Source organism: Mycobacterium pseudoshottsii JCM 15466, assembly GCF_003584745.1.
Lineage (GTDB): Bacteria > Actinomycetota > Actinomycetes > Mycobacteriales > Mycobacteriaceae > Mycobacterium > Mycobacterium marinum.
The window spans coordinates 3,112,773-3,170,443 of record NZ_AP018410.1 but is presented as its reverse complement, the minus strand read 5'-3'; the positions used below and the strand labels follow the sequence as shown (position 1 = coordinate 3,170,443).

The following is a 57,671-nucleotide window of genomic DNA, read 5'->3' as shown; positions in this document are numbered from 1 at the left end:
GTTGGGGTAGGCACTGGTCCGCCGAAGGTCGGAGGGGCGCCGAACCCAACGTCGTCGAGCAACACCACAACGACGTTGGGAGCCCCGTCGGGTGGATAGTCGATCGACGGGGTGACCGGGGTGGAGTCGGCCCCCACCGGGTTGATAACTCCGCCGAACGGTTGCTCGTTGCGCGGCAAGTCGACCATTCGTGCTCCTGATTCCCGTGCCCGGATTGTTGTCTGCCAGAGGTCTTCTCGACGGCCACATTACAGATTCTTCGGCGTCTGTCCGCCGTATCGGCGAGGTACTTGGGCCAGGTGGGCTGTGGTGTTTGCTGCCAAATTGTGGGGAGCAATACGCCATTTAAGACCTAGAGTTAGTCATGCCGGGAAGTTTGAACGGCGTGATCGCTCCAAAAAATAGTGGAGGAGGACCAATGAAGCTCACCACGATGATAAAGACGGCGGTGGCCGTCGTGGCAATTGCGACCATCGCGACCATCACTGCACCAATCGCATTCGCCGCATATCCGATCACCGGCAAATTCGGCAGTGAGTTGAAGATGACCGACTCCGTTGGTCAAGTTGTGCTCGGCTGGACAGTCAGCGATCTCAAATCCAGCTCAGACGTGATCCCCGGCTACCCGGTAGCCGGCCAGGTCTGGGAAGCCACTGCCACCGTTAATGCAATCAGCGGCCCGGTCACTCCGGCGATTTCTCAGTTCAACGCTCGCACCGCGGACGGGGTCAACTACCGAGTCCTGTGGCAAGCGTCGGGCCCGAACACCATTAGCGGGGCCACCATCCCACAGGGTGCATCATCGACCGGGAAGATCTACTTCGATGTCACCGGTCCGGCTCCGACCATTGTTGCGATGAACAATGGAATGGAAGATCTCATGATTTGGGGTCCCTAGAACGGTTGCTGTTTGACCGGCACGGTGCGGGCCTGCCCCAGGGCTCCGGCGTTGTTGATTAGCAGGCTTGTGAGCTGGGGGATTGTGGATTGAGGAGGTCTAGGCGGCGGTTGGCGGTCAAAGCGGTGATCCGGCAGGCTTCGGCGATGTTGTCGGCGCCGTTGAGGCGGTGCAGATTGATCGCGGTGTTGCGTAGCGTTGCTAGGACCTGTGCGCCGTTTCCGGTATGTGCCCTTTGACGGTCTTCGTCGAAGGTGACGTCGCGTATCCAGTGCAGGCTGTTCTCGATTCCCCAGTGTTGACGCATCCAGGTCATGATCGCGGTAGGGCGGGCGTGCTCGAACGGCAGGCTGCAGATGGCATAGACCACCTCCACGCTGCGCTGGTCGGTGGCGGTGATCAAGCGTTCACGAGTGATCCGGATGATTTGTTTTGCGTAGGGGAAGCCGATTCCTCGTGCAGCGGTGATGATTTGCAGGGTGCGGGTCTCGACACGGCCGTGGCCGCGGGAGTCGTCGGTAGCGGCTGCGGGCACCTCGGCCCAGGGCAGCGCGGTGATACGCGCAAGTATTTTGGCTTGGTTGGACTTGACGATCATCAGGTAGTGCGACTTCAAGGTGGCGCAGATCAACTTCGCGGTGACGACCTGGGTATGCATCGCATCCACGGTGACCAGCCACCGCAAGCTACCCGGCAGCAGCGTGAGCAGGGCACGTACGCAGGGAATTTCATTGCTTTTCTCGGCGACAGCGAGTTGACCGAGCACCAATCGGGCACGGTGGGCGAACACCGACACGAGATGCGTGGCTGTCGCTTTGGCGCGTAAAGCACCACGCAGCATCTTGCCGTCCAACGCGATCGGCACCAATCCACTGGGGTCGCTGCTGGCCACGTGTGCAGTGAAGTAACTGCCCATCCTGGCGTTGAGGTCGGCGGGGTCTAGCCGAGACAAAACAGCGCGGAAGGTCTTCTCACTGGGCCTCCGGAACCGGACCCCTAATTGGGCCAACACATCATCGGGAGCGGTGGCCGCCCATGTGGCAAAACCAGCATAGCCGCGCATCCCCGCGGCAGTGGCCAGAACCGCGATCGCCAACAAAGCCATCAGCGAATACCTCCGACCGCGTGGGCCCCTCGGGTCTGGCACCGAGGCCAACACATCGAGAAACTCCGATCCGATGAGCTCGCTGCGCTCACCAGGACTCCAGCGGTCGAACACCTCTGGAACCGACGACACACGCAATACTGAAACGGTAGGCACGGGCAACTCCAGACCAACGACGAACAGTAACCAACTCGATCGTTCTCCAGATAGCCCGTGCCTATACTCCGGCCCCAATAGCGCGGCACCAAAGATCATCAACCCAGCTCACAAGCCTGCTAATCAACAACGCCGGAGCCCTGGGGCCTGCCCGCTCGCACCACGGCCCTATCGTGGTTGCCGTGGGCCCTTCACGGAAGCGAGGCAGGCTCGCGGCCGGTGCGGCATTGGTCGCGGTGACGGCACTGTTCGGAGCCGGCTACCCGCTGTGCGGGCGGCCATCGGCAGAGGTCGGATGCGCCGGCGGCAGGCCTGTCACCAGGCCCGTTGATGAAGGCGAGCGGGTGATCGTGGACTACTTCAACGCGGTCAACGACCGCGACTACGGCGCGGCTTGGGGGTACCTGGGCCGGCCGATGCGTGCGATCTATGGCGCAACATCGCCGGATCACGACCGAGACGGGCTGGCGCAGTTCTCATTACGCATGGACCAACGTGTGGGGTGCGTGCGGGTCACCGAGATCGTCAACGTCGGAAGCGCCGACCCGCAGATCTCTGCATCGATGGGTATCCAGTGGTATCGGGTGAAACTTGATGCCGAATACGTCGCCGCGGCCGGCGCATTGCCGGCGTTCTACAAGGCCAGCGCCGATCCGCACGCCGGGGCGCCACCGCCGCTGATCATGGGGCAGGCGACGAGTCTGTGAAAGCGCACGACCGCATGCCGGTGCGAAGTTCAGCACCGTCGGCTCGACCAGCCGGGGCCGCCTTGGGCGCGGTAATGCCACCATGGCCGTATGCGAATCAGCGGTACCGGCGTCGGGAGATGGGCAGCAATTCTGTTGTTGGCGAGCACGGCGGGGTGTGGCGATGGGCCGGGCGTTACCACCGGAGAGAGCTCTCCGGCGCCAACCGGCACCACGATTTCTACGTCCACACTGCCGACTCCCAGTAATAATCTGCAGCTGGCGAACGCGGCCGACTACTTCTTGGACACCGGCAGCGCTCGCGCGGGCTACTACTTCGAGTCGCCCAGCGGTCGCTGGCGTTGCGCGATCCTGCCCCATGTCCAGGCCGGTTGTCAGTCTGCCAGTGGTTCGGCGATCGGGATCCACGGTGCGCCAGACACGGTGACCAACTCCGATGGGACTACCGACGCGCCGAATGCGATCGTGGTCGGGGAGACCGGTGAGGCGCACTTCGCCGTGCTGAGCAAGGCACAATCCTTTGCGGCTGTTGAGCCGGCGAAGGTTCTGCCCTTCAACGAAGTCCTCGATGCGGCCGGTTTCCGGTGCAACTTTCAGGAATCCGTCGGTGTCTCCTGTGCAAGTGAAACGAGCGCACAAGGCTTCACGTTTTCCAGCGACGGCTACACCCTGCAGTACACGGACATTCGGCCGTGATATCGCTGCTGGTGCGAGATGCGTTGCGGCCCCCGGAATATTCGGTTGCCCCGGCACACGTCGGTGGCAACAATCGCTGAATGGTCGACCCACCGCTATCGGATGGCACGGTCACGCTCTCGCCGTTTCGTCCCGATGAGGTGAGTGCGCACGTCGCCGGCCAAGACGAGCTGACAGCGCGCTGGCTCAGCGGCGGGGTGGTGACCCAGCACAGCGCGGCGGCGTACTTCGAACACTGCCGTGACCAATGGGCTACCGGCGGACCACTGCGGGCCTTCGCGATCCGAGTGGGGCCGCAGCAGGTTCCGGCGGGGACGGTCGAACTGCGATTTGCCGGTGAGGGACTGGCCTTCGGCGAGGTCAACGTCGCCTACGGCCTCTACCCGGCCTGGCGCGGGCGCGGCCTGGCCACCCGCGCGGTCGACCTGGTGTGCCGCTATGCGGCACAGCTGGATGCCACCGTTGCGGTGGTCAAGGTGGAGCCGGAGAACTCGGCTTCGGCGCGGGTCGCGCTGCGGGCTGGCTTTGGCCGCACCAGCCGGATCCGCGAACCGGACGGAAACGTCTTCGACCGCTACGAGCGCACCCTCAGCAGGGGGGGTTGGGCCAGGATCGCCGGCGAGGCCGATATCGACGCGGTGTTCGAGATCCGCACCAGTGTCACCGAGAACCATCTGTCGCTCGAGCAACTCGCCGAACTCGGCATCACCAAAGAATCGGTGCGAGAGGCCATGCGCGCCTCGCCGTGCCTGTGGGTCGCAGATGTCGACGGGGTCACCGCGGGTTTCACGATGGCCGATGCGACCGCCGGCAGCGTGTTCGCCTGCTTTGTTCGACCGCAGTTTCAGGGTCGCGGTGTGGGAAGCGCGTTGATGCGGCGCGTGGAAGCAACGCTGTTTGAACGGCACGCGGCGATCTGGCTGACTACCGACGGCTCGAGTCGTGCCGCCGGCTTTTACCGCAAACTGGGCTGGAGCGCGGCCGGGGATCTACCCGACGGCAGTATCAGGTTCGAGAAGCGGCTGAGAGCTCCCGCCGCCAAGATGCACGCCGACGAGGGGGCATCGACGCATCGCTGGTCCGGCGGCTGGTGTCCACCCAATTCCCGCACTGGCCGGACCTGCCACTGACACCGATCGACTCGGCCGGCACAGACAACGCCATGTACCGGCTCGGAACCGACATGGCGGTTCGGCTTCCGCGGATCCACTGGGCGGTGGCGAGCCTGCGAACCGAGCAGCGCTGGCTCGGTCGAATCGCCCCGCAGCTGCCCGTTGCCAGCCCGGTCCCAGTGGGGCTGGGTGCCGCGGCGCAGGGGTTCGCTTGGCCGTGGTCGATCTGCCGTTGGGTCATCGGTGAGAATCCGAAGGTCGGCCAGCTTGTCGAACCCATCGGACTTGCTCGGGACCTGGCCGACTTCATCGGCGCCCTGCGCCGCATCGACCCCGCAGGCGGGCCGGACGCGGCGCGGGGAAAGCCCTTGGCCGAGCAGGATGAGCAGGTCCGCGGCGCGTTGGCGATGCTGGACGGACGCCTCGACGTCCATGCCGTTACCGTCGCGTGGGAACGAGCGCTGCGCATCCCCGGGTACGCGGGGCCGCCGACGTGGTTCCACGGCGACCTGTCCCCGTTCAACATCCTGACCGTCGACGGCCGGTTGGCGGGGGTGATCGATTTCGGCTTGATGGGCGTGGGCGACCCCAGTGTCGACCTCATCCCCGCGTGGAATCTGCTGTCCGCGCCGGCGCGCGAGCAGTTCCGCACCATGCTGCGGGTAGACGCGGAAACCTGGGCACGCGGTTGCGGTCGGGCTTTGTCGATCGCCCTCGTTGCCCTTCCCTACTACCAGACCACCAACCCTCAGCTGGCCGGCAGTGCCCGCCATGTCATCAGCGAAATCCTCGCCGATCAGCGGCGCAGCGGCTCGCTTGGCTCGTGGTGAGTGCTAGTGCACTCCCAATACCCCGCCGAGGTATTGGCCGCGGCATGCCCGCCGAGCCAACTTGCCGCTGGTCGTGCGCGGAATGGCGCCGGCGGGAAGGAAACGCACTTCGGCCACCGCCAATCCATGGCGGTTTGCCACCGCGGCGCGGATGGCTTGGATCGCGGGCTGTGGATCGTCGCGGCTGGTTCCGGCCGCCCGTTCGGCGATGACGACCAGCTGTGGGCTGGTGTTGTGGCTATCCGAATCTTGGGCCGTAGGCAATTCGTTGGCGGGTGCCGCGAACGCTGTCACATATCCCCGCCGGACCATGGGTGAGGCCTCGGCAACGGTGGCCTCGATGTCCTGGGGATAGTGGTTGTGTCCATCGATGACGATCAGATCGGCGATTCGGCCGGTGACATACAGTTCGCCGTCGAGGTAGACGCCCAGGTCACCGGTTCTTAGCCAGGCGCCGTCGAGCGCGGCGCCGGCGGCGTGGCTAGCTTCGTCGAGCTGCGAATGCAGCTTGGCGCCAAACACCCGCTCGGTGTCTTCGGGCCGTCCCCAGTAACCGCGACCGACGTTGTTGCCTTGCAGCCAGATTTCGCCGACTTCGCCGTCACGCAATTCGGTGCCGGTATCGGGATCGACGATCACGGCCCACAAGCTGCGGGCGACGCGGCCGCAGGACACCTGAAGCACCGCGTTGGGTGCCTCGGCGGCCACGCGTACGGCGTGACCGGCGCCCAGCTGTTCGCGGTCGAGGTAGACGACCGTGGGCTCAGCGGCATGGTCGATGGTTGCCACCAGCAGCGTCGCCTCTGCGATCCCGTAGGAGGGTTTGAACGCTGTGCGCGGTAGCCCGTAGGGCGCGAACGCCTTGTTGAACGTCGTGACGGCATCGATGCTGACCGGCTCCGAACCGATGATCAGTACGACATTGCTCAGATCGACGTCGTCGCCGGGTGTGAGTAGACCACGCTGGGCCGCCCATTCGTAGGCGAAGTTTGGCGCCGCGGTGACCACGCGTCCGGTGCGCGATCCAGCCGACAAGGCATGGATCCATCGTTGCGGTCTGCGGACAAACGCGGTTGGCGACATGAGCGTGGAGTGCCCGCCGTACACCGCGGGAAAGCCAATCATGGACAAACCCATGTCGTGGTACAGCGGCAACCAGCTGACGCCATGCGTGTTGCGGTTCAGCAGATCGATGGACAGGATCATCTGCACCAGGTTGGTGCCCACGGCACGGTGGGTGATCTCCACACCGACCGGTGGACGTGTCGATCCGGACGTGTACTGCAGGTGCGAAACGGCATCGATGTCGAGCTCGACCGGAACGAAAGACTCCCCCGCCGAATCCGGCACATCATCGATGGTGATGATGTGCGGCCTGCGTAGGTGGGAAAGGTTCGCCAGAAACTCCTCGATGGCAGGCTTTGCCGCGCCGGTGGTGAGCACGACCGTCGGTTCCGAGTCGCGCAGCGCGGTATCGAGACGTTCAGCGTGGCCGGGGAGTTCGGGTGCGAACAGCGGTACCGCGATCGTGCCCGCCTTGATCGCCGCATAGAACCCGGCGACGTAGTCAATGCCCTGCGGCGCGAGAATCGCAACCCGATCACCGTCGCCGGCGAACTTCTGCACATGGGCACCGATGGCCTGCAACCGGACGCCGAATTCTGACCAGGTGACCTCCAGGGCGTGCCCCTGCGCCGTCCGATTGTGGTCCAGGTAGCGATACGCCACCGAGTCGCCGACATTGGCAATGTTGCGTTCAATGAGAGAGATCAGCGTGGTGCCCGGCGGCAGCTCGATGTTGCCGCCGGCATCCAGGCAGTCCTCGATCTCTAGCAGGCCTTTTGGAGCCGCGGAGTCCTGCCGGGAACCGTCATTCATAACCGCAGTCTAAGCAACCGCGCAGGTCTGGCACCGCAAGCACCTTGTGGCCTCGGCCACCCCGGCGACGCACCGATCACCCCTTGGCTGGCCTATCGGTCCACTAAAGTCCGTGCCTAGCGGGCCCGTCGATCGGCTCGAGGCAGGGGTATCTGTGGACTCAGGCGACTGCAACCCCGCGGCCACGACTCGCGATGCGGCATTCGCGCGCGTGCTCGCCTACCGAGACCGAGCGCGGGCCAAGCCGATGGTGCTTCGCGTACTGCTCGCCGTCTTCGGTGCGGCGCTGCTGATCGCATCCGTACCTCTCATGGTGCTGCTGCCGGAGCTGGGCATTCCCGCGGTCCTGGTCGCGTTCCGTGTCCTGGCGATCGAGTCCGATTGGGCCGCGCGCGCGTATGCCTGGACCGATTGGCGGTTCGCCCAGCTGCGTGACTGGTTCCACCGGCAGTCCGCGATTGTGCGCGCGGCGATTCTGACGGCGCTGTTGTTGGTGGCAGCCGCCCTGGTGTGGGTACTGATTGTTGAGTTCTAGCGTCGGGCGATGGTGGTTGGTGCGGGGCTCAATCTCGCCCGCAGCGCCACCATACGCCGCGCCCGCTGCTGCATCCTCGTTCTTCTTGCGCGGCCTGGGAAGTCCAACTGTGTTGTGGCTCAGTGGGGTTGGTTTGTGTGTCGACCTTGGCGGAGTTGGTCGCGGTTGGACCGGCCGTGACGTCGGGGGTGGGTGGGAGCCATGCGGTTGCCGCCATCAGCGCTGGTGCGGCAAGTAGCACGCGCGGCCAGTTGCGCCTGCGGGCCCGGCTGGGCTGAGCAGCAACTGGAGATGGCAGAGCTGGCACCGACATGGTCTGGCCCAGTTTAGCTGGTGGGAGCGGATTCAGACGGTGCGTGTTGGACCTGTGTAGGTGGCTGTGCACGCGCGCGGCGCGGCGAAGTCACCCAGACTCGCCGCGAGAGGCAAGCCTGGAATCTAGACTGAGGTCTTCAAAAAGCACCCGCCTTACCAGGCGGATACACGGTTTCACTCCCGCGCGTGGTCCAGGCCGGGTGGCAACCGGTGAGCAGGCGCGGAAGGGTGCTCTGTATGACCAGTAGCACCGAATGCCATAGACGAAGTAGAGACCAAGTGAGAGTCTGAATGGAAACCGAGCGTCTGCTGCGCGCCGCAGCTGACTTTCTCAGCACGCGGCCCAACGCCACCCTGGATGAGATCGGCGCTGCCGCGGGGGTCAGCCACTCAACGCTGTACCGCCACTTCGACGGACGTACCGCATTGCTCGAGGCGCTGGATCACGCGGCCATCGAGCAGATGCGTGATGCGCTGAAAACCTCTCACTGGCAGGAATATTCACCTACTGATGCGCTGCGGATACTGGTTGCGGCTTGCGAGCCGGTGGCGGGCTACCTGACGCTGCGCTACGTGCAAGGTCAAAGCTTTGAGACCCGGAAGTCGGTTGCCGAGTGGCGTGAAATCAACTCCGAGATCGAGGAGATTTTTCTGCGCGGCCAACGCGCCGGAGAGTTCCGCACCGACGTGACCGCAGACTGGCTGACCGAAGCGTTTTTCAGCCTCGTCTCTGGCGCAGGGTGGTCTGTCCAGCTTGGGCGGGTCGCTCGTCGCGAATTCACCCACATGATTACCGCTTTGTTGCTTGACGGAGTCAGAGCGCCGGCACAGGGGAATCTGCCGCCACCGCTTGTTGGGTTTGTCGGTCGTGAGGCCGAACTTGCCGAACTCAAAGAGTTGATCTTGAATTCGCGATTGGTGACGTTGACCGGGATCGGTGGAATCGGTAAGTCGACCTTGTCGGTGTGGGCCGCCCACGAATGTGTCGGGGAATTTCGCGATGGCGTGTGGTTGATCGAGCTGGGCGACCTGAGCAATGGTGAGCTGTTGGTTGCGGCGGCGGCCGCGGCGCTGGGCATTCGCGATCAGACCGCCAGGCCGCTGTTGGAGGTGATGGTCGAAACTCTGGCTGACCGTGAGGCACTGCTGGTGCTCGACAACTGTGAACACATCATTGACGCGGCGGTCCCGTTCATCCAGACACTGCTGGCACGCTGCCCGAGGCTGAAGATTCTGGCGACCAGCCGAGAGTTCTTTGACATCGATACCGAAGTGGTGCTGCCGGTTCCTCCGCTGTCGGTTCCCGATACCAGTCACCTGCCTGGTCTGCAGGATTTGGCCCGCTGCGATGCCGTGGCGTTGTTTGTCAAACATGCCCGTGCCAGCCAGCGCAGTTTCAAGCTCACCGAGCGCAATGCTGCGGCCGTCGCGCACATCTGTGCTCAGCTTGACGGGCTGCCATTGGCCATCGAACTGGCCGCTCCGTTGTTGCGGACGATGGCCGTCGAACAGATCGCCGCGCGGGTTTCGGACCGGGCGGGGCTCTTGACCCATGGCAAGCGCGGGGCGCCGGCTCGCCAGCGCACGTTGAACTGGTGCATCAGTTGGAGTTATGAGCGTTGTACCCCGGCCGAGCAACAACTGTGGGCACGGTTGTCGGTGTTCGCCGGTGGCTTTGAGCCAAACGCCGTTCAACGGATCTGCGCGCCAGAGATGTCCGACGATGAGCTACTCGAGGCGTTGTGTGCCCTCGAGGACAAATCGATCCTCATCCGCACCGCGGCCCAAGACGTGCTGCGTTTTCGGCAGCTGGCAACGCTGCGTGAATTTGGATACGCCAAGCTCAGCGTGCAAGAGCAAGCCGAGCTGCACCGCAGCCACCTTGATTGGTACCGCCAGCTCGCCGAGAAAGCCTGCGAGGAATGGTTTGGCGAACATCAACTCGACTGGCTTCACCGCCTGCGACGGGAGATGCCCAACCTGCAAGAAGCGCTGCAGGTTGCGCTGACCGTTGCACCCGCCGATGCCGTGGAAATGGCCACCAACCTACGCGATCCCTGGACCGCTATCGGGATGCTCCAGCAAGGGCGCCGATGGATCGAAAAGGCCCTCGACGCCGCCCCCGCCGAACCCAACGCGGCGCGACTGCAGGCGATCGTCGCAGCGGCCGAACTAGCCTTTTTGCAGGTCGATATGCCCACCATGGCCGCTCGACAGGCAGAAGCTCGTGAACTGCTCACCACCGTGACCGACCACAACTCCCTCGCCTACTTCAACGCCAACGAAGGAGCGCTCGCCCTGCTGCGCGGCGAGCTAGACCTGGCGCGGAGCTTGGCCGAGCAGTCGCTGGCCAGCGCCGACGAATTCCGGGTGCAAATCTATGCCCTCATAGTGATGATATGGACGTCGGCCGCCGCCAATGACGCCCACACCGCGGTGGCCCACGCCGAGCAGGGCCTCGCCCTGTCCAAAGCCCACGGCCAGGACATCGTCTTGCGGACCTACCTCTTGGCGGGCCTGGCGGCTAGTCGCCTGGCGCTGGGGCAACTGGACCTGGCTGAGCACGCTAACCGGGAAGGCCTGCAACTGTCGCGGACGATCAACGACACCTTCACCTGCGCGACATTTCTGGAGACGGGTTCCTGGATTGCCGCGGCCAGAAACGATCCGCGGCGCGCCGCGGTTTTGATGGCCGCCGCAGCCGCCGTGAGCCGCGCTGCCGGCGCCGGCGGCGCCGTCTCGGCACACGTGGGGCCATTCCACGAACAATGCGAACGCCAAGTCCGCAAGCAACTTTCCGAAGCCGACTATCGCACCGCCACCAACGAGGGCAGACGCCTATCCCTGGACGAGGCCGCCGCCCTCGTTCTGGGTATGGAGGTGCTGCCCGATCGAGGGTATGGCGGGTGAGGCCGGGCGGTGTAACTGGCCGGGTGCACAGCAACACGAATCAGCCATCGCCTAGCAAGTCCGCCGGGGCCCGGTGCCAACCCCGGTGACCGCGGCCAATCGACCCGCGCAAGAGCGCGATGCACTGTTTGTCATGTCAGTAGACCGTGATCGGATATGTCCATCCCCAACACGGAGCTAGCGGCTGCGGCCTGATTCTGGGAGCGGGCTTCCCGGTGCTGCCGTGGCGAGGGCTGGCGGTACCATCGCCAGGCATGGGGGTCGACTACCTGGCCGCGCTGCGGCGCGACGGCGATCGGATTGTCGCCGTGTCGGAGGCGGGCCTGGATCGTCCGGTGCCGAGCTGCGCCGGATGGACCATCGCAGACCTGATCTGGCATGTCGGTGTCGTGCACACGTTTTGGCGGCAGGTGGCTGTCGGAGCCATTACTGGACCGGAGACCTACCAGGAGCCTGCGCGGCCGCCGAACCTGGTGGACTGGTTTCGCGACGGTGTGGCCGAGACCAGTGACACGTTCGCAGGTATCGATCCCGCCGTACCGGCATGGACTTGGGGACGTCGACAAGACGTGGGATTTATCCGGCGCCGAGTTGCGCACGAAACCGCGGTGCACTGTTGGGACGCCGTAACTGCGGTAGCGCCCGAGGAACCGATCGAATCAAACTTAGCCGCCGATGGCGTGTCAGAGTTCATCGATGATGTGTTGCCGGCGATGTCGAAGGATTTGGCCGGGCCGTTTCAGACAATCTCGTTACGCGCCTGCGATACCGATACCCAATGGACGGTCCGAGTCGGGGATGGGCATTGCCATGCCACGCCGATCGAGACCGTGGCCGATGCCACGGTCAGTGCCACCGCGTCGGATCTGGTTCTGCTGCTGTGGGGGCGTCGTCGCCCAGATCGGGTTGATGTCGACGGCTCGGCCGAGGCACTGAGACGATTCTTGGCCCGGGCGACCTTCTGAGCCACACCGACCGGCTGGTTTCAGCTGGTTTCTCCGGCCGCCAGCGGTTGCTGACCAGTCTCGCGGTAGGAAGCACCGAAGTGCGGTACCTCTAGCGGGCCCTCCCGCCGGGCGGTCGAGACAGCACTGCTCAACAGCGGCGCCAGCCCGGCGAACGAACCGATGTCAAAGAGCAGCAAGGTCAGCAGCCGGTTGTGTACGTAGCCGAAGGCGCTGCCGCTCTCGGGGTCTGCCCATCCGATGGTTCCGCCCAGACCGATGTGGCCGTATCCCCCCAGCAGTCCTGGGACGGGAGAGGATTGGTAGCCCTGGTGGTAGGTAAAGGGAAGACCAAGATTGAGATCTGGCCACAGCTCGGCCTTGCCGGTCAGTCCGCTTACCGCGTCCGACGACAATAGTTGCATGCCGTCGATGACACCGTCATTGGCCAGCGCCGCATACGTCTTGGCCAGGGCGCGCGCCGTCACCACGCCGTTGACCGCTGGGATCTCGCCGTCCAGAAATGGCATGTCGTCCTGCAACATCGACAGAATTCCCGGGAAGTAGACGGCGCCAAGTAGACCAGAAAAGGACAGTCCGGCGACTTTTGGCGCGATGAAGTCCAGTAGTGGCGTGGGGATCTTGGATTGTGGTAGCAGCGTCTGTGCCGCGGTGGTCGGCGCATCGGCCGGCGGGCGGCCTAGATGGAGACCATCCGTGTCGAGCGGGCGGGCGAGTTCTTCACGGAACAGGTCACGCATACCTTTGCCGGTCACCGCGCGGGCCAGACCGGACAGCAGCCAACCGTAGGTCACTGCGTGGTACGCCATCTTGCCGTGCGTGCGATCCAGCGGTGCCGCCGCCAGCTTCTCCTCCATCCGGAGGTGATCCAGTATTTCCTTCTTACCGACACCTTTGAGGTGCGATAGCCCGGATCGATGCCGCAGCAGGTCGCTGACGGTGATTGCCGACTTGCCCTTGACACCGAACTCCGGCCAGTAGTCGGCCACGGGGGCGTCGTAATCCAGCAGCCCGCGATCCACCAGGCGGTGAATCACGGTGGCGGCCAGGCCCTTGGTGGCCGAGAACACCATTGCTCCGGTGTCACCAGTCCAAGGGACTTCGCCGTTGCGGTCGGCCCAGCCCGTCCAGACGTCGACCACTTGACGGCCCTCGATGTAAACCGATAGCGCCCCGCCGCCGAACTTGCGTCCCGGGTACAACCCCGCGAAGGCACGCACAACCCCGGAGAACCGGGAGTCGCAGGCACCCGCTACGCCGGACGGTAGGCCATCATCGGTGGTGAGGACAGAAGGTTGCGCCATCGTGAATGATTGCAGCCCGCTCTGGCTCTGTTACATCGGAATGACGTTTTGGTCGTCGTTGGCCGGGTTTGACACCCGAATCCGGTGCTCGAGCGGCCGTCAACCTGGGGTGCCTGCGGCTACATCCACAGGCGTCCGATTGCATCGGCCAGGCTTTCGGGATCTTGTCCTTCCGTGTTGCAGCTGACGGCCACCGAAGTACGCCGGTCGCTGCTGATCCGGAATTCAGTGACAAATCCGGCCCAGCTGCCGTCGTGGTCGAGGGTGCCGTTGGCACGGGAGAAGATGCCGGCGCCATACCGGTCGCCGCTGCCGGGTTCGGTTTCCACGGCACCGGCAAGTTGCTCGTCAAGCAGCTTCTGGCCGCCCACTTTGCCGGTTCGGTAGTTGTCGGCCCAGAGCACGAGTTGGCTGGGCGTGGTCTGGATAGCGCCATCGCCGACCTGCTCCCAACCTGAGTGGAGCACCGGGAACTGCGGTGGGTTGCCGGTGTCGCCCTCGCCGTAGGAGACCGCCTCATCGGGATCTGCCGAGATCGGATCCACGACCATGGCCAGATCCAGCGGGCGGAATATCTCGATGCTCAGGAAGTCAGGTAGCGATTTGCCGGAGACCAGCCGCACGATCTCGGCGAGCAGCAGATAGTTGGAGTTCGAGTACCCGAAGCGGGTACCGGGCTTGAATTCCAGCTCAGGTGCCCCTTGTATCGCGGCCAAGGCTTGAGCTTGGGTTGTCCGGTCACTCATTTGGTACCCCTGGGCCTCGAGCAAGCCGGTGTAGTCGGGGATGCCGCTGGTGTGGTGCATCAGTTGCGCGACGGTGACGGCGGACGACCAGTCCGGAAGGTCGGGAACATAGTGGGCCAACGGGTCATCGAGCGTCAGCCTGCCCTCGTTGACCAGGAGCAGCACCGCGGTGGCGGTGAACTGCTTGGAAACCGAGCCGATGTCGAACACGGTGTCCTTGGTGACCTTCTTGTTGGTAGCCAGGTCCGCAATCCCGAGGACACCGGTCCACATGACAACGCCCTCAACGCCTACTGCGGCCGAGCAGCCCGGTTCATCGGGATTGACGGCGCCGTCGAGCACCCGCTGGCTGCGGGTCTTGAGATCGGAATTGTCCGTAGTAGGCGGCGGGGTGACGGCGGGGGGCGGGCCGCCGCAGGCGCCGAGCATCACCGCAATCACCAGAAGTGGTGCCCACTTGCTTCGCCATCCGCGCCGATGCGTCGAGGAAACCGGATTCCACCGAACCAAGCCCACCTGGTCGGGTGCAGACGACGCCTGAGCCTCAGCCTCATCACGCGCGATCACCGTTGTCGAATCCCCTTCACCACATAAAGACTCGCACACGCCCGCGTGCTGCCCGTAAACCTCGTCGGATCGGACGGTCCAGCGGATAAGCGAGTCGCACAACCAGGAATCTCTCCCCCGGCTGCGCCAGCGATTGAATGCGCTAGCGAGTGGAGGTCGGCGGCGCCACGACTCAGCCAGCGTCATCGACGGACGGCCAGGCGGCCAGCGGCCGGCTCGCGGGTTCAATCACAGCGCCGAATTTTCGGGTGCGACTCGCGTATTTATCAGGCGTCCGACCGCAACAATCGGCGGACCACCGAGCGATTCGGATCGCGTTCGCGTTCGGCGAGCATCAGCTCGATACCCTCCTCGATCGCAGCCGCCGCACGCTCGCGCACCTTGCGCGCGGCGCTATCGTCGGCTTCCCGGCCGGCGAACTCCGTGGTGTCGATCGGCTCGCCGAACCAGTAGTACTGCCGCTCGGGCCGGGGCACCGGAGTCAGCCCGACGCCGCGGACCAGAGGCGGCCCTTCGCGCATGCCGAGCAGCTTGTCGGCCAGGAACTGGGTCGGTGCCATCAGCGGTGAATCTGTATCGAGCACGATGTCGATGCCGTGCTCAGCCCCGACCGAAGCGAACGGCACGATGGGATATGCGTGTTGGATCGCTAAGCGTGCGAACCCCAGTCGGTTCTTCCACGCCAACTTGTAGCGCTCGTTCTTGCGCTTGTTGACCTCCCGGCCGCCACCGGGGAACACCATGATCAGCTCGCCGCGCTGCATCAGCTCCGAGGTGATCTCTCTGGTTCCTTCGACGACGCCCATCCGCATCAGGGCCTCGCGCCACCCCGGAATTCTGAAGTCGCGTGATCTCCGAGGGAGCGGACCAGCCGGCCCCGCTCCCACAGCTCCGCGGCGAGCAACGGGGCATCGACCATGCCGAGTGTGTTGTGGTTGCCGACGAGCAACGCATGCTCGGTTGGCACATTCTCGATGCCATATACCTTGGGCTTGATCAGTTTTCGCAGCGGCTTGATGATCCGCAACGCCGCGTCGACGTCGGCTTGTGACGGCGGGGGCGGAACAGCGGGGGCTTCGACGTTCGACACAAGCTGAGTATGCCCTCGAGATTTGGGCAAGGGGGCCATTTTGCCTGGTCGGCGTTGGGCCGGACGGATCAGCGTCGGGCGTGCCGGTAGGGTACGCGGCAGCACCGTTGCAGGCATTCGTGAGATCGGGAGTGGGTATGTCGGGTCGCAAGTTCTCCTTCGAAGTCACCAAGACCAGTAGCGCGCCTGCCGCGACGCTGTTCCGGCTCGCGACGGACGGCGCCAACTGGGCTAACTGGGCCAAGCCAATCGTCATGCAGTCGAGCTGGGCGCGGCAAGGTGACCCGGCACCGGGCGGTGTCGGGGCGATTCGCAAGGTAGGCATGTGGCCCATGCTCGTGCAGGAGGAGACCGTCGAGTACGAGCAGGACCGCCGCCACGTTTACAAGATGGTTGGGTCTTCGACTCCGGCCAAGGACTATCACGGCGAAGTGGTCTTCACCCCGAACGCATCCGGCGGCACCGACATCCGCTGGAGCGGCTCTTTTTCCGAGGGAGTTCGCGGAACGGGGCCGGTGATGCGTGCGGCGTTGGGCAACGCGGTCAAGTTCTTTGCAGGTCGACTCGTCAAGGCGGCCGAGCGGGAGGCCTCCAGCACCGGCTAGCGCTTGCCCTAATCGGTGAGTGCTGAGCTTCAGCTGCAACGGCTTTCGGCCCCAGCGGCTACTTGCCGTCGAGTTCTTGCTGATATTTCTTGGTCATGTGGTCGATGGCCTGCAGCTGCGTCTGGGCCAGACCTTCCCGCACTTCGCCGGCACGCACGGCAGCGTCGAGGGTGGGCTGGGCTTGTCCCTGAAAGTGCGGCATCACTTCGGCGGCGAACAGCTCGGCGGAACGTCTGGTCGCCGCGGGATTTGCCCATTCGTGGCCCATCTGCAGCATGCAGCCGAATCCGCCAGATTGATCCCACAGTCGCTGGACCTGTGCCCGCGCCCGCTCCGGGGTACCGATCACACCGGCGCCGTTCTCGTTGATGATGTCGATCATCTCGTCAAGTTGTTCTCCAGGCATGGTCATCTGGGGGAACGCGGCAACTTTTTGGAAATATCGGAACCAAGGCTCGATGCCGAATTTCACGTCGGCACGGGCTTGCGCATCGGTCTCGGCGATGTGAAACGGCCCGACCAGGGTCCAGTTCTTGCGGTCGGCGTGGGTGCCGAACGCCGCGGCGCGCTCTTCGACGATGCCCCAGTGATAGGCCAGCGCATCGAAGCCCTCGATCGTCAGCGTCGCTCCGATCGACAGCAGGCCGATGCCATGCCTGCCGGCCAGCCGCGCACCGGTCGGCGACGCGACGGCGGCGACCGCCAGTGGGATCCCCCCTTCCGAGAAGGGCGCAAGCTGTAATCTCGCGTCGAACAGTTGATGTGTTGCGGTCTTGGCGGTCACGGTTTGCCCAGCCAACAGCCGGACGACGATGTCGAGGTTGGTTTCCAGCAGCTCGCGGGTGTCGGTGGGGGTAAGCCCGATCATCGCTGAATCGGTGGGCAGTGAACCTGGTCCCATGCCTCCGATCACCCGACCGTGAGTGAGATGATCGAGCAGCATCAGCCGGTCAGCGACCCAGAGCGGGTTGTGATAGGCCAGCGATATGACCCCCGTGCCAAGGCGGATCCGCTTGGTCCGTTCGGCGGCGGCGGCGATGAAGACCTCCGGTGAACTGATGATCTCGCTGCCGGCCGAGTGATGTTCCCCGATCCAGGCCTCATCAAACCCGAGGGCATCCAGATGTTCGACGAACTCCAGATCGCGTTGCAGGGCCAGCGTTGGATTGGTGCCGGCACGGTGGAACGGGGCGATGAAATATCCGAACCTGAGCTTGGCCATGTCGAGGCTCCCTTGCGATCGGCCTTGACCGAACCATAACGCGGACCGACCGTCGCCGGAACGCATCAACTAACGCGCCTGGGCCACCATGGCCGGGGCGAACGTCGCCGCAAAGTTCAAGAAAGTCTCAGTGACGTCTCGCGATCACGGGTAGCTGCCGCAGATGTTGCCGATGCAGCCGCCGCCACCGCCCGGCCCGCCGCCGCCCCCACCCACGCCGGGAATGGTGCCGCCGCCACCGCCTGGTCCACCGCCGCCGGTGGGCCCACCCGGGATGCTGCCGCCTCCCCCACCCGGACCGCCGCTGCCGGTGGGACCACCGGGCACGCCGCCGCCCCCGCCCTCTGGGCCTCCAGTGCCGGACGGACCGCCCGGCGCCGGTGACGACTCTGTCGTAGGTGAGTTGGATGGGCTGGATGGGACTGTTGTTGTGGGTGTCGTGGTCGGCGTTGTGCTACTTGGCGCCTTGTTTTCGCCGCCACCGCAGGCCACCGCCAGAACAAGCATGGCGCCGCCGCCAAAAACTGCGAATGTCGTCCTGGCTTGGGATCTCATGTCACTCTCCGCTCTCGTCGCCACTGTTGGTCGGGCCTTGTTTGGTCGGGCCTTGCTGCAACCATTCGTTCCCATACCCGATCGGCTGTGGATGGAAACGAAGCATCCTGACGGTCGCTGCGGTCGTCGCATGCCCGTTGGCACCAAGCCAGCTTCCGTCATACCGCCTCCCGCCGCCGCAGTTGCCCGTTATCGGCGCCATCGTAGAAGTCTGCGCGGCGTCGCTGGGGGCTGTGGCCGCACTGGGTCTGAGCACCGAGACGCCTGCAATCACGTCTGTGGACCGGGTCCGCGGTTTGCTGCCATGGCGACCATGGGGTGATTCGCCGTTAGTTGCGCTGTCGCCGGACGAGCCTAGCTGCATTGTTCTGCATTGTTGAGATTTTCCGGACGCTGATGGCGCAAATTGCGGATTTGCGGCAGCTGAATTTAACGCATACTCGGCGAGGAAGTTCCGCGCGAAAGCGGCTTGGATCCGCTACCGAATTCCCTTGCACCTCCCCCCACTTCGGGAGGTCAACGCCTGATTCGGGCTTGACATCGAGACCGCTGGATCTGTCCTGAACGGCCCGTGTAAAGAAATTTGGCAATAGCCCGGATATGGAATCACGATCAGATAACAACATGATCTCGTTATGATAAATATGTCAAAGTCTCTACCGGTTATGCGCGTAGTTTGTCCGCTACGAGGTCAGGGCTCCGGCGTTGTTGATTAGCAGGCTTGTGAGCTGGGGAATTGTGGATTGAGGAGGTCTAGGCGGCGGTTGGCGGTCAAAGCGGTGATCCGGCAGGCTTCGGCGATGTTGTCGGCGCCGTTGAGGCGGTGCAGATTGATCGCGGTGTTGCGTAGCGTTGCTAGGACCTGTGCGCCGTTTCCGGTATGTGCCCTTTGACGGTCTTCGTCGAAGGTGACGTCGCGTATCCAGTGCAGGCTGTTCTCGATTCCCCAGTGTTGACGCATCCAGGTCATGATCGCGGTAGGGCGGGCGTGCTCGAACGGCAGGCTGCAGATGGCATAGACCACCTCCACGCTGCGCTGGTCGGTGGCGGTGATCAAGCGTTCACGAGTGATCCGGATGATTTGTTTTGCGTAGGGGAAGCCGATTCCTCGTGCAGCGGTGATGATTTGCGGGGTGCGGGTCTCGACACGGCCGTGGCCGCGGGAGTCGTCGGTAGCGGCTGTGGGCACCTCGGCCCAGGGCAGCGCGGTGATACGCGCAAGTATTTTGGCTTGGTTGGACTTGACGATCATCAGGTAGTGCGACTTCAAGGTGGCGCAGATCAACTTCGCGGTGACGACCTGGGTATGCATCGCATCCACGGTGACCAGCCACCGCAAGCTACCCGGCAGCAGCGTGAGCAGGGCGCGTACGCAGGGAATTTCATTGCTTTTCTCGGCGACAGCGAGTTGACCGAGCACCAATCGGGCACGGTGGGCGAACACCGACACGAGATGCGTGGCTGTCGCTTTGGCGCGTAAAGCACCACGCAGCATCTTGCCGTCCAACGCGATCGGCACCAATCCACTGGGGTCGCTGCTGGCCACGTGTGCAGTGAAGTAACTGCCCATCCTGGCGTTGAGGTCGGCGGGGTCTAGCCGAGACAAAACAGCGCGGAAGGTCTTCTCACTGGGCCGCCGGAACCGGACCCCTAATTGGGCCAACACATCATCGGGGGCGGTGGCCGCCCATGTGGCAAAACCAGCATAGCCGCGCATCCCCGCGGCAGTGGCCAGAACCGCGATCGCCAACAAAGCCATCAGCGAATACCTCCGACCGCGTGGGTCCCTCGGGTCTGGCACCGAGGCCAACACATCGAGAAACTCCGATCCGATGAGCTCGCTGCGCTCACCAGGACTCCAGCGGTCGAACACCTCTGGAACCGACGACACAGGCAATACTGAAACGGTAGGCACGGGCAACTCCAGACCAACGACGAACAGTAACCAACTCGATCGTTCTCCAGATAGCCCGTGCCTACACTCCGGCCCCAATAGCGCGGCACCAAAGATCATCAACCCAGCTCACAAGCCTGCTAATCAACAACGCCGGAGCCCTGAGCGGCAACTTTGGATCGGGAAACTTTGGTAGTTCAAATATCGGAGCCTCGAACCTCGGGAGCAATAATTTTGGATTCGGAAATCTGGGAAACTTCAATAATGGATTCTCCAATATTGGAAGTGGAAATTTCGGGTTTGGCAATAATGGCAACAACAACATCGGTATCGGGCTCAACGAAAATAATCAGGTCGGCATCGGCCTACTGAATTCCGGCACCGGCAACGTCGGTCTGTTCAACTCGGGCGATGGAAACATCGGTTTCTTCAATTCTGGTAGCGGCAATTTTGGGATTGGCAATACCGGTAACTTCGGCACGGGAATATTCAACTCGGGCAATGGCAGTACCAGCCTCTTCAATGCCGGTTCATTTAACACCGGTGTCCTGAACGTGGGTGATGGAAATACGGGAATCTTGAACACCGGCAGCTACAACATGGGGGGTTTCAATCCAGGCTCGTCCAACACGGGTTCATTTAACATCGGGGGCGCGAACACTGGTTGGTTGAATTCCGGCAGCATCAACACCGGAATTCTCAACTCGGGAGACATGAACAACGGCCTGTTCAACACGGGAGACATGAATAACGGCATCTTTTTCCGCGGCGTCGGTCAGGGCCGCCTGTACTTCGGAATCGGACTGCCCGAGCTAACGTTGCCGCCTCTTGACGTTCCGGGGATCACGGTTCCGGGCTTCAATCTGCCTGCCCTAACACTGCCCTCGATGTCGCTACCTGCCATTACGACGCCGGCGAATATCACGGTGGGTGCGTTTGATCTGCCGGGGTTGACGCTGCCGCCGTTGACGATTCCGGCGGCGACGACGCCGGCGAATATTACGGTGGGTGCGTTTAACTTGCCGGGATTGGCGATCCCATCGTTGACAATTCCATCGATATCGATACCTGCGGGTACCGCAATTGGTAGTTTTGATCTGCCGGGGATCACCACTCAGTCGATATTCGTCAACAACATCACTACGGGTTCGTTTACCACGCCTACGATAGTAACGCCCACAATAGCTGGGCCCGTTGTCACAATTCCGGGCTTCCATCTCGATTTCAAAGCGCTCATTCCCAACAACATAATTGCTTTGCAAACAGGTATCGCGGGCCAGTATCCGGCCATTGGTAATTTTTATGGGATGGAGGGGGTCTATCTCGAGACCGGAACGCTTACACTCGGGCCCATTGGCCTCAGCGGATTCACCATCAGTCCAATCTCTATCTCCGGCTTCAGCCTGCCCAACTTCACCATCCCGGGTATCAACGTTCCGCCCATTCACCTCGCCGATTTCACATTGCCGGCGATTACCACTCCCGAGTTCACGACTCCCCCGTTGAGCATCGATCCCATTGCGCTTGATGGCTTCACGCTTCCGCAGATCAGTACTCCGCAGATTACGACTGAGCCGTTCACCATCGATCCGATTGCGGTTGGTGGGTTCACGCTTCCGCAGATCAGTACTCCGCAGATTACGACTGAGCCGTTCACCATCGATCCGATTGCGGTTGGTGGGTTCACCCTCCCGCAGATCAACATTCCGCCCACGACAACAGGGGAACTCACCATCCCGCCGATAGGCCTGGCGTCTTTCACCACGCCTGCGCTCGCCATCCCGAGCATTCACGTGCCGGCCGGTACGTTGGCGCAAGTTTCGATCCCCGCCGGTTCAGGTTTCCTCAACTCGAGCACTGCGCCGTCATCGGGCTTCTTCAATGCCGGAGCGGGCGGCAGTTCTGGGTTTGGCAACAACGGATCAGGGCTGTCGGGCTGGTTCAACACAAACGCCACCGGACTGATTGGTGGCTCGGGCTACCAAAACTACGGCAGCGTGTTCTCGGGCTTCTCCAACCTGGGCACCGGTGTTTCGGGCTTCGCCAACACCGGCACGTTGCCGTTAGCGATGACCAGTCTGGTGTCGGGCTTCGCCAATGTCGGCGGCAGCCTGTCGGGCTTGTTCTTCCAGAGCGTCACCCCGTAGCCGTCGTAGCTCCTGCCGGATGGCACGGTCAATCCATCGTGCCATCCGGTTGACTGGAACCTCGCTGGGTGAACTCCCGAGCGGCAGATGTACGCCTAGTCGCCCTTGGTGATCAACTGTCGCAGCGCCACCCGGTCCGCCGTCAGCAACTCCTCGATGCGCGGGCGGTTGACCTCCGCGACAATGATCTCGCCCACGTCCTGGTTGACCTCGCTGAAGATCCCATGCGACTTCATCTTTGAGGTCTGATACTGGTTGTCTTCGGTAGGCGTGACGTAGTAGACCGCGTCAGCCTTGAACCGGTGGACCAGCCAGAGGTGGATCAAGGTCATCAGCCGCTTCTGGCGAAGCTTGTGAGCGAACGTGTTCTGGTCACGCACGGTGAGAATGCTGCGGCCGTGGCGGTCCTTGATGGGATCGAACACGACGTTGGCCAACTGTTCGTCGTCGTTGCCGTAGATTCCCAGTTCCAGCACGTCGGAGCCGGCGCGGCGAGGCCGCAGCTGAACGCGCAGCTTTTCGCCCAGCTGGTAGTGATCGCTCCACAGCGCCAGCCACTCCTCCAGCAGCTTCTTGGGCACCTCGGTCTGCACGAGATGTTGGTGCTGTGTGGAGCCCTTGCCCATCGCCTTGGTAGTCGCCGTGCGTCCGGACGAGGCTTGCAGCGCAGCATCGCTGCGCGGGCCGCCGACCAGGGTCTGTGGTGTGCGATAAGGGGACTCGACGAGGCGCATCTTGCGCTGCAGCCGAGCCAGCGCCAGCATGCCGTCCTGTCGCAACGCCGTTGCGAATTCTTCGGAGGCAACACCATCGATCTGATGCCCACCGTAGGTGATGAAGTTGAAGACGAAGCCCATCTTGCCCAGCTCTTCGGGGAAGCGCTTCATCTCCTCGTCGGTCATGCCGGTGGTATCCCAGTTGAACGACGGCGAGAGGTTGTAGGCCAACATCTGGTCCGGGAACTCGGCATGGATCGCCTCGGCGAACTGCCGCGCGTCGGCGAGGTCGGCCGTCTTGGTCTCCATCCAGAGGATGTCGGCAAATGGTGCCGCCGCAAGCGACTTGGCGATTGCATACGGTATGCCGCCCCGGATTTGGTAGTAGCCTTCTGGCGTTTTTGCCAACTCGCAGTCCCAGCCGGGGTCGACGCCCATTTCCTTCGCCTTTTGCCGAGCCGCATAAAGCGATGCGCGCGCGGCGAAAGTCCGCCATTCTTCGGGGCTCATCGGCACCGGATCGCCTTCGCTTTGACCGAACGCGAGCACCTCGGCCACGGCCTCTGCATAGGTCATCAGGCCGGCGTCGTCCTCCCACGCGGCCACGAACCGGGATTCGACTTGGTCGAAAAGGTCGTCGATGGTCTGCATCCCGTCTTCGCGCCAGGAGTTAACGGCGTCGGAGATCAGGCCCATGATGCCGGAACGCTCGAGCCAGCCGTTGGCGGCGGCGTACTCGGCATCGGCGAGAGCGTAGAGCAGGTGACCGTTGAGTTCCTTGACGTCCAGTTCGTAGAAGCGCCGGAGCATGGCCAGGAAGCAGGACTTGTAGGAGGGGATATCGAGTTTGGTGGCGCCCAGCAGGAAAGGCTGGTCGCGTTCGTCGGCGCGGCTGTCGATCAGATTGGCTGCTTCGGCATCGGTGCGCGCGACGATGATGCCCGGGACTCGCATCACGTCGAGCTGGAAACGAGCGGCGTTGAGACGCTTGATCTGTTCGTCGGACGGCACCAGAACCTTGCCGCCTTGGTGGCCGCACTTCTTGGTGCCCGGGCGCTGGTCCTCGATGTGGTAGCCAGGCACTCCAACCTCGACGAAGCGGCGGATGAGGTTGCGCACGTGTGGATCACCGCCGTGGCCGGTGTCGGCGTCGGCGATGATGAAGGGCCGAAAATCGTAGGCCGTGGTGGTGACGCGCTGCTGGTCGGTCATCTGCAGGCGCAGGTACTCCTGATTACGGTCGGCGGTAAGCAGGGCGCGTACCAGTACCGCCGCATCGTCGGGCACCTGACTCAGCGGGTAGCTGGCCAGGTCGGGTCCGGGATCCTCGGTCGTGGAACCCTTGGCCGAGGTCGCCCATCCGCCTAGGTAGATCGCCTCGATGCCCATGCGCTTCATGCTCACGGCCTGGCCCGGCGAGTACGGGCCGAAGGTGGTTACGCTCTTCTTCTCGGCGTAGAGCTCGCGTAGGCGCTGGTAGAAGGCGCCCGCGGCGGTTCGTGCGACGGTGTAGTCGTTCGGAATCGTGCCGCGCTGCTCTACGACTTGTCGCGCCGTATAGAGGCGAACAATCCCGGCAAAACGGGAACTGTCGAAGTATCGCTGTGTGTCGGCGACTTCTTGCTCGAACGGTGTGCGGACCTCAGTGTCCGTTTCGGCGATAGCCATGGGCTTGCGCTCCTTTGTGCGCCCGGTTACCTCAACGGACCGAGTGTATCTCCGTAGCACGCGACAAAATCATCGGCTAAGCGAGTCTCTGAAATCGCTCGCAGCCGGGCGGGCGGCGCCGGTATCGTTTTTCTGTGAAAACGCAATTGCGGTTCGAACGGTGGTTCCTGCCCCTTTCGGTGCCGCTGGGCCTGGGACCCAAAAGCTGCGCGGTTCGGGTCGAGGCAGGCAACCTGCACGTGCGGATGGGTTGGGCGTTCGCCGCCGACATTCCCGTAACGTCGATCAAGAGTGCCGCGCTCACCAATGCCAGGGTGTTCGCGGCGGGGGTCCACTATTCTGGCGGCCGGTGGTTGGTCAACGGGTCCGGAAAGGGCCTGGTGGCACTGACGATCGAGCCGCCGGCGCAAGCCAAGGCGGTGTTCATGTCGGTGCGGGTGCGCTCCTTGTGGATCAGTGTCACCGATCCGGATGCGCTCATTGCCGCATGCGCTACTCCCTAGCTGCGCTCAGCGCAGGCCGGGGTGCGCCCGCTGCTTCAGCCAATCTCGCTGCCCGCGGATGAAGTCGGCGTCAACGACGCTGCCGTGACCGGGGACGTAAATGGCGTCGGGTCCGCCGATCGCCAGTAGACGCTCGAGTGTTGCGGGCCATGCCGCGACGTCAGAATCGGCGTCGATGGCGGGGTCGGCGGACTCCTCGACAAGGTCACCGGTGAAGACGACGACCGGTCCGGTCTGAGCAGCCGGCGCGGTCGCCACGACCACCAGGTCTGAGCTGGTGTGGCCACGGCCGAGATGGGTGATCCGCACGCGGCGGTCGCCGAGGTGGAGGTCGGCGTCCAAGATCGGGTGCCGAGGCGGTCGCAAGGCTGCGATTGCGGTATCGATCTCCCCAGCATCGGCGCCGTGGTGCAGCGCGTCCTCGCGCAGCTGGTGGCCAGCCGAGGAGAGGTATTCGGCGACTTCGGGCGCGCAGCATATTTCGGCGCCGACAAAAGCCGAGGAGCCCAGCACGTGGTCGAAATGCTTGTGTGTCAACGCGATGTGTGCCACACGGCGGTCGGTGAGTTGCCGGATGTCGGCCTGAATTGCGGCCGCTTCGCGCAGCGTTGAACCGGAGTCGACGAGCAGTGCGTCGTCGCGGCCGATCACCAAACCGACTGTGACGTCGCAGAACGGCAGCCGACAGCGATAGACGCTGCCGGGCAGCTGTTCCCAGTCGTAGTTCACAGCTAGCAACGTAGGCCGTCGCGGGCGTGCGCGGGCCGATTGCGGCATGCGTCTTGCCGGTCGGTCTGGCTGGGAGTCGACGATTGCAGCGCCGGGCGCCAACTTACTACGGGCGATGCGCGGCGGAGTACGGCTGTGTTATGACGGAAAAGTGTTCGAGGACGCGAGTGCCGAGCAGGCCCGGGCGATCCTGGCGGCCGCGCATTGTGTCACCCAGCAGACCATCGATCCCGCCGATCCCCGCTCCGGCCGCGGCGAGGGAGTCGTCGTCGCCGCGGGCCGGTTGTTGTTTCGCCCCGCCGTGGAGATAGAGCCGAGTGGATTGGGGCGCATCGAGCCGCAGGAACTGGCTCGCGCGGTGGGGCCGGATCGTGATCTGGCCGAACACGCCGCGGCGCTGATCGCCTGCGCCTCGCTCTCCGATGGCCGGATCGATCCTGGGCGGCTGCGCAAGGTGGTCGAGTACGCCCACACGACGCATGTTCGGGCGGGCTGGGTGCGAGACGTGCTCCAGGTGGCTCGTGGGCATCTCGCCTGGGCGATGGCGGACATGACGCGACGCAACAGGTCGACCTTCCCCGGCTGGGCAAGCCCAGACGACACGCTCACCGAGATGATGCCCTACCGGGCGCAGACCGATGAGGACAAGAGGCTGGCCGCTCGGTTCCTGGCCTTGGAAGGATTGCCCAAAGGAACTTTCGGGCACCAGTTTTGGGCTCACTTCCGGCGGCACGGTTTCGGATTTCCCGGTGAAACGGAAGCGTTCACGGGATTGTTTGCTGTTCCTCATGACGGTCTACATGTGCTGTCCGGTTACAGCACCTCGATTCAGGGTGAACTGCTGGTGAGTACCTTCACCGGTGCAATGCACCGCCGCGATGCGCTGCGCGCGCATATCTTGCCGGTGATCTTCGAGTGGCACGTGGGCCACGAGGTCAACGGTATCGGCGCGCGCCGAGGAGCGCTGGACCCGGTCAAGTTCTTGGTCAGCTGGCAGCGCGGGGATTCGATGACCGCCGATGTGCTGGCGCCGAATTGGGACTTCTGGTCGGTCGTGGATGCCGAACTCGACGAACTACGAGTCAGGTACGCCATTGCTCCGTTGCTGCCGGCCGACGCCGCGGCGGGTGACGAGGTCATCGTGGCGGATAAGGCGGACCCCTACGCGAACTAGCCGAGCATTATGTCGGAAAAAGTTGACATGTCGGAAATCTCCGACATATATTCGTCGGGTGTGTACCCCGGAACGCATTTGCGACCGCATCTTCGTCGCGCTGGCTAGTCCGGTGCGGCGCAAGCTACTTGAGATTCTGACCGGGCAGCCGCTATCGGCAGGTGAACTCAGCGACCGGTTCGAGCTGAGTCGCCCTGCCATCGCAGAACACCTCAAGGTGCTGCGCGAAGCCGGGCTGGTCAGTGACGAGGCGCAGGGGCGCCGGCGCATCTACCGGCTGACCGCCGAACCGCTGGCCGAGCTGGGTGAGTGGCTGCATCCATTCGAGAAGCTCTGGCGAGAAAAGTTGTACGCACTTGCCGAAGCGGCCGAGGAGCAGCAGTGAGCCCGACGATTTGCGTGGACCAGTTCGTGGCTGCGCCCCCGGAGAAAGTGTGGCGGCTGCTGACCGAACCCGATCTGCTGCGGCGCTGGTGGGCCGAGGGCGAGGTGGCCGCGGTGGTTGGGCACCAGTTCGAACTCGACATGCCGGGTTTTGGAAAGCAACCGTGCAAAGTGCTCGAGGTGGACCCGCCGCGCCGCTTCGTCTACACCTTCACCGCCGCCTGGACGCTCGCCTGGACCTTGGAGCCCGAAGGCGCTGGCACCCGGGTGTTCTTGGAGCACAGTGGCTTTGATCGCAACGATAAGCGTATGGCCGATGCGTTCCTGCGCATGGGGCCTGGCTGGCGCGATGTGGTTCTCCCCCGCCTGGCGGCGGCCGTCACGGCGACTGCCGATGGGGCCGAGAAAGCAGCCATCGGCGAGTAATTCCGCAAGCTGCGGTTCGATGAGTCCTGATATGGAGGAACAATGCGTGCTGTCGTAATCACGAAACATGGTGACCCGTCGGTCCTGCAGGTGCAGCAGTGGCCCGACCCGCCGCCGCCCGGCCCGGGTCAGCTGCGGATCGCGGTTCGCGCGGCGGGGGTGAACTTCGCTGACCACCTCGCCCGCGTGGGTCTCTACCCGGATGCACCGAAGCTTCCGGCGGTGGTTGGCTACGAAGTCGCCGGGACTGTCGAGGCGGTGGGCGCCGGCGTCGACGAAAGCCGGATCGGCGAAAGAGTTTTGGCTGGGACACGGTTCGGCGGCTATTCCGAGATAGTGAACGTCACGGCGACCGACTCGGTGGTGCTCCCCGAAGGATTGAGCTTTGAACAGGGGGCCGCGGTCCCGGTGAACTACGCAACCGCGTGGGCGGCTCTGCACGGGTACGGGTCGTTGCGGGCCGGAGAGCGTGTGCTGGTGCACGCCGCGGCCGGTGGTGTTGGCATCGCGGCTGTTCAATTCGCCAAGGCGGCGGGTGCTCAGGTGCACGGAACCGCATCTCCTGGGAAGCATCAGCGGCTTGCCGAATTGGGAGTCGATCGGGCCATCGACTACCGCCGGGACGGCTGGTGGAAGGGCCTGGACTCCTATGACCTCGTGCTCGACGCGCTCGGGGGCACCTCCCTGCGCCGATCGTATGAGCTGCTGCGGCCGGGAGGCAGGCTGGTCGGCTACGGGGTTTCCAACATGCAGGAGGGCGAGAAGCGCTCGCTGCGCCGGGTGGCCCCACATGCGCTATCGATGCTGCGCGGCTTCAACCTGATGAAGCAGCTCGAGGAGTCCAAAACCGTGATCGGTCTCAACATGCTGCGATTGTGGGACGACCGTGGCACGCTCGAGCCTTGGATCGCGCCCCTGAGTGAGGCGCTCGGTCAAGGTACCGCTGCGCCGATCGTTCACGCGGCGATACCGTTCGCCGAAGCGCCTGAAGCGCACCGCATTCTGGCGGCCCGGGAGAACATCGGCAAGGTTGTGCTGGTGCCATGAGCGTTCGGCGCGCATCGGTACACGTATAGCCAGTCGCCAATGCTGTTGTGCTATCCCGATGTTTGCCGTGTGGCCACATCCTCGAGCACCTGATAGGCAGCGTTGTAGCCCGGTATGAAGGTGATGCCCGGGCCGCCATGGCATCCAGCGCCGCCGAGGTAGAGGCCGTCGATGGGAATCGGAAAGTCGAGAAATCCCCTGGGGCCGGGGCGGTTAGGCCCCATCAGATCCGGATGCAACAACCCGTGGCAGAAGTCACCCGAGGGGGCCCCGAACATTGTTTGCATGTGATACGGCGCGAACGTGATGTAGCGGATCACAATGTCTTTGAAGTTGGGGGCGAATCGGGTGATCTTGTCGATAACGCGTTGGGCCATAATGCGTTTCAGATGACCATGTTGGTCGCGGTCGACCTCCACCGGAAACGCGTACGCATAAGCGCTGGCGGCGTGCTTGCCCGGCGGTGCGAGGCCGCTGTCGTGGACCGAGGGAATCTGCATCCCCATCGAGGGATTCTCCGGCACGATGCCTCGCCGGCAGGTTTCCCATTGCTGTTGCTGTTCCTCGGGCGTTCCGAAGATGCCGACCGACTGCTGCATTCCCGGCTCATTCAACAGCTCATAGGGTGGTGCGAATTCGGGTAGCGCGTCGAGGGCGAAGTGGATCTGTACGAAGGAGGCCCGATGGTCGCGCCCGGCCAACCGTGCCAGCAGATCTGCCGGGACGTGTTCCGGCCTGACGAGCTTGGCTAGGGTCACGTCCGGTGCCAGGTTGGACACCACGACCGGCGTGCCGATCACCGAGCCGTCGGGCAGTCGCACACCAGACACCGCCCCACGGTCAACGACGATCTCCACTACTTTCGAGCGGAATCGGATCTCGCCGCCGGCCGATGCGAAACGCTCCCGCAGATGATCGGTCAGGGCACCGATGCCGCCCCTGAGCTTGGTCATCATCGCGGTGCTGTCGTCGGGCACTGCAAGGGCAAACGCCAGGCAGGCGGCACTGCCAGGAGTAAATGGTCCACGGTAGGTGGAATTGACGGCCAGAAGCGCCAACATTCCGCGCATCACCGCATGTTTTTCCTTGTCCGGCAGGAATCGGTCAATCACGTCCATCGCGGAGCCGAATAGCATTTCGTGAATAGCCCTGCGCTCGGCCTGGTTGGTGGCGCAGGCATACATCTCGTCGAGGGTCCGGGGCGGCGTGCGCACCTCGAAGCGGCCGAGTGCCCGGGCCGGCCCCTGACTCCAGCCGATCAGCTCGGCCATGCCGGTGACAGTCGCCGAGCCGTGCTTTTCGCCTAGGTGTGAGATCAGTTGCAGCGGATCGCGATAGAAGATCATCGCCTCTTCGCCGGATTCGCCGATGTTGGTCGACATCACCTCGGGTGCCACGGTGGGCAAGGTGTCCAGCCCAAGCTCTTTGCTGATTTGGCTGGCCGTCGGAAATTGCACCGATCCTGCGATCTCGAAGTGGAAGCCGTCGATCAGTTCAACCGTTGCGGCCATTCCTCCGGCGTATGTGTTGGCTTCCATGCATAGGGTGCGAAGTCCCGCGCGTTGCAGAACCGCGGCGGCGGTCAACCCGTTGTGCCCAGCTCCCACCACGATCGCGTCATAGTCCGTCACGGCTATTTCCTCCCGAGTAGGCAATGCGCACGTCCCAGGTTATGTCAGTACTGACATATTTTGAAGATGTCAGCCCTGACATCTTTTGCGCCGCTGAGATAGCATCGGCGCGAGATGACCGTGCCCACCAACCGTCACGAACTGCGTCGACGATCCACCCACGAAGCGCTGCGGCGGGCTGCATTAAAGAGCTTTGCGCGTAAGGGATTTGCTCAGGTGACGGTGACCGAGCTGGCACGAGAGGCCGGTGTTACCGAACGGACGTTCTTCCGGCATTTTCCGACCAAAGAAGCGGTGCTGTTCCAGGACTATGAGAACCAGCTGGAGTGGCTCGCGCGGGCGCTTGCCCAACGCCCGGTGTCCGAGCCGCTCTTTGATGCGGTCTTGGCCAGTGTCGCCGCCTTTCCGCATGATCTGGAAGTGGTGCGCCAGGCCGCAACCGCTCGAAGCGAGTTGACCAGCGCGGATCGGATCGCTAGCCATCTGCGGGTGGTGCAGTCGTCGTTCGCGCAGGTGCTGACCGCGTTCGTCAGAGACCGGTATGCGGATGTGGCCAATGTCGACCTTGTTGCGGAGGTCGCCGGCGCGACGATTGCAGCGGCTCTTGTGGTGGCGGTGGAAAATTGGGGCCGCTACGGGTGTGCCGAAGACCTCGGCGAACTGGTGGCCGCGAGCCTGGATCTGGTGCGGTCCGGTTTGGCGCCGCTGTCCTAGCGGCGGTGAAGGTGTCCGGTATTGTCAACGGCGCTGCGTTGCGCCAGTCGCGGCTTCTGGTCTACGGCGCCTTGGGGCATGGCAGGCCAGGGCAACCGAAATTCGTAGGCGGGCAGGACAAGTCCAGTATTTCTGAAGTGTGAGTGTTACGCCAGGGATCGGCCATGGCGGGGCTGCCCTTGATGTGCGTGATGCATTGGAGGCGCATTGTTGTGAGCCTGCGGGTTCGTGCAGGGGTGGCGAGCGCCGGTACGGCCGCTACCGCGCTGGCCGATTACGGTGTCGCGGGGTTGGGTCGGATCGGTGAGCCTGGCTGTTGCGGAGGTAGTCGGGCATGACATCGCCGCTCTGGATGGCTTCGCCGCCTGAGGTGCATTCGTCGTTGCCGAGCACTGGACCGGGGCCCGGAGGAATCCTGGTGGCCGCCGCCGGGTGGCTATCGCTGGGTGCGCTTTTCGAGGCAACAGCGGCAGAGGTCGATCATCAAATTTGCGAAGCGATACGCCTCTGGCAGGGCCGTGCTGCCGATGATTATGTAGCAGCGCACACCCCTTACGTGGTGTGGCTCGACCACGCCGCAATCGTCTGTCAGCGGGCTGGTGCTGCGCTCCAGATGATGGTGGCGGCATATGGCGATGCCTTAGCCGAGATGCCCACGATGGCGGAATTGCAGGAAAATCATGCTGTACACGGGGTGCTGGTCGCGACGAATTTCTTTGGCCTAAACGGGGTTCCCATAGCTGTGAACGAGGCGGACTATGTGCGGATGTGGATCCAGGCCGCCGGCGTGATGGGCGTTTATGAATCCTGCACGAGTGCGGCGCTACTCGAGGTGCCGCCGACCTGCCCATCCCCGGTGTTGGTCAATCCCGGCGTCGAGGGGGTTGGCAATGCCACCAGTTGGTCCGGCTTCGCCGACAGCGACGAATTCTCCGTCTCTTCCTTCAACGACGGCGTTCTTGGGCTGGACGTTGCGGGGGAACTATGCGAGTTTGACCCGTTCGACGGCCTTGATCTTGACGGTTGCCAGTTGGTCAGCGTCTCCACGACTCAGGGATTCGGCGCAGCTATGGATGTGACCGCAGCACCGGGCTCGCCGCTTTCGGGAGCGGCGTTAGCTCCCACCGGCCACATCTGCGCTGGGGTGCCGTTGGCGACCAGCACGCCGTTGGGGGTCACCCGTCACGTTGGCGACCTTCAGATGATGGCAGCACGAGACAACTCCGATCGCGCTGTGGTGGACGCACCCCACGAAATACTCGTCAGTGATTCTCGCGGGGGCACAGCCCAGTCGGGGCGTCAGGTTCGGTGCGTCCCGGAGTGGGATCGGCCTCCGTGGTGCAGGCAGCGTCCGATGGGAGGCCGGTGTCGGAGCTGGCAGGCGGCCGTGGTGCAGGAACGGTGGGCTTCGCGGGGGTCTCCGCCACCGGCACCAAGGTGCGGCCCGCGGGTTTGTCGGCGACCGGTGGTGGTGAATTCGGCAGTGGTGCCGGCGTGCCCGTCTTGCCGGCTACCTGGCCGCTGCAGGTTGTCGGCTCCACTAGCGGTAGCGGGGTCTCGCCGCCGGCCCTGTGAGAGCACACCACCGACAACTACCGACGACCCAGAGCGCAACAGCTGGCAGCCCTTCCCGCCGGCCAGCGCGGGGGCCATGGCTTCCCGTTCGTGGCCGCCGACCGGGATCCGATGCGCTTCGGGGTATGCCGCCGTCCTCGGCCACTATCAGATATGAGATCGCAAACCCTGCTCGGTGAGCATCGACTCGTCGACGGCTATGCGGCGTATGTCTTCGTCGACCCCGAGGCTGTCAAACATCACAAAATTGACGTGCTGTCAAGTGAATTATTAGCGCTATTCGGGCGGGCGTGCCATGACTCGCCGCTGCGATTGCTGGTTACAGCGAGGTAATTCCGTCTCTCCATATCGTGCTACATCACCGCAGGCTAACGTGCCATATGGGCGAATGCGTGTTCGGCGCTTATGCGAACTCCCCGCAGCAAAAATTCATCGCATCATGAAATGTAGATTCTAGAATGTAGTTTTGAATTCAAAATGAGCTTCATTTGTTAAACGTGTGCGAAAATTCCGCCATTTTGTGCTCACATTTCTCTGGTCGATGTCAGGATTGCCTACGTGGCCAGCTGCGCGAGGCCACGCCGAACGCAGGACCAGAGAGGAGCCATCATTTTCACGCTAAAAGCAACTCGCTCCAAGGGGTCTGCGCGGGTGTCCGCCGCGGCGACGTCTCCCCTACTTCGACCGGAATCGGCGCCTGCACCGCCGCCGCCGCCGTCTTTACCGCAGTCTGCCGAAGCCGGAAATCATCGGATCGTGAGATGTGAACGAGTTCCGTCGAGATCGCTGTCTTACGACCAACGTTCGGCGCTGCTGGACCGTCTTTATTCTGTCTACAGCGAGACCATGTACGGGCACACGCGCGAACAATTCGAAGAGCACCTGTTCAGCGCTGGCGAGCTCACGTTTGCGCTTTATTACGGCACTTTTGGCGAGTTGGCCGGGTTCGCCATTAACGGTGTTCAATGCGTCACTCATGGGAAAAGTCGGATGGCGGCGTTTTCCGGCGGTGGCTTCTTCCGGCCCGGGTATAACGGATGCGGCGTGGTCGCCATGTTTTTCGGACTGCGTCAGGCGCTGCGCTTCAAACTCCGCCAGCCGGGCACCGCTTTAGGGTACCTCGCTCGCACCTCCTCACCGGTTGCCTACTGCCTGTTCACCCGGACCATGCCGCGGGTATATCCGTGTCGCACCTGCGCGACGCCGGCTGAGGTCGACAACTTGGTGCGGAGCATTGGCGAGGGCCGACACTACGTTCGGACCAACGCGGATTCCTGGGTGGTGCGCTCGGACGGGATTCCGCGCGACGCGTCTCGCATGAGCAAGCTCGACGATCACCCGGACGTGAGGTTCTACAGCCGAATCAATCCGCGATTCTGCGAGGGTGATGCTCTGTTGGTCTGGATACCGCTCAATGCCGCCAACATCTTCGGCGGGTTGTATCGCCAGGTAAGGCTGCGCGTCTTCCGATGGTCGCAGTAGTTCGCAACGGCTGGACACGCGAGGGCGCCCGCCAGGTGCTACTCGCGGTAGGTGCCGGTGTGTTGTATGGCAGCTGGGCGGCGTTTGCCAATCAGGCGGGCGGCGCCGCGGTGGCGCTGCGCGCGGCTTTGACACAGATGCTGTTGAGTATGGCCGCGACCCTGATGTTGGAGCTGGTGCTGGAGCGGCTATTTCGCTTGGGGCGCACTCCCAGACGCGGCTTTTGGCTGTCGTGGCTGGGGTCGTCGATGCTGGCCGCGACCGCATTGGTGACGGGGCACGTCCTGGTAGGTACGCCGCACGTTGCCACCACGATCGCGCCGTCACTGATGGTCGGCACCGCATTCTGCTATCTATATGCGTGCGGGATGCTCGCGCGCCGCGGACGCGGGCACCCGAGTCTGGCGGCGTAGATACCAGCAGTTCGAAATGCGCTGCTCACCCCGGTAGGCTGCAGTGCTATGGGCTCGAAGGTAATGGCATCCCACGCGGCGCGCCTTGGCGCTGCGGGATTGCTGCTTGCGGGCTGGGCGGGGTCGATGGGCGTTGCCGCGGCCGATCCCCAACCAGCGCCGCCCGCGCCGAAGACGACGATGGATCACGACGGCACGTATGCCGTGGGCACCGACATCGTTCCCGGTACCTATACGTCGGCGGGGCCGGTCGGCGACGGGACCTGTTATTGGAAGCGCATGAGCAACCCCGATGGCGCCCTCATCGACAACGCGATGACCAAGAAGCCTCAGGTAGTGCAAATCGAGCCGACCGACAAGGCGTTCAAGACGAGCGGCTGCCAACCCTGGCAGAGCACCCCTGACGCCGATGTGCCCGCCGAGCTTCCCGGCCCGGCCGCCGGGGGCCAGCTGCAGATGAATCTGGGGATACTCAACGGGCTGCTCGCTCCGAATGGTCAGCAAGTACCCCCGTCCTAATTGAGGTCGATCTTGGGCAGCGGTCGCACCGCGGCAAGTGATGCGCAACAAGTCGTCGTCATCGGTGCCGGCGTCAGCGGGCTGACGTCGGCCCTGTGCCTGGCCGAAGCGGGTTGGCCGGTGCGGGTGTGGACCGATCTGCTGCCACGGCAAACCACCTCCGCGGTGGCGGGTGCGGTGTGGCGACCGCGATTTGTGGAACCCGTCGTCAAGACCCGAAAGTGGGCCGAGCAGTCACTGCATCGGTTTCGCGAGCTGGCCGACGATCCGACCAGCGGTGTGCAGCTGATGCCCGCTATCAGTGTTGGGGAGATAGCCGAGGTGGACGTGACGGCGTCTGGGGAGGACATGATTCCCGGCCTGCGTCCGGTCGCCGATACCGACGTTCCGGACGGCTTTCCCGCGGCCACTGCAGCGACCCTGCCGATGATCGATATGCCCCGCTACCTTGATTACTTGACGACGCGGCTTGCCGCGGCGGGTTGTGAAATTGAGATACACCCGGGTGCGGTCGCTGACCGAAGCCGCTCAGAGCGCGCCGATCGTGATCAACTGTTCTGGTCTGGGTGCCAGGGAGTTGGCCGGCGATGACACCCTTCGGCCGCGATTTGGCCAGCATGTTGTGCTGGCCAACCCCGGCTTGGACCAACTGTTCATGCAGCTAGGTGATGGCCCGGAATGGATCTGCTACTTCCCTCACCCGCACCGGGTGGTGTGCGGCGGCATCAGCATTCTTGATCGCTGGGACACCACTGCGGATCCCCAGGTGACCGACCGTATCCTGCGAGACTGCCGGCGGATCGAACCCAGATTGGCCGACGCGCCGGTCATCGAAACAATTACCGGATTGCGGCCCGATCGGCCGTCGGTGCGTGTGGAAGTCGAACAGATTGGGGCGACGCGGTGTATTCACAACTACGGTCACGGGGGCGATGGTGTGACTTTGTCGTGGGGTTGCGCGCTTGATGTTGCGCGGCTGGCCGGCCTCGATTGCTGAAGGGCAGGGCCCGCTCAGTGCCCGTTGGGAACGGGCGACAACGCGGCTTCGACCGACGAATACATCGGCAGCAGACGGCGCAGTCCACACGCGGCAATGGTGCGGGCAACGATGGGCTGGTTGCTCACCAATCGCAGATTCACGCCGCGCCGACGGCACCGCACCGACTCTTGGGCCAAAACCGCATAGGCACATGAGCCAATGAAATCCAGGTCACGAATATCGATCACGAACGGACCCGGCGCGATGGCGATGGCAGCGCTGCGATTCACCAACCGCTGCCAGACCACCTCATTGCTGGCGTCAACGTCTCCTCCGACGTGAACAACCACTGCCGAGCCGGTGCACTCGGTGACCGCCCGTAGACCGGTATGCGGATCCCCGGCGGGTGAACTCAGCCGGGTGCTCGATGAACTAGGCGATGACCCCATCGCGACGGTGTTCACTCTTCGCACTATCCCGTCCTAGTGTGCCGTTAGGTAGCGCCGACCTGGATCCGCGAGGACAAACCATCGGTCCTCGCAATCGCAGCAGAGCTACTGTCTCCGAGCGCGTTAGCGAGCTGTGTTCGTAAGCATATGTGCAACTGTGGCTGACAACATAGGGTGTCGCGTGCGGTAATTTTGGGCGCTCTTGCCCGGCAAGTTTGTCACATCGATCGACGTAGGTGGCTGAACTTCAATTTATGGTCGTGTTCTACCTGCCCTCAGCAACCTAATCGAAGGCCAACTAATAATGGCTAGCCGCGCGCTACGCGGCGCAAATCACGAGTCAGCAACGACAGAAGCCAGCTCACGATCGACAAGAGGATGGCGGCCCAGACGGCGGTCCACCAGAAGTGGTCGATCTGCAGGCCCCACCTGGTGGTGTCTTCGGTGATCCGGGCGGTGATCCACAACATGAACGCGTTGATGACGACGTGAATGAGGCCCAGCGTCAGGATGTAGAGCGGGATTGACAGAAATTGCACGATGGGCTTGATGATGGCGTTGACGAGGCCGAAGATCACCGCGACAACGAAGATGATCCCGATCTTCTCCAACGTCGTGTCGCCACCGACAAATCGGATCCCCGAGATGCAGAGCGTGACCACCCACAATGCAAATCCTGTGACGGCGGCGCGTAGCAGAAAAGGTCCCATGCGCCGATCCTGCCATTCAATTCAGCTCGTAGAAGCGCTGGGCGTTGAGTCCAGCGATCTTGTTCCGAGACTGTTCACCGATGTCGGTCCTGGTGCGCAGCTGCTTCGTGCTCTCGGGCCACTCGCCGTCCCAATGCGGGTAGTCGCTGGCGAACATGATGAAGTCATCGCCCAGCACGTCAATCACGCCAGGCAGGATTGGCTCGTCGGGCTCGCAGGTCACCCAGACGTTGCCGGCGCGCAGGTAGTCGTGCGGGTCGCGGCGCCAGCCTCCGTCGATCCAGTCACTGCGCTTCTCGTAGTGCTCGTGCAGGCGGTCGACAAAGAAGGGGACCCAGCCGACGCCCGCCTCCAGAAAGGCAACTCGCAATCGGGGATGACGGTCAAAGACACCGCCCGAGACCAGCGCGGTCATCGCCGTCATCTGGTCGAAAGGGAAGCTGATGCAGTGCACCTGGATGTAGTTGGTGAAGCGGTCCACGCCGATTTTGGGCAGGTGCATACCGGGGGCGCCGTGAATTCCCAGCGGCATCCCCTGCTCGACGGCGGCGGCGTAGAACGGATCCAGGTCGGCATGGTCAAGGTTGCGGGACTTGAGCGCGGGTGGGACCAACGTTGCGACCAGCCCCAGCTCGTTGGCCTCTTTCATGATGTCGATGGCCACTTGCCCGTGTTCGATGGGAGTGACACCGACACCGCGTAGTCGCCCGTTTGTCGGGGCACAGAAGTCCGCGATCCACTCGTTGTAGAGGCGCGCGAAACCGGCGGCGAACGCCGGGTCTTCCAGGCTGGGAACGCAGAGCCCGACGCTGGGATAGAGCACCATCGTGTCCAGGTGATCGCGATCGGCGTCGGCGAGTACCCCATCGGCTGTCGCACAGTTGATTCCGGGAGCTTTGCTGATGCCGTGTTGGGGCGGACACCCGGCCCCGGGACCGTTGTCCTGCGGGTAGTGCCGGCCCTCGATCATCAGATGCGGTCGACCGCGCGTAGTGAGTCGCACCCGGTCCGGCCAACGACGCAGCGCTTCGCCGGTCAGCGACGCGTTTTCGGCGACATGTCCATCGGCATCGATGATTCGCATATACGCCCAAGCTACTCGCGAGTGGCCGCCACCCCAGGTGCGCGGTCCGGCGTGCGGTACGCCACGATGCAGAACGTGAAAACACCGTGGCTGAACGTCGACCAGCGGAATTCGTTTATCGCGGCGTTCTTGGGCTGGACGATGGACGCGTTTGACTACTTCATCGTGGTGCTGGTCTACGCCGACATCGCCAAAACCTTTCATCACACCAAGACCGAAGTCGCGTTCGTGACCACCGCGACGCTGGCCATGCGGCCGGTGGGTGCGTTGATCTTCGGGCTGTGGGCAGATCGGGTCGGCAGGCGCGTTCCGCTCATGGTCGACGTGGCCTTGTACTCGGTGGTCGGGTTCTTGTGCGCCTTTGCCCCCAACTTCACGGTGCTGGTGATCTTGCGCCTGCTCTATGGCATCGGCATGGGTGGTGAGTGGGGATTGGGTGCGGCGCTTGCCATGGAGAAGGTTCCCGTCGGTCGGCGCGGATTTTTCTCGGGGCTGCTGCAAGAGGGCTATGCGTTCGGCTATCTGCTGGCCACGGTGTCGAGCCTGGTGGTGATGAACTGGCTGGGTCTGTCCTGGCGCTGGCTGTTCGGGTTGTCCATCATCCCCGCGTTGATCAGCCTGATCATTCGGTACCGGGTGAAGGAATCCGAGGTGTGGGAGGCCGCGCAGGACCGGATGAGGCTCACCAAGACCCGAGTCCGAGACGTGCTGCGCAACGCGGCGATCATCCGGCGGTTCGTCTACCTGGTGTTGCTGATGACCGCCTTCAACTGGATGAGCCACGGTACCCAGGACGTCTACCCGAGTTTCCTCACCGCCACCACCGACCACGGTGCCGGATTGTCGTCGGCTACCGCCCGCTGGATCGTGGTCGTCTACAACGCGGGCGCCATCATCGGCGGGCTGATGTTCGGCACCCTTTCACAGCGCTTCGGCCGGCGATACACGATTGCGTTCTGCGCGGTATTGGCGTTGCCGATCGTGCCGATATTCGCTTATTCGCGTACCGCCGCGATGCTGTGCCTGGGTTCCTTCTTGATGCAGCTATGCGTGCAGGGGGCCTGGGGCGTGATCCCGGCGCACTTGACCGAGATGTCGCCGGACGCCATTCGCGGCCTCTACCCCGGGGTCACCTATCAGCTCGGCAACCTGCTGGCGGCGATGAACCTGCCCATTCAGGAACATCTGGCCGAAACCCACGGGTATCCGTTTGCCTTGGCCGTGACAATCGTGCCGGTGTTGACCGTGGTCGCGGTGCTGGCGCTGATCGGCAAGGACGCGACCGGTGTCCACTTCGGCACTGCCGAGACCGCCTTTTTACCAGGGAAGACATGACGCAGACAGCGTCGGGATCGCGAAATGCGCGCTCCGGCTAGCCCGACTCGGGAGCGGTCGCCGCACGATCGACCGGCGGCGAATCGTCGGCCGAGTTATTCGCTCAACGCACGCCGCAACAGGTGCATGGCAACGGTCGTTGAGCGTTCGCGGATGTCGGACCGATTTCCGGGCAGCCGCAGCGTTCGAGTGACGTTGCGACCGTCGCCGACCAACACGCAAAAACAGACTGTCCCGACCGGCTTTTGCTCGGTTCCCCCACCGGGACCGGCGATTCCGGTAATCGCGACCGCGGTGTCGGCGCCGAAGCGCTGCAATGCCCCCGCCGCCATGGCCTGCGCCACCGGTTCTGAAACTGCCCCGTGCATCTCGATCAGTGCTGGGTCGACGCCGAGCAACTCGGCCTTGGCCTCATTGGAGTAACTCACCACACCGCCCATGACATAGGCCGAAGAGCCAGGGCGGTCGGTGAGCCGAGCGGCCAGGACTCCAGCGGTGCACGATTCCGCGGTCGCGATGCGCCGGTCGGCAAGCAATCGTGCCACCAGATCGTCCACCTGCGAGCCGTCTTCGGAGTAGATTTGATCGCCATGGCGATCGCGCAGCAGTCGCGCTACTTGCGCATAGGTGTCTGCCGCGCCCGGTTCGTACCGCGTGACCATCTCGATTTCTCCGCGCCGCAGGCATGTCGTGATCTCTAGCGCGCCAAAATCGGGGATGGTCGTCTCGGCACTGCGCAAGGTCTCGGCCAACCCGGACTCCGGCAGTCCGAACATCCGTATTGTCTCTTGCCGGTAGGTCGTTCGGCCGGCGATCGCCTCCTGCGCCCCGGGCATCTGAATGGCACTGTGCCACATGGGCTGAAGCTCGCGCGGGGGTCCTGGAAGCACCATGACCGCCGGCTTTCCCGGCACCACCAGACCAGGCGCGGTACCCACCGGATTGATCACTTGCGCACCAACCGGGATCATCGCTTGCTTCTGATTGGCGGCCAGTACCGAGTCGAAGTTGCCGGGGTCGAAACCCGGGTTGCGCGCCATCAGCCTCTTGAGGATGTTGGCGATCGTGTCTTCCAGTTCCGCGTCCAGTATCAGCTCGCGTCCACAGAAACGGGCGACCACCTCGACGGTCATGTCATCGGCCGTAGGTCCTAGGCCACCGCTGGTGATGATCAGGTCGAGGTCCTGGTCTGCCATGAATCGCAGCTGCGCTTCGATGTCGGCAGGGCGGTCGCCGCAGATGGTGATGTGGGCCAGCTCGACACCCAGCTCGAGCAGCTGGTCGGCGATCCACGGGCCGTTGCGATCTTGGACACGGCCGGTGAGAACCTCAGTTCCGGTGACCACGATGCCCGCACGTGCGCTCACCGGCCTCAGCCTACGCACCGGCCGATCCGGCGACGAAAGTGCCTTCTTGGCAAGTCGATTAATGCCCAGCTGGGGTGCGACGGCCGGGGCCGCACATTCGGCGCTCAGCGCCTGCAGGTGATCTAGTGGCCCGGGGCGCCAGGTTGACCCGGTTGGCCCGGCTGACCAGGCTGGCCGGGCTGACCGGGGGTTCCGCCGGGGCCCGGTTCGCCGCCGGCGCCGCCCGGACCACCCTCGCCGGGCCGACCACCTATGCCAGGTGCACCGCCCGGTCCGCCGTCGCCGCCCCGGCCGCCTTGACCTCCAGGACCGCCGGCACCGCCCCTGCCGCCGGCACCACCGCGGCCACCCGCCCCGCCTTGGCCGTCTTGGCCGCCGGGCTCACCGGTATCGCTACTCATGCGATTCGCGCCGGTAGGGGTGTGCAGTGACGAGCCATCGGTGTGCCTCCTGGTGGGCCAGCCAAACTTCCTCGGTTCTGTCACGTTATCTCAGCGGCCGCCTCGACCGGCATCAGACTCCAGGCCGTGCCGTGGCAGTCCCTCCGCTTTGGTCCGCGTCGTCGCGGCTGGCTGGCCGAAGCCGGCCGGTTGATGGCGTTTCCGGCGGTGCGCGACGGACAATGGGCCCATGATCGAGCTAGAGGTAGTCCAGGCTGACGTCACGAAGCTCGAACTCGACGCGATCACCAACGCCGCCAATACCCAACTTCGCCATGCCGGTGGCGTCGCAGCGGCCATCTCCCGCGCCGGTGGGCCGGATATCCAGCGTGAATCGAATGAAAAGGCGCCGATCGGGCTCGGAGAAGCGGTCGAAACCACGGCCGGCGAGATGCCGGCGCGCTACGTGATCCACGCGGCGACAATGGAGCTGGGCGGTCCTACCTCGTCCGAGCTCATCTCTCGGGCCGCCAGCTCTGCCTTGGGCAAGGCCGATGAGCTCGGTTGCCGCTCGCTGGCCTTGGTGGCATTTGGCATCGGCGTCGGCGGCTTCCCGCTCGAACGGGCGGCACGGCTGATGGTCGAAGCGGTGCGGCGACACCACCCGGGTTCGCTAAAGCGGGTGGTTTTTGCCGTGCACGGAAATGCGGCCGAGAAAGCATTTGTCGCTGCAGTGCAGGCCTAAGGTGCTGGCTGATCGCTGCCGGGCTGAGCTAGGTAACGCTCTACCGACGCGACTTTGCCGGTCATTGCGTCACTGGCTTCCCGGCGCCAGTCCGCCTTGATCACGGTGCTGACTCGCGGCGCGCGGGCCGCGACGGCCTCCACCGCGCGCTGTACCACCGCCATGACCTCTTCCCAGGTATCGCCTTCGATCACGGTGAACATCGAGTCCGTCTGGTTGGGCAACCCGGAATCGCGAACCACCCGAACCGCTTCGGCCACGATCTCGCCAACGCCTTCACCAACGCCCATCGGGGTAACGGAAAACGCGACAAGCACAGACACGCTTTTCTCCTATGTCAAGCCGCTGTCGGTCGGCACGGCCGTACTCGGCACCGCGACGGCCAGGACCGCAGCCACGGCAGCAAGAATCCGGCCCTCAGCACGATACGCCCCGCAGTGGGAGAACAGCCGTCCGCAATTGGCGAGATCGGTTGCTTCCACCAGTGCCGCCGCTACCGCCAGACCAAGCGATCGGATTTCCGCCACCGCAACACGTGGCACCCGCACGCTCACAGCGACATGCGCCTACCCAGACCGGCCCCTTGGCGCTGCGACCCGACCTGGCAGCATCGAGGCCCATACGGGTTCTGGTGCAACGGGTGTGCTCGGCAGCGGTGACGGTCGACGGTGACGTGGTCGGCGCCGTCCGGCCGCCCGGCCAGGGACTGCTGGCCTTCGTCGGTGTGACTCACGGTGACGACGGCGACAAGGCCCGGCGGCTTGCCGAAAAGCTCTGGTATTTGCGTATTCTCACCGACGAGAAATCGGCTTCTGACCTTGGCGCGCCGATTCTGGTGGTCAGTCAGTTCACGCTCTACGCCGATACCGTCAAGGGACGGCGGCCATCGTGGAACGCTGCGGCGCCGAGGGCGGTGGCCGAGCCGCTGGTGGCCGCGTTCGCTGAGGCCTTGCGGGCGCTGGGCGCCCACGTGGAAGCCGGTGTCTTCGGGGCCCACATGCAGGTTGAGCTCATCAACGACGGTCCGGTGACCGTCATGCTGGAACTGTGATCGCGTGCGGCGGTAGGTTGGCGCCGTAGCGGGAGGTATCGATGACTACATCCGAATATGGATCTCGTCGTTCCGACGATGACCAGTGGGACATCGTCAGCGGCGTCGGTTACACCGCATTGCTGGTGGCGGGATGGCGCGCGCTGGACACGGTCGGGTCGCAACCGCTGGCTCCCGACGAGTATGCGAAGTACTTCATCGCGGCGTCCGGGGATGCGTATTTGAACGACCAACTCGCCCATCCGCCAACCTCCGTGGACGAAACCGCGTTCCCCCGCCTCTACGGAGTCCAGACCCGGTTTTTCGATGACTTTTTCCGCTCCGCCGCCGCCGCGGGAACCAAACAGGCGGTGATCGTCGCCGCCGGTCTTGACTCGCGGGCCTATCGGCTCGAATGGCCATCCGGAACAACGGTATTCGAAATCGACCTGCCACAAGTTCTCGAGTTCAAAGCACGGGTGCTGCAGCGCCATGGTGTCGAGCCCAAAGCGCGACGAAACGAGGTAGCGGCGGATCTGCGCACCGACTGGCCGGCGACGCTGCACGCAGCGGGGTTCGAGCCGGGTCAGCCCAGCGCCTGGTCGGTGGAAGGACTGTTGCCATATCTGACCGCTGACGCGCAAGATGCCCTATTCGCGCGGATCGATGACCTTTGTGCGCCGGGCAGCCGAATCGCCACGGGGGCCCTGGGGTCGCGGTTGGATCACGATCAGCTCGTCGCCCTGGAGCAGACGCACCCCGGGGTCAATCTGTCTGGCGACGTGAACTTCTCTGCCTTGACGTATGACGACAAGACCAATCCGGCCCAATGGCTGGCGGCGCGCGGGTGGGTCGTCGAACCTGTTCGCAACACGCTCGAGTTGGAAGCCGGCTATGGAATGACGCCCCCCGCGGTGGATGTGCGCCTCGACGCCATCATGCACTCCGAGTACATCGTCGCTACTAAACCTTGAGCAGCACCTTCACGTCATTGCCGGACCGGGAACCGGCAATCGAGTACCCCTTGGCAGCTTCGTCCAGTGGCAATGAAGTGGTGAAGATCCCGTCCACATCAAGGCGTCCCGACTCGAGCAACGGAATCAATTCTGACCAGGTGCGCTGCACGGGTGCGATGGTCAGTCGCAATGTGATGCCGCGCAGCAGGCAGGTCAGGGCGGGAAGCGGAAACGGCTGCAGATCGTGAACGCCGACAACGGACACGGTGCCGCCGGCCCGAACGGCGTTGAGCGCGTCGGTCATTGATGCGTCGGTGCCCACGGCATCAATCACCGAATCGGCGCCGCGCCCACTCGTCGCTGCGACAATGGCCTCGGCCGCCGGAGAAGCGACGGCGGTCGCTCGCCATTCGGCGGCCCGCTGCAAGCGCCCCTGCACTCGATCCACCGCGAACACGGTCGCAGCGCCTTGGGCGAGGACACTGCGCACCGCGCACAGCCCCACCGCGCCCAGGCCGATGACTGCCACCGTTGCGCCAAAGGGGATATCGGCCCGGCGTGCGGCCGCTCAGCCGGTTGCGAGGTTGTCGGTGAGCAGCAACGCCTGCTCGGTGGTGATTGCAGCGGGAATCTTGAGCACCTGGAAGTCCGCGGCCGGGACCGCGAGCAGGTCGGCCTGCGCGCCGCCCAGCGCGCCGGATCCGAAGATCTGTGGCCCGGAAACACACATCGCCGGATCGCGGGTGGCGCAACCCGCGCAGGCGCCGCATCCGGCCACCGAGGACACCATGACCTGGTCACCCACTTCGACGGTGTGGACGTCGGGTCCTTTCTCCACCACCGTGCCAACCGCCTCATGACCCAGGGCCACCGGCTCGGCCAGGGGGTATTCGCCCTCGTAGAAATGCAGGTCGGAGCCGCAGATACCCGCGGCGCTCACGACGACTATGACTCCGTCAGATCCGGGCAGTGCCGGGTCGGGACGGTTGTCGACGCGGATACTGCCCGGCCCGTCGATGACTACGGTGCGCATGTCGGCGTGCTCACTTTCTTTGTCGGAGAACGAACTTAGACCAATCGGGCTGACGTACCGCGGCCCAATACTCGTTGAGCCGCCACGGGCTGACCGTATGAATTTCCCCGTCGGCGTTCTTGAAGTAGGAATGCTTGACGGCCGGGTGCGACCACACCATCTTCTTGATCTCGGCTTGCGTCCGCTCGTGCCAGCCCGCGGCCGCTTCGTCAGTCGGTTCCAGTGAACCAATGCTATCGGCCACCAAGCGTTCCAGGCACAGGTTGATATAGCGCATTTGAAGTTCCGATTGAAAGATCAGGCTGCCGCCGTGAGCGAGATGCGTGCCGGGCCCGTAGATGAGAAAGAGATTGGGAAATCCCGGAACCGTGATCCCCAGGTAGGCGTAGGGCCGTCTCCCCCACACGCGGTGCAGGTCGATTCCATTGCGGCCGATGACCTGCAGCGGCCACAGCACATCGGTGTGCCGAAAGCCGGTAGCGTAGACAATCACGTCAACGCTGTGCGTCACGCCGTCTTCGGTAACGATGCCGGTGGGTGTGATGCGTCGAATCGGAGTGCGCACCAAGTCCACGTTGTCGCGCTGCAGCGTGGCCAGCCAGCTACCGTTGTCCTGCAGGGTCCGCTTGCCGGTAGCCGGATAGTCGGGCAGCACCTTGCTCAATAGCGCGTCGCCGTCGGCGACTTGGCTGCTGATCCACTGGCTGAACATCATCCGCGCCGCGGCGTTGATATCGCTGACCGCATAGTCCTGGTCGGCGTAGTTCGGATCGGTACGGGCGGCGTCGAGGCCCTTGTCGGCTCCCGGCCAGAGCAGCAGGAATCGGTACCACCTGCCGTAGAACGGCAGGTGGCGCATCGCCCAGCGCACGCCGTCTCCGACTTCGTCGTGATACATGGTGTTGGGAAACATCCATTGGGCCGTGCGCTGAAACACGGACAGCTGCGCCACATCCTCGGCGATCGCCGGTGCGATCTGGAAACCGCTGGCGCCGGCGCCGACCAGGGCGACCCGCTTACCGGTCAGGTCCACCGACCGGTCCCAGGCTGCGGAGTGAAACGATGGCCCGGCAAAGGTGTCGGCACCGTCGAATTCCGGGACATAGGGACGGTTCAGCTGACCCACGGCGGTGATGAGCGCCCGCGCGGAGAGGGTGCGCGTGGTGCCGTCGGCCGACCGCAGCCGAACGGTCCAGACTCCGTCGTCATCGTTCCACTCGGCCCCCAGGGCTTCGGTATTCCACTGGATATGCCGACCCAGATCGTGCGTGTCGATCGCCTTTGCGAAATAGTCCTGCAGCTCCCACTGTTCGGCGAAGAAATGCGTCCAATCGTTGTTGGGTTCAAAGCTGTAGCAGTAGAAATGGTTGGCTACATCAACACGCGCGCCGGGATAGCGGTTTTCCCAGGGCTCCGGCGTTGTTGATTGGCAGGCTTGTGAGCTGGGTTGATGATCTTTGGTGCCGCGCTATTGGGGCCGGAGTGTAGGCACGGGCTATCTGGAGAACGATCGAGTTGGTTACTGTTCGTCGTTGGTCTGGAGTTGCCCGTGCCTACCGTTTCAGTATTGCGTGTGTCGTCGGTTCCAGAGGTGTTCGACCGCTGGAGTCCTGGTGAGCGCAGCGAGCTCATCGGATCGGAGTTTCTCGATGTGTTGGCCTCGGTGCCAGACCCGAGGGGCCCACGCGGTCGGAGGTATTCGCTGATGGCTTTGTTGGCGATCGCGGTTCTGGCCACTGCCGCGGGGATGCGCGGCTATGCTGGTTTTGCCACATGGGCGGCCACCGCTCCCGATGATGTGTTGGCCCAATTAGGGGTCCGGTTCCGGCGGCCCAGTGAGAAGACCTTCCGCGCTGTTTTGTCTCGGCTAGACCCCGCCGACCTCAACGCCAGGATGGGCAGTTACTTCACTGCACACGTGGCCAGCAGCGACCCCAGTGGATTGGTGCCGATCGCGTTGGACGGCAAGATGCTGCGTGGTGCTTTACGCGCCAAAGCGACAGCCACGCATCTCGTGTCGGTGTTCGCCCACCGTGCCCGATTGGTGCTCGGTCAACTCGCTGTCGCCGAGGAAAGCAATGAAATTCCCTGCGTACGTGCCCTGCTCACGCTGCTGCCGGGTAGCTTGCGGTGGCTGGTCACCGTGGATGCGATGCATACCCAGGTCGTCACCGCGAAGTTGATCTGCGCCACCTTGAAGTCGCACTACCTGATGATCGTCAAGTCCAACCAAGCCAAAATATTTGCGCGTATCACCGCGCTGCCCTGGGCCGAGGTGCCCGCAGCCGCTACCGACGACTCCCGCGGCCACGGCCGTGTCGAGACCCGCACCCCGCAAATCATCACCGCTGCACGAGGAATCGGCTTCCCCTACGCAAAACAAATCATCCGGATCACTCGTGAACGCTTGATCACCGCCACCGACCAGCGCAGCGTGGAGGTGGTCTATGCCATCTGCAGCCTGCCGTTCGAGCACGCCCGCCCTACCGCGATCATGACCTGGATGCGTCAACACTGGGGAATCGAGAACAGCCTGCACTGGATACGCGACGTCACCTTCGACGAAGACCGTCAAAGGGCACATACCGGAAACGGCGCACAGGTCCTAGCAACGCTACGCAACACCGCGATCAATCTGCACCGCCTCAACGGCGCCGACAACATCGCCGAAGCCTGCCGGATCACCGCTTTGACAGCCAACCGCCGCCTAGACCTCCTCAATCCACAATTCCCCAGCTCACAAGCCTGCTAATCAACAACGCCGGAGCCCTGGCGGTTTTCCCACCACGTTCCGCCCGGTCCGGCGTTCTTCTCCACAATCGTGAACGCAATGTTGGCTTGCTCGAGGCGAATTCCGGCCAGGATCCCCGATTCGCCGCAGCCGATCACGATGACCGGCAACTCCGCCGCGCTCTCCGAAGGCAGGGCTACTGGCCGGCGTGGGTCCAGCCCCTCGAGGTCCATCTCTTCAGCGAGCAGAGGCAAGTAGTCATCGGGGACGTGCTCGCGCGCGGCCCAGTCCAGCATTTCCCGGATGAGCTCACCGCTCAGGGGCTTGGGCTCGGGGCAGCCCTGGTCGCGATACTCGCTGATCACCGCCAGAGCCTCAGTGCGTGCTCGGGCCTTGTCGTCCTCCGACATGAATCCCTGCACTTCGTTGAGAAATAGACCCATGGGCTTGAAGTCACGGATGAAACGGGCATCGCCGGTGATGTGCACCAGGGAGAGCAACAGCGTCGGGATGCTTACGTCCTCGAGCGCGGCGGCGATCTCTGCTGTGGTCGTGGCGAACGGCAGGCCGGCGTAACGACTTCGCATTTCGGCCTTTCTCTCGGCGGACCGCAATTACGCTACTCGACGTGTCGTAATTAGCAGCACAACGCTACCGTTGCTTGCGGTACCTGAGCAAGAGTCGCCATTTCTTGCGCACCGAGGCGCGTCATCCAGATGGTGGCAACCGCTATCAATAAGCGGCAGGCATCTCAGTCTCCGTCGGACCCATCGTGGCCGGCCAGAGATCCACCTGTGCCGCCGGCGCCACCGGTTCCGCCGGAATCCCCCCGGCCGCCGTCGCCGCCGTCGCCGATCAACTGGGTGTTGCCGCCGCTGCCGCCGTTGCTGGGGAAGACACCGGTGGGGCTGACCCCGGCGCTGCCGCCGGCGCCGCCATTGCCGATCAGCGCTGACATTCCGCCATTGCCGCCGTCGCCGGCAGGATGAACACCCGCGGTGGAACCACCGGACCCACCTGCTCCGCCGTTGCCGAGCAGCCAGGCCCCGGTCCCGCCATTGCCGCCGTCACTTCCTAGGGCAGTGCTAAAGCCGTCCGCCCCGGTGCCGCCGGCTCCGCCGTTGCCGATCAGCCCCACCGCATTGCCACCGTTGCCGCCACCGCCCGCACCGAGGATGAACCCGCTGCTGACAATGTTGGCGCCGCCGTCGCCACCGTTGCCGATGGCTGTCCCCCCCCCCCGAACCACCATCGCCGGCGAAGCTGTTGTAGATCGCCCAGCCACCATTGCCGCCGTTGCCGACCAGCCCGGCGTTACCGCCGTCGCCGGCGGTGCTTTGAAAGCCGGCGGACCCGCCGTCGCCGCCATCGCCGAACAGCGATCCCCCGGCGCCGCCATGGCCGCCTATGCCGTTCTGCCGAAGAACACCCGCGGAGTCGCCGTCGCCGCCGTTGCCGATCAGGCCAGCGTCACCGCCGGCTCCGGCAGCGGCTCCGCCCCAGGAGGTGCCACCATCGCCGCCGTTGCCGTACCACTGGCCGCCAGCGCCCCCGGCGCCGCCAACCCCGCTGACCGCGCCGAAGGCTTGGTTGTAACCCCCGGTTCCACCGGTACCGCCGTTGCCGAACAATCCAATCGCGGCGCCGCCGGCGCCGCCGGCGCCGCCCGCGCCCCCCGAATCCCCGATGCCGATGCCGAGCCCGCCGATCCCACCATGGCCGCCATTGCCGATCAGCCACCCGCCAGCACCGCCCGCGCCGCCGGACATTCCGGTGGTACCGGGCCCGCCGATCCCGCCATTGCCACCGTTGCCAATCAGCCCCGCGGCGCCACCGGCGCCCCCGGCCTGACCGGATAGACCGTTGCCCCCGTTGCCATACAACAGCCCGCCGTCCTGACCGGATTCACCCGGCGCTCCGTCGGCGCCGTCCCCGATCAATGGGCGACCCAGCAGCGTCTCGGTAGGAGCATTGACCACGTCAAGCGGATTGCCGATCAACCCGCCCGCACCAGCCGCGCCGGCGGACCCGCCCGAGTCGCCCAGGCCGCCGCTGCCGCCGTTGCCGCCGATCCCGCCCGTTACGCCAGAGAGGCCGGCCGCGCCGGCACCGCCGGCGCCGCCGTTGCCGATCAGCCCGACAGCGTTGCCGCCGTCACCTCCCGGGCCAGCGCCGGGAGTAAAGCCAATCGTTGCCCCGCTGGCGCCACCATCGCCGCCGTTTCCGATCACGGTCCCCCGGAGCCGCCGTCACCGCCAGTGCCGACGAACCAACCGCCGCTACCGCCGGCGCCAGCAGTCCCCCCGCTCAGGACACCCAGGCTGCCCTCGTAGCCGCCGCCTCCGCCGTTGCCGATCAGCCGAGCATCACCCCCGGCCCCGCCGTTCGCGCCGCCCCACGGGGCACCGCCCCCGGCCCCGCCGTTGCCGAACAACAGCCCGCCCGCCGGTGCCGCCGTTTCCGAACAGCCACCCACCGGACCCGCCGGCCCCGCCAGCCAAACCGGTGGTCCCAGGCCCGCCGATACCACCGCTACCGCCGTTACCGATCAACCCCGCGGCCCCGCCAGCGCCGCCGGCCTGGCCCACTCCGCCGTTGCCCCCGTTGCCGCCGTTTCCGTACAGGAGTCCGCCGTCGCCGCCGGATTGCCCGGGCGCCCCGCCAGCGCCGTCGCCGATCAGCGGGCGTCCGAACAGTGCCTGGGCAGGCGCATTCAGCACGTCGAGCGCCGCCTGCAGGGGCGAAGCATTTACGGCCTCGGCGCCGGCATAAGCCCCCGCGCCGGCGGTCATTGCCTGCACAAACTGCAGGTGAAACGCGCTGGCTTGCTCACTCAACGCCTGATAGGCCTGCGCGTGCGCACCAAAGAATGCCGCGATTGCAGCCGATACCTCATCAGCGCCGGCGGCCAGGACCTCGATCGTCGGGGCCGCCGCCGCCGCATTGGCTGTGCTGAGCGCAGAACCGATGCCGGCCAAGTCCGACGCCGCCGCTGCCACGTATTCAGGGGAGGCCACCACAAACGACATCACGTTCTCCTCGCACCGATTGCCTTCGACCAGACCGGAAGCGGTGGAGCGCGGTGCGCCCTGCAGCCAACTCCGAAACTGACAATACCATATAGGACGGTATGTCCAGTTGTCCTGCCGACACTAATAATTGGATGACTGCGGGGTGGGTCGGCGGTGATCGCGATGAGTTCTAGCGCGCACCCGACGGCCCGCGTAGCCTGCACATTGGGATGCGCGACAGATCGATGATGGGCGGCATTGTGTGCCTGGCGGGTAACTATCGTGGCGACGGTACTCACCGCTTGTAGCGGCTTTCTGCTCGCGATCTTGTGGATGGACCTGATATTCGACAGTCAGGTTGTGTTCCGGCGAAATTCCCCCGATCGACTTCCCGAGTCGGTGCTGGAATCGATCTCGAGCTATTACTGGCGCGCGACCACCACATCGCGGCCGATGGGGCATCTGATTGCTCTGGTGATGTTGATCCTGTTGGGCACCTTAGGATTTCGTGCGGCTCTGGGGCACGACGCCGGCTGGCTGCTGGTGCTATCGGCGGCGCTTGCCGGTGGCCCGATCGTCTTGGCGCTCACCCGTACCTTGCCCAACGCGGTTCGGCTCGGAAGGCGATCGGGCCCGCCGTCCGCGCAGGCACGTGTTGCACGGTCGATCCTGCGGGATCACCTGTTTTGCTTTGGCTGCATGTTGGCGTTCCTCATTCTGTGGGTGGTCAACGACATGTCGTAGCCGAATCGGGTCGGGTCATCGGTGCTCAGCGCCGGTTTGCCGGCCCGAATCCGGCCTGAACCTGGGCCGCTGGTCAGGCCGCCGGTGGGCGTACTAAACTAGAACACGTTCCAATTCCGTCATCGTCCGTTAGTTTCCGGGGAGCAGGCATGCACACCGCCATATGCGACGAACTTGGCATTGAGTTTCCAATCTTCGCGTTCACGCACTGCCGCGATGTTGTCGTCGCGGTCAGCAAGGCCGGGGGCTTCGGCGTCCTGGGGGCGGTTGGATTTACCCCCGAACAGCTAGAGATCGAGCTCAACTGGATCGACGAGCACATCGGCGATCACCCCTACGGCGTTGACATCGTCATCCCCAACAAGTACGAGGGCATGGACTCGCACCTGTCGGCGGAGGAACTGGCCAACACGTTGCGGTCAATGGTTCCGCAACAGCATCTGGACTTTGCCCGCAAGATCCTCGCTGATCACGGTGTCCCAATTGAGGACGCCGACGAGGACAGTCTGCAGTTGCTCGGCTGGACCGAGGCGACGGCCACTCCCCAGGTGGAAGTGGCACTCAAGCACTCGAAGGTGACGATGATCGCCAATGCGCTCGGCACCCCTCCGGCGGAGATGATCGCGCATATTCATGAGCGAGGCCGCAAGGTTGCCGCCTTGTGCGGCTCGCCCTCGCAGGCCCGCAAGCACGCGAACGCGGGCGTCGACATCATCATCGCCCAGGGTGGCGAGGCCGGCGGGCACTGCGGTGAGGTGGGCTCGATTGTCTTGTGGCCGCAAGTCGTCAAGGAAGTGGCACCGGTCCCCGTCCTGGCTGCCGGCGGTATCGGCAGTGGCCAGCAGATCGCCGCGGCCCTTGCGCTGGGATGCCAAGGGGCATGGACGGGTTCGCAGTGGCTGATGGTCGAGGAGGCCTCCAACACCCCAGTGCAACAAGCGGCATACGCCAAGGCATCCAGCCGCGACACGGTCCGTAGCCGCTCGTTCACCGGAAAACCGGCCCGGATGCTGCGCAACGATTGGACCGAGGCGTGGGAGCAAGCGGACAACCCGAAGCCGCTAGGCATGCCACTGCAGTACATGGTCTCCGGCATGGCGGTGCGGGCCACCAACAAGTACCCGAACGAAACCGTGGACGTCGCGTTCAATCCGGTTGGTCAGGTGGTCGGACAGTTCACCAAGGTCGAGAAGGCTGCCACCGTCATCGAGAGATGGGTGCAGGAATATCTCGAGGCAACCAACAGGCTCGACGAACTCAACGCCGCCGCCGTCTGACGGCAGTCGCGCGGCCCGCCGAGCCTGGTGTCGGTGACTGCCAGCCGGGACTAGTCCAGGTCGTCGTCCTTGCCGATGAGCACCTCTTTGACCTTGTCGACCGCGTGGGTCGCGATGTCGATCGAGTTCTGCACAATGCCGCTGGCTCCCCCGGAGACGTCGCCGCGGATGATGTCACTGGCGTTCTCGACAATGTCGGAGGCCTTCTCGACGGCATTGGTCGCGATGTCCCTGGCCGCGTTGACTGCATCTTTGGGATTGATGGCCATCGGAGGCTCCTTTTCGTTGGTGGATGCTTGATACGACTGTAGTCCCGGCGAATTCGCCTCGAACATGCCAGAGTCAGTAGTCGACCAGGGTGCGCCAGTATTGTTCCGGGATCTCGTCACCGGACCGCAACACCCGGGCCAGCCCAACCGCCATCGCTATTCCAAGCAGACCCAGCCACAGCCCGGCGAGCCCGATGATCCACCACAGGACCGCGGTAGCCGCCGGCCACGGGGACAACAAAACCAGGGCTCCGGCGTTGTTGATTAGCAGGCTTGTGAGCTGGGGAATTGTGGATTGAGGAGGTCTAGGCGGCGGTTGGCGGTCAAAGCGGTGATCCGGCAGGCTTCGGCGATGTTGTCGGCGCCGTTGAGGCGGTGCAGATTGATCGCGGTGTTGCGTAGCGTTGCTAGGACCTGTGCGCCGTTTCCGGTATGTGCCCTTTGACGGTCTTCGTCGAAGGTGACGTCGCGTATCCAGTGCAGGCTGTTCTCGATTCCCCAGTGTTGACGCATCCAGGTCATGATCGCGGTAGGGCGGGCGTGCTCGAAGGGCAGGCTGCAGATGGCATAGACCACCTCCACGCTGCGCTGGTCGGTGGCGGTGATCAAGCGTTCACGAGTGATCCGGATGATTTGTTTTGCGTAGGGGAAGCCGATTCCTCGTGCAGCGGTGATGATTTGCGGGGTGCGGGTCTCGACACGGCCGTGGCCGCGGGAGTCGTCGGTAGCGGCTGTGGGCACCTCGGCCCAGGGCAGCGCGGTGATACGCGCAAGTATTTTGGCTTGGTTGGGCTTGACGATCATCAGGTAGTGCGACTTCAAGGTGGCGCAGATCAACTTCGCGGTGACGACCTGGGTATGCATCGCATCCACGGTGACCAGCCACCGCAAGCTACCCGGCAGCAGCGTGAGCAGGGCACGTACGCAGGGAATTTCATTGCTTTTCTCGGCGACAGCGAGTTGACCGAGCACCAATCGGGCACGGTGGGCGAACACCGACACGAGATGCGTGGCTGTCGCTTTGGCGCGTAAAGCACCACGCAGCATCTTGCCGTCCAACGCGATCGGCACCAATCCACTGGGGTCGCTGCTGGCCACGTGTGCAGTGAAGTAACTGCCTATCCTGGCGTTGAGGTCGGCGGGGTCTAGCCGAGACAAAACAGCGCGGAAGGTCTTCTCACTGGGCCGCCGGAACCGGACCCCTAATTGGGCCAACACATCATCGGGAGCGGTGGCCGCCCATGTGGCAAAACCAGCATAGCCGCGCATCCCCGCGGCAGTGGCCAGAACCGCGATCGCCAACAAAGCCATCAGCGAATACCTCCGACCGCGTGGGTCCCTCGGGTCTGGCACCGAGGCCAACACATCGAGAAACTCCGATCCGATGAGCTCGCTGCGCTCACCAGGACTCCAGCGGTCGAACACCTCTGGAACCGACGACACAGGCAATACTGAAACGGTAGGCACGGGCAACTCCAGACCAACGACGAACAGTAACCAACTCGATCGTTCTCCAGATAGCCCGTGCCTACACTCCGGCCCCAATAGCGCGGCACCAAAGATCATCAACCCAGCTCACAAGCCTGCTAATCAACAACGCCGGAGCCCTGACAACAAAACCAACACTGGCGCGAAAAAGAATCCGGCCCCGATGTACCACGCCGAGCCCGCCCGATCCGACGCGAGGACAAACCGTAACCACCGCGGGATCGGCGATTCGGCTTGCTGCGCCTCGGGCGTCATCGGATCAGGTCACTGGATCACTCGGGGGGAAAGAAGCCCGCTCCGGTAAACCATCCGGCCTGCCATCCCTGGGCACCCCGACAGAGCATCGGCAAGCCGTCTTCGGTCTGGGCGGCGGAATTCGGACCCGGGCACGACGCTCCGGTCTGCTGGACCCCGTACAGAGGATAGGAGATTACCCAGTAGCCGGTGGTGGCGGCCGGGAACTGGTTGGGCGGCGGGAAATGGCACGCCTCGGCTTGGCCGCTGGTGCCGCGTCCGAAGATAAAGCGTTCGTAGTTGTCGCAGGGCGCACCCAATGAGGCGTCGTAGTTCATCCCTGGCACGTCACCCTCGTAATGCGGCTGGTCGGCCATGGCGACAGGTGCTACACCGATCGCGGCACCCGATGATTGCCGCGGCGGCGAGCAGTTCCCGAATCATCTTCCACCCCTTCGTGGCACCGGCAAGCTTTCCCAAAGCATAACGATTGTGGCCTGGCCCACAAGATTGGATAGCAAAGCCGACGGTGTGGGACAAGGCGGCGACCATCCGCCGTCACCGGCGGCGAGGCCGGGGGCTCGGGTGGCCTGCCAGACGGATTTGACCAGTGCCTTCGGTGTACTGCGGCGCCGATATCCGCCGTGTCGGGCCGGTCGGCGCTGGCCGCGGTGGGCAAGTGCGCTCGTCGCCGTGGGGGGTTCGTGCGGTGTCTCTTCGACGCCGGTCGGGACTCGTGAACTCGTTTCGGTCTCGGACGTGTCAGGAAATCCTGGCGGCTGAACGCGTTGCAATTTCTCTTCGCGGATCTGGTCGGAGTTCTTCCCAACCGCGGTGGAGCAATGGATTATGGGCAATAGACGACGACTAACAGAATTCGCATCGAGGAGTGGCCTTATGCCAGCTGCCGAGCCAACCGCCACGTCGGTCCCCAATCTGCCTCCCGGATTCGATTTCACCGACCCCGACATCTACGCGGAGCGGTTACCGGAAGCCGAACTCGCCGAGATGCGTCGATCCGCGCCCATCTGGTGGAACGAACAGCCGACGGGCTGCGGTGGGTTCGACGACGGCGGTTTTTGGGTGGTGACAAAGCACAAGGACGTCAAGGAGATCTCGCTGCGCAGCGATGTCTTTTCCAGCCTGCAAAAGACCGCGCTCCCCCGCTATAAAGACGGCACGGTTGATGAGCAGATCGAACGCGGCAAGTTCGTGCTGCTCAATATGGACGCACCGCAACACACCCGGCTGCGCAAGATCGTCTCGCGCGCATTCACCCCAAGGGCGGTCGAGCGGCTGCGCGACGACCTCAGAGAGCGCGCTCGGCGCATCGTCGAGGCAGCCGCGGCCGAGGGGCGGGGGGACTTTGTGGAGCAGGTGTCTTGCGAACTGCCGCTGCAAGCCATCGCTGGCTTGATGGGCGTACCGCAGGAAGACCGCAAGAAGCTTTTTCACTGGTCCAACGAGATGGTCGGAGACCAAGATCCAGAGTTCGCTACCAACGATGCTCTGACCGCTTCCGTCGAACTCATCATGTACGGCATGCAGATGGCGGCCGACCGGGCGAAGAATCCGGGCCAGGATCTGGTCACCAAGCTGGTCGAGGCCGACATTGACGGCCACAAGCTCTCCGACGACGAGTTCGGCTTCTTCGTCATCCTGCTGGCGGTGGCCGGCAACGAAACCACCCGCAACTCCATCACCCAGGGCATGATGGCCTTCACCGACTTCCCCGATCAGTGGGAGCTGTACAAACGGGAGCGTCCTGTCACCACCGCCGACGAGATCGTGCGCTGGGCGACTCCGGTGACCTCGTTCCAGCGCACCGCCCTGGAAGACTATGAACTGTCGGGGGTGCGGATCAAAAAGGGCCAGCGGGTGGTGATGTTCTACCGCTCCGCCAATTTCGATGAAGACGTATTCGATGACCCGTATACGTTTAACATCCTGCGCGACCCCAACCCACACGTGGGTTTTGGCGGTACCGGCGCGCACTATTGCATCGGGGCTAATCTGGCCCGGATGACGATCGACCTGATGTTCAATACGATCGCCGATGTGATGCCGGATCTGGAATCGATCAGCCGGCCAGAGCGGCTACGGTCGGGCTGGCTGAATGGAATCAAACACTGGCAGGTCGACTACCACAGCGATTCATCCGGGAAATGTCCTGTCGCGCACTGACAAACGAATAGTAGAGGCGAGCTGATGGCAACCCACAAAGCTGTCCAAATTGGTGTGGCGGGCGGGCCCCTACAGCTGGTTGATGTCGATACTGCTCCGCCGGCTGATGGCGAGGTGCGTATATCAGTTTCTGCGTGTGGTATTTGCGGCACCGACCGGGCATTTGTGCACGGGGCCTTTCCAGGCCTGGGCTGGCCGCTGACGCCTGGACACGAGATCGCCGGAAGAATAGCCGAAATCGGGAATGGGGTTGAGGATTTCGCAGTTGGCGACCGCGTCGCTGTCGGTTGGTTCGGCGGAAACTGTAACCACTGCGATCCCTGCCGCAAGGGAATGTTCATCCACTGCTCCAAGATGAAGGTTCCAGGCTGGCAGTATCCCGGTGGCTATGCGGAATCGGTGACGGTGCCGGCCACCGCGCTGGCTCGCATTCCGGCAGAGCTCTCC

At 63.9% G+C, this 57,671-nt stretch carries 45 protein-coding genes and 14 pseudogenes (2 of these 59 cut by a window edge); 31 read left to right on the top strand and 28 right to left on the bottom strand.

All coding sequences use genetic code 11. The features are described from left to right. Window positions 1–188: the start of an arylsulfatase gene (locus MPSD_RS14355; RefSeq protein WP_020787378.1), read on the bottom strand. It extends 1,924 nt beyond the left edge of the window; 188 of the gene's 2,112 nt are visible here — the first part of the coding sequence; it begins with the start codon at window positions 186–188; its stop codon lies off the left edge, out of view. A 230-nt stretch (window positions 189–418) separates the two neighbouring features. Here MPSD_RS14355 and MPSD_RS14350 point away from each other — a divergent pair, with 230 nt between their 5' ends. Next, window positions 419–898, top strand: a complete 480-nt coding sequence (locus tag MPSD_RS14350; protein ID WP_012394541.1) for an MPT63 family protein — start codon at window positions 419–421, stop codon at window positions 896–898. 58 nt (window positions 899–956) lie between these two features. Here MPSD_RS14350 and MPSD_RS14345 read toward each other — a convergent pair whose 3' ends face one another. Next, window positions 957–2,159 carry an ISAs1-like element IS2404/ISMul1 family transposase gene (locus MPSD_RS14345; protein WP_420811920.1) on the bottom strand — a complete coding sequence of 401 codons (1,203 nt, stop codon included), beginning with the start codon at window positions 2,157–2,159 and terminating at the stop codon, window positions 957–959. A gap of 182 nt (window positions 2,160–2,341) precedes the next feature. Here MPSD_RS14345 and MPSD_RS14335 point away from each other — a divergent pair, with 182 nt between their 5' ends. From MPSD_RS14335 to MPSD_RS29415, 4 genes and pseudogenes are all read left to right on the top strand, one after another. After that, window positions 2,342–2,866: a hypothetical protein gene (locus tag MPSD_RS14335; RefSeq protein ID WP_232022520.1), complete on the top strand. Its 525-nt coding sequence runs from the start codon at window positions 2,342–2,344 to the stop codon at window positions 2,864–2,866. Between the two features lie 90 nt (window positions 2,867–2,956). After that, window positions 2,957–3,562 carry a hypothetical protein gene (locus tag MPSD_RS14330; RefSeq protein ID WP_036426566.1) on the top strand — a complete coding sequence of 202 codons (606 nt, stop codon included), beginning with the start codon at window positions 2,957–2,959 and terminating at the stop codon, window positions 3,560–3,562. An 80-nt stretch (window positions 3,563–3,642) separates the two neighbouring features. Continuing rightward, window positions 3,643–4,197, top strand: a pseudogene (locus tag MPSD_RS30545) (GNAT family N-acetyltransferase); the annotation flags it as partial. Between the two features lie 3 nt (window positions 4,198–4,200). After that, window positions 4,201–5,504: pseudogene (locus tag MPSD_RS29415) on the top strand (GNAT family N-acetyltransferase). A 3-nt stretch (window positions 5,505–5,507) separates the two neighbouring features. Here MPSD_RS29415 and MPSD_RS14315 read toward each other — a convergent pair. Further along, a complete protein-coding gene (locus MPSD_RS14315; protein WP_015355583.1) occupies window positions 5,508–7,382 on the bottom strand; it encodes a fatty acyl-AMP ligase in 1,875 nt (624 codons plus the stop codon). Window positions 7,383–7,536: 154 nt separating this feature from the next. Between MPSD_RS14315 and MPSD_RS14310 the strand changes: the two genes are divergently transcribed. From MPSD_RS14310 to MPSD_RS14300, 3 genes are all read left to right on the top strand, one after another. Beyond that, window positions 7,537–7,917, top strand: coding sequence for a hypothetical protein (locus MPSD_RS14310; protein ID WP_015355582.1), 381 nt, complete (start codon window positions 7,537–7,539; stop codon window positions 7,915–7,917). Between the two features lie 606 nt (window positions 7,918–8,523). After that, window positions 8,524–11,142, top strand: coding sequence for a TetR family transcriptional regulator (locus MPSD_RS14305; protein WP_020787385.1), 2,619 nt, complete (start codon window positions 8,524–8,526; stop codon window positions 11,140–11,142). A gap of 146 nt (window positions 11,143–11,288) precedes the next feature. Next, the gene (locus MPSD_RS14300) at window positions 11,289–12,107 is read left to right on the top strand and encodes a maleylpyruvate isomerase family mycothiol-dependent enzyme (protein WP_020787386.1); all 819 of its coding nucleotides are present in this window, start codon (window positions 11,289–11,291) and stop codon (window positions 12,105–12,107) included. 20 nt (window positions 12,108–12,127) lie between these two features. Here MPSD_RS14300 and lipD read toward each other — a convergent pair whose 3' ends face one another. From lipD to MPSD_RS14285, 3 genes and pseudogenes are all read right to left on the bottom strand, one after another. Then, window positions 12,128–13,411 carry a lipase LipD gene (gene lipD, locus MPSD_RS14295; protein WP_086085763.1) on the bottom strand — a complete coding sequence of 428 codons (1,284 nt, stop codon included), beginning with the start codon at window positions 13,409–13,411 and terminating at the stop codon, window positions 12,128–12,130. 119 nt (window positions 13,412–13,530) lie between these two features. Further along, complete coding sequence (locus MPSD_RS14290) at window positions 13,531–14,724, bottom strand: serine hydrolase domain-containing protein (RefSeq protein WP_020787388.1); 1,194 nt, start codon at window positions 14,722–14,724, stop codon at window positions 13,531–13,533. A 266-nt stretch (window positions 14,725–14,990) separates the two neighbouring features. Next, window positions 14,991–15,814, bottom strand: a pseudogene (locus MPSD_RS14285) (lysophospholipid acyltransferase family protein). 137 nt (window positions 15,815–15,951) lie between these two features. On the opposite strand from MPSD_RS14285, the gene MPSD_RS14280 reads away from it, so the two are divergent. Then, window positions 15,952–16,419 carry an SRPBCC family protein gene (locus MPSD_RS14280; protein WP_011740825.1) on the top strand — a complete coding sequence of 156 codons (468 nt, stop codon included), beginning with the start codon at window positions 15,952–15,954 and terminating at the stop codon, window positions 16,417–16,419. A gap of 58 nt (window positions 16,420–16,477) precedes the next feature. Here MPSD_RS14280 and MPSD_RS14275 read toward each other — a convergent pair whose 3' ends face one another. The 3 genes from MPSD_RS14275 to MPSD_RS14265 all read right to left on the bottom strand — a co-directional run bounded on the left by MPSD_RS14275 (window position 16,478) and on the right by MPSD_RS14265 (window position 20,111). Further along, window positions 16,478–17,641: an LLM class flavin-dependent oxidoreductase gene (locus tag MPSD_RS14275; RefSeq protein ID WP_020725345.1), complete on the bottom strand. Its 1,164-nt coding sequence runs from the start codon at window positions 17,639–17,641 to the stop codon at window positions 16,478–16,480. 144 nt (window positions 17,642–17,785) lie between these two features. Further along, the gene (locus MPSD_RS28575; RefSeq protein ID WP_036426568.1) at window positions 17,786–18,196 is read right to left on the bottom strand and encodes a hypothetical protein; all 411 of its coding nucleotides are present in this window, start codon (window positions 18,194–18,196) and stop codon (window positions 17,786–17,788) included. A gap of 712 nt (window positions 18,197–18,908) precedes the next feature. Further along, a complete protein-coding gene (locus MPSD_RS14265; RefSeq protein WP_420811919.1) occupies window positions 18,909–20,111 on the bottom strand; it encodes an ISAs1-like element IS2404/ISMul1 family transposase in 1,203 nt (400 codons plus the stop codon). A 122-nt stretch (window positions 20,112–20,233) separates the two neighbouring features. Between MPSD_RS14265 and MPSD_RS14255 the strand changes: the two are divergent. Next, a pseudogene (locus MPSD_RS14255) lies at window positions 20,234–22,237 on the top strand (PPE family protein); the annotation flags it as partial. Between the two features lie 95 nt (window positions 22,238–22,332). On the opposite strand, the gene aceA reads toward MPSD_RS14255, so the two are convergent. Beyond that, window positions 22,333–24,621, bottom strand: coding sequence for an isocitrate lyase ICL2 (gene aceA / locus MPSD_RS14250; protein ID WP_020787393.1), 2,289 nt, complete (start codon window positions 24,619–24,621; stop codon window positions 22,333–22,335). 134 nt (window positions 24,622–24,755) lie between these two features. Between aceA and MPSD_RS14245 the strand changes: the two genes are divergently transcribed. Further along, complete coding sequence (locus MPSD_RS14245; RefSeq protein ID WP_086085633.1) at window positions 24,756–25,124, top strand: hypothetical protein; 369 nt, start codon at window positions 24,756–24,758, stop codon at window positions 25,122–25,124. 6 nt (window positions 25,125–25,130) lie between these two features. On the opposite strand, the gene MPSD_RS14240 is transcribed toward MPSD_RS14245, so the two are convergent. Then, window positions 25,131–25,853, bottom strand: a complete 723-nt coding sequence (locus MPSD_RS14240; RefSeq protein WP_020787394.1) for an MBL fold metallo-hydrolase — start codon at window positions 25,851–25,853, stop codon at window positions 25,131–25,133. Window positions 25,854–25,968: 115 nt separating this feature from the next. On the opposite strand from MPSD_RS14240, the gene MPSD_RS14235 reads away from it, so the two are divergent. Genes MPSD_RS14235 through MPSD_RS14220 form a run of 4 tightly spaced genes read left to right on the top strand, consistent with a single transcriptional unit; the run spans window position 25,969 to window position 28,884 of the window. Continuing rightward, the gene (locus MPSD_RS14235; RefSeq protein WP_232022516.1) at window positions 25,969–27,027 is read left to right on the top strand and encodes a hypothetical protein; all 1,059 of its coding nucleotides are present in this window, start codon (window positions 25,969–25,971) and stop codon (window positions 27,025–27,027) included. 58 nt (window positions 27,028–27,085) lie between these two features. Beyond that, window positions 27,086–27,412, top strand: a complete 327-nt coding sequence (locus MPSD_RS14230) for an ArsR/SmtB family transcription factor (protein ID WP_036426574.1) — start codon at window positions 27,086–27,088, stop codon at window positions 27,410–27,412. Next, window positions 27,409–27,837, top strand: a complete 429-nt coding sequence (locus tag MPSD_RS14225; protein ID WP_011740819.1) for an SRPBCC family protein — start codon at window positions 27,409–27,411, stop codon at window positions 27,835–27,837. The genes MPSD_RS14230 and MPSD_RS14225 overlap by 4 nt, the downstream gene beginning before the upstream one ends. 42 nt (window positions 27,838–27,879) lie before the next feature. Beyond that, window positions 27,880–28,884 (top strand): zinc-binding dehydrogenase, encoded by a 1,005-nt coding sequence (locus MPSD_RS14220; RefSeq protein ID WP_020787397.1) that lies wholly within the window; start codon window positions 27,880–27,882, stop codon window positions 28,882–28,884. Between the two features lie 50 nt (window positions 28,885–28,934). Here MPSD_RS14220 and MPSD_RS14215 read toward each other — a convergent pair whose 3' ends face one another. Then, window positions 28,935–30,515, bottom strand: coding sequence for a phytoene desaturase family protein (locus MPSD_RS14215; protein WP_020787398.1), 1,581 nt, complete (start codon window positions 30,513–30,515; stop codon window positions 28,935–28,937). Window positions 30,516–30,629: 114 nt separating this feature from the next. Between MPSD_RS14215 and MPSD_RS14210 the strand changes: the two genes are divergently transcribed. The 6 genes and pseudogenes from MPSD_RS14210 (at window position 30,630) to MPSD_RS14180 (ending at window position 36,215) form a co-directional block, all read left to right on the top strand. Then, on the top strand, window positions 30,630–31,229 hold the full coding sequence (locus tag MPSD_RS14210; protein WP_086085631.1) for a TetR/AcrR family transcriptional regulator: 600 nt from the start codon (window positions 30,630–30,632) through the stop codon (window positions 31,227–31,229). A gap of 334 nt (window positions 31,230–31,563) precedes the next feature. Then, window positions 31,564–32,804 (top strand): annotated as a pseudogene (locus tag MPSD_RS30850) (PPE family protein). Window positions 32,805–33,455: 651 nt separating this feature from the next. Continuing rightward, the gene (locus tag MPSD_RS14195; RefSeq protein ID WP_232022513.1) at window positions 33,456–34,286 is read left to right on the top strand and encodes a hypothetical protein; all 831 of its coding nucleotides are present in this window, start codon (window positions 33,456–33,458) and stop codon (window positions 34,284–34,286) included. Next, window positions 34,274–34,699, top strand: a complete 426-nt coding sequence (locus MPSD_RS14190; RefSeq protein WP_015355568.1) for a hypothetical protein — start codon at window positions 34,274–34,276, stop codon at window positions 34,697–34,699. Before MPSD_RS14195 ends, MPSD_RS14190 begins: the two co-directional genes overlap by 13 nt. Before the next feature lie 48 nt (window positions 34,700–34,747). Beyond that, the gene (locus MPSD_RS14185) at window positions 34,748–35,218 is read left to right on the top strand and encodes a hypothetical protein (RefSeq protein WP_015355567.1); all 471 of its coding nucleotides are present in this window, start codon (window positions 34,748–34,750) and stop codon (window positions 35,216–35,218) included. Window positions 35,219–35,230: 12 nt separating this feature from the next. Continuing rightward, window positions 35,231–36,215, top strand: a pseudogene (locus MPSD_RS14180) (FAD-dependent oxidoreductase). A 14-nt stretch (window positions 36,216–36,229) separates the two neighbouring features. Here the strand turns inward: MPSD_RS14180 and MPSD_RS14175 are convergent. The 3 genes from MPSD_RS14175 to MPSD_RS14165 form a co-directional block, all read right to left on the bottom strand. Next, the gene (locus MPSD_RS14175; protein WP_011740808.1) at window positions 36,230–36,661 is read right to left on the bottom strand and encodes an anti-sigma factor antagonist; all 432 of its coding nucleotides are present in this window, start codon (window positions 36,659–36,661) and stop codon (window positions 36,230–36,232) included. 293 nt (window positions 36,662–36,954) lie between these two features. Continuing rightward, entirely contained in the window at window positions 36,955–37,356 is a 402-nt protein-coding gene (locus MPSD_RS14170) for a phage holin family protein (protein WP_015355564.1), read from the bottom strand. A 16-nt stretch (window positions 37,357–37,372) separates the two neighbouring features. After that, a complete protein-coding gene (locus MPSD_RS14165; protein WP_086085630.1) occupies window positions 37,373–38,440 on the bottom strand; it encodes an amidohydrolase family protein in 1,068 nt (355 codons plus the stop codon). A gap of 66 nt (window positions 38,441–38,506) precedes the next feature. Here MPSD_RS14165 and MPSD_RS14160 point away from each other — a divergent pair, with 66 nt between their 5' ends. Next, a complete protein-coding gene (locus tag MPSD_RS14160; RefSeq protein ID WP_036427321.1) occupies window positions 38,507–39,775 on the top strand; it encodes a sialate:H+ symport family MFS transporter in 1,269 nt (422 codons plus the stop codon). Window positions 39,776–39,870: 95 nt separating this feature from the next. On the opposite strand, the gene MPSD_RS14155 is transcribed toward MPSD_RS14160, so the two are convergent. Continuing rightward, window positions 39,871–41,142, bottom strand: coding sequence for a competence/damage-inducible protein A (locus tag MPSD_RS14155; protein WP_020787409.1), 1,272 nt, complete (start codon window positions 41,140–41,142; stop codon window positions 39,871–39,873). A 125-nt stretch (window positions 41,143–41,267) separates the two neighbouring features. Between MPSD_RS14155 and MPSD_RS28150 the strand changes: the two genes are divergently transcribed. Together MPSD_RS28150 and MPSD_RS14145 are read left to right on the top strand one after the other, a co-directional pair. Further along, complete coding sequence (locus MPSD_RS28150) at window positions 41,268–41,573, top strand: hypothetical protein (protein ID WP_020787410.1); 306 nt, start codon at window positions 41,268–41,270, stop codon at window positions 41,571–41,573. 199 nt (window positions 41,574–41,772) lie between these two features. Further along, a complete protein-coding gene (locus tag MPSD_RS14145; RefSeq protein WP_086085629.1) occupies window positions 41,773–42,267 on the top strand; it encodes a macro domain-containing protein in 495 nt (164 codons plus the stop codon). On the opposite strand, the gene MPSD_RS14140 is transcribed toward MPSD_RS14145, so the two are convergent. Together MPSD_RS14140 and MPSD_RS29395 are read right to left on the bottom strand one after the other, a co-directional pair. Continuing rightward, entirely contained in the window at window positions 42,264–42,590 is a 327-nt protein-coding gene (locus MPSD_RS14140; protein ID WP_012394498.1) for an MTH1187 family thiamine-binding protein, read from the bottom strand. The genes MPSD_RS14145 and MPSD_RS14140 overlap by 4 nt on opposite strands. Before the next feature lie 9 nt (window positions 42,591–42,599). Beyond that, a complete protein-coding gene (locus MPSD_RS29395; RefSeq protein WP_020787412.1) occupies window positions 42,600–42,821 on the bottom strand; it encodes a hypothetical protein in 222 nt (73 codons plus the stop codon). Between the two features lie 65 nt (window positions 42,822–42,886). Here MPSD_RS29395 and dtd point away from each other — a divergent pair, with 65 nt between their 5' ends. Both dtd and MPSD_RS14125 read left to right on the top strand, forming a co-directional pair. Further along, window positions 42,887–43,318, top strand: coding sequence for a D-aminoacyl-tRNA deacylase (gene dtd, locus MPSD_RS14130; RefSeq protein ID WP_011740834.1), 432 nt, complete (start codon window positions 42,887–42,889; stop codon window positions 43,316–43,318). Window positions 43,319–43,359: 41 nt separating this feature from the next. Beyond that, window positions 43,360–44,265: pseudogene (locus MPSD_RS14125) on the top strand (class I SAM-dependent methyltransferase); the annotation flags it as partial. Here MPSD_RS14125 and MPSD_RS14120 read toward each other — a convergent pair. Continuing rightward, window positions 44,146–45,286: pseudogene (locus MPSD_RS14120) on the bottom strand (alcohol dehydrogenase catalytic domain-containing protein); the annotation flags it as partial. The pseudogenes MPSD_RS14125 and MPSD_RS14120 overlap by 120 nt on opposite strands. A gap of 10 nt (window positions 45,287–45,296) precedes the next feature. After that, window positions 45,297–46,694, bottom strand: a pseudogene (locus tag MPSD_RS14115) (flavin-containing monooxygenase); the annotation flags it as partial. A gap of 141 nt (window positions 46,695–46,835) precedes the next feature. Here MPSD_RS14115 and MPSD_RS14105 point away from each other — a divergent pair. Then, entirely contained in the window at window positions 46,836–48,038 is a 1,203-nt protein-coding gene (locus MPSD_RS14105; protein ID WP_420811918.1) for an ISAs1-like element IS2404/ISMul1 family transposase, read from the top strand. Here MPSD_RS14105 and MPSD_RS14100 read toward each other — a convergent pair. From MPSD_RS14100 to MPSD_RS31060, 3 genes and pseudogenes are all read right to left on the bottom strand, one after another. Continuing rightward, window positions 48,038–48,604 (bottom strand): annotated as a pseudogene (locus tag MPSD_RS14100) (4-hydroxyacetophenone monooxygenase); the annotation flags it as partial. The gene MPSD_RS14105 and the pseudogene MPSD_RS14100 sit on opposite strands and share 1 nt — an antisense overlap. Window positions 48,605–48,768: 164 nt before the next feature. Further along, a complete protein-coding gene (locus MPSD_RS31065) occupies window positions 48,769–49,155 on the bottom strand; it encodes a PE-PGRS family protein (RefSeq protein WP_167470898.1) in 387 nt (128 codons plus the stop codon). 520 nt (window positions 49,156–49,675) lie between these two features. Next, window positions 49,676–51,046, bottom strand: a pseudogene (locus MPSD_RS31060) (PE family protein); the annotation flags it as partial. 264 nt (window positions 51,047–51,310) lie between these two features. On the opposite strand from MPSD_RS31060, the gene MPSD_RS14090 reads away from it, so the two are divergent. Continuing rightward, window positions 51,311–51,772 (top strand): hypothetical protein, encoded by a 462-nt coding sequence (locus MPSD_RS14090; protein ID WP_020787419.1) that lies wholly within the window; start codon window positions 51,311–51,313, stop codon window positions 51,770–51,772. A gap of 149 nt (window positions 51,773–51,921) precedes the next feature. Continuing rightward, a complete protein-coding gene (locus tag MPSD_RS14085) occupies window positions 51,922–53,049 on the top strand; it encodes a nitronate monooxygenase (RefSeq protein WP_020725315.1) in 1,128 nt (375 codons plus the stop codon). A gap of 50 nt (window positions 53,050–53,099) precedes the next feature. On the opposite strand, the gene MPSD_RS14080 is transcribed toward MPSD_RS14085, so the two are convergent. From MPSD_RS14080 to MPSD_RS14065, 5 genes and pseudogenes are all read right to left on the bottom strand, one after another. Continuing rightward, a complete protein-coding gene (locus MPSD_RS14080; RefSeq protein WP_011739344.1) occupies window positions 53,100–53,318 on the bottom strand; it encodes an Rv1893 family protein in 219 nt (72 codons plus the stop codon). A 73-nt stretch (window positions 53,319–53,391) separates the two neighbouring features. Beyond that, window positions 53,392–53,565 (bottom strand): annotated as a pseudogene (locus MPSD_RS28130) (hypothetical protein); the annotation flags it as partial. A gap of 17 nt (window positions 53,566–53,582) precedes the next feature. Then, on the bottom strand, window positions 53,583–54,785 hold the full coding sequence (locus MPSD_RS14075) for an ISAs1-like element IS2404/ISMul1 family transposase (protein ID WP_420811866.1): 1,203 nt from the start codon (window positions 54,783–54,785) through the stop codon (window positions 53,583–53,585). Between the two features lie 141 nt (window positions 54,786–54,926). Next, window positions 54,927–55,061: pseudogene (locus MPSD_RS29390) on the bottom strand (hypothetical protein); the annotation flags it as partial. A gap of 17 nt (window positions 55,062–55,078) precedes the next feature. Further along, a pseudogene (locus MPSD_RS14065) lies at window positions 55,079–55,484 on the bottom strand (hypothetical protein). Between the two features lie 453 nt (window positions 55,485–55,937). Here MPSD_RS14065 and MPSD_RS14060 point away from each other — a divergent pair. Together MPSD_RS14060 and MPSD_RS14055 are read left to right on the top strand one after the other, a co-directional pair. Then, window positions 55,938–57,224, top strand: coding sequence for a cytochrome P450 (locus MPSD_RS14060; protein WP_020787422.1), 1,287 nt, complete (start codon window positions 55,938–55,940; stop codon window positions 57,222–57,224). Window positions 57,225–57,248: 24 nt separating this feature from the next. Beyond that, window positions 57,249–57,671 carry the 5' portion of an alcohol dehydrogenase catalytic domain-containing protein gene (locus tag MPSD_RS14055; RefSeq protein ID WP_020787423.1) on the top strand. 591 nt of this gene lie beyond the right edge of the window, so only the first 423 of its 1,014 coding nucleotides appear in the window; the start codon lies at window positions 57,249–57,251; its stop codon lies off the right edge, out of view.

Bases quoted from the DNA above. Each gene is read 5' to 3' on its own strand.
- MPSD_RS14350 (WP_012394541.1), top strand. From the start codon at position 419: ATGAAGCTCACCACGATGATAAAGACGGCGGTGGCCGTCGTGGCAATT.
- MPSD_RS14330 (WP_036426566.1), top strand. From the start codon at position 2,957: ATGCGAATCAGCGGTACCGGCGTCGGGAGATGGGCAGCAATTCTGTTG.
- MPSD_RS14315 (WP_015355583.1), bottom strand. From the start codon at position 7,382: ATGAATGACGGTTCCCGGCAGGACTCCGCGGCTCCAAAAGGCCTGCTA.
- MPSD_RS14305 (WP_020787385.1), top strand. From the start codon at position 8,524: ATGGAAACCGAGCGTCTGCTGCGCGCCGCAGCTGACTTTCTCAGCACG.
- lipD (WP_086085763.1), bottom strand. From the start codon at position 13,411: ATGGCGCAACCTTCTGTCCTCACCACCGATGATGGCCTACCGTCCGGC.
- MPSD_RS14280 (WP_011740825.1), top strand. From the start codon at position 15,952: ATGTCGGGTCGCAAGTTCTCCTTCGAAGTCACCAAGACCAGTAGCGCG.
- MPSD_RS14275 (WP_020725345.1), bottom strand. From the start codon at position 17,641: ATGGCCAAGCTCAGGTTCGGATATTTCATCGCCCCGTTCCACCGTGCC.
- MPSD_RS28575 (WP_036426568.1), bottom strand. From the start codon at position 18,196: ATGAGATCCCAAGCCAGGACGACATTCGCAGTTTTTGGCGGCGGCGCC.
- aceA (WP_020787393.1), bottom strand. From the start codon at position 24,621: ATGGCTATCGCCGAAACGGACACTGAGGTCCGCACACCGTTCGAGCAA.
- MPSD_RS14235 (WP_232022516.1), top strand. From the start codon at position 25,969: ATGCGCGGCGGAGTACGGCTGTGTTATGACGGAAAAGTGTTCGAGGAC.
- MPSD_RS14220 (WP_020787397.1), top strand. From the start codon at position 27,880: ATGCGTGCTGTCGTAATCACGAAACATGGTGACCCGTCGGTCCTGCAG.
- MPSD_RS14210 (WP_086085631.1), top strand. From the start codon at position 30,630: ATGACCGTGCCCACCAACCGTCACGAACTGCGTCGACGATCCACCCAC.
- MPSD_RS14190 (WP_015355568.1), top strand. From the start codon at position 34,274: ATGGTCGCAGTAGTTCGCAACGGCTGGACACGCGAGGGCGCCCGCCAG.
- MPSD_RS14185 (WP_015355567.1), top strand. From the start codon at position 34,748: ATGGGCTCGAAGGTAATGGCATCCCACGCGGCGCGCCTTGGCGCTGCG.
- MPSD_RS14170 (WP_015355564.1), bottom strand. From the start codon at position 37,356: ATGGGACCTTTTCTGCTACGCGCCGCCGTCACAGGATTTGCATTGTGG.
- MPSD_RS14165 (WP_086085630.1), bottom strand. From the start codon at position 38,440: ATGCGAATCATCGATGCCGATGGACATGTCGCCGAAAACGCGTCGCTG.
- MPSD_RS14160 (WP_036427321.1), top strand. From the start codon at position 38,507: ATGCAGAACGTGAAAACACCGTGGCTGAACGTCGACCAGCGGAATTCG.
- MPSD_RS14145 (WP_086085629.1), top strand. From the start codon at position 41,773: ATGATCGAGCTAGAGGTAGTCCAGGCTGACGTCACGAAGCTCGAACTC.
- MPSD_RS14085 (WP_020725315.1), top strand. From the start codon at position 51,922: ATGCACACCGCCATATGCGACGAACTTGGCATTGAGTTTCCAATCTTC.
- MPSD_RS14080 (WP_011739344.1), bottom strand. From the start codon at position 53,318: ATGGCCATCAATCCCAAAGATGCAGTCAACGCGGCCAGGGACATCGCG.
- MPSD_RS14060 (WP_020787422.1), top strand. From the start codon at position 55,938: ATGCCAGCTGCCGAGCCAACCGCCACGTCGGTCCCCAATCTGCCTCCC.